Source organism: Streptomyces sp. NPDC058665, from assembly GCF_042714995.1.
Classification (GTDB): Bacteria; Actinomycetota; Actinomycetes; order Streptomycetales; family Streptomycetaceae; genus Streptomyces.
Map to the genome: position 1 here is coordinate 57,270 of NZ_JBHXRX010000008.1, position 57,671 is coordinate 114,940.

Annotated in this window: 43 protein-coding genes, 1 tRNA gene and 2 pseudogenes (1 of these 46 only partly in view); 21 read left to right on the forward strand and 25 right to left on the reverse strand. The window is 70.4% G+C overall.

What is annotated here, in order from left to right:
• The 10 genes from ACFWV8_RS07155 to ACFWV8_RS07200 form a co-directional block, all read left to right on the forward strand.
• On the forward strand, positions 1-8 hold the 3' end of the coding sequence (locus tag ACFWV8_RS07155) for an ABC transporter permease (protein WP_384198759.1). Its footprint begins 862 nt before the window's first position; 8 of the gene's 870 nt are visible here — the last part of the coding sequence; its start codon lies off the left edge, out of view; the stop codon is at positions 6-8.
• Positions 5-757, forward strand: a complete 753-nt coding sequence (locus ACFWV8_RS07160; protein ID WP_384198761.1) for an SDR family NAD(P)-dependent oxidoreductase — start codon at positions 5-7, stop codon at positions 755-757. Before ACFWV8_RS07155 ends, ACFWV8_RS07160 begins: the two co-directional genes overlap by 4 nt.
• Before the next feature lie 21 nt (positions 758-778).
• Positions 779-2,149, forward strand: coding sequence for a M20/M25/M40 family metallo-hydrolase (locus tag ACFWV8_RS07165; RefSeq protein ID WP_384198763.1), 1,371 nt, complete (start codon positions 779-781; stop codon positions 2,147-2,149).
• Complete coding sequence (locus ACFWV8_RS07170; protein ID WP_384198765.1) at positions 2,146-3,471, forward strand: Ohr family peroxiredoxin; 1,326 nt, start codon at positions 2,146-2,148, stop codon at positions 3,469-3,471. Before ACFWV8_RS07165 ends, ACFWV8_RS07170 begins: the two co-directional genes overlap by 4 nt.
• Before the next feature lie 69 nt (positions 3,472-3,540).
• On the forward strand, positions 3,541-4,431 hold the full coding sequence (locus tag ACFWV8_RS07175; protein ID WP_384198767.1) for an IclR family transcriptional regulator: 891 nt from the start codon (positions 3,541-3,543) through the stop codon (positions 4,429-4,431).
• Positions 4,424-5,674 carry a CaiB/BaiF CoA transferase family protein gene (locus ACFWV8_RS07180; protein ID WP_384198769.1) on the forward strand — a complete coding sequence of 417 codons (1,251 nt, stop codon included), beginning with the start codon at positions 4,424-4,426 and terminating at the stop codon, positions 5,672-5,674. Before ACFWV8_RS07175 ends, ACFWV8_RS07180 begins: the two co-directional genes overlap by 8 nt.
• Positions 5,675-5,795: 121 nt before the next feature.
• On the forward strand, positions 5,796-6,686 hold the full coding sequence (locus ACFWV8_RS07185; RefSeq protein ID WP_384198771.1) for a cyclase family protein: 891 nt from the start codon (positions 5,796-5,798) through the stop codon (positions 6,684-6,686).
• Entirely contained in the window at positions 6,679-8,115 is a 1,437-nt protein-coding gene (locus tag ACFWV8_RS07190; protein WP_384198773.1) for an MmgE/PrpD family protein, read from the forward strand. The genes ACFWV8_RS07185 and ACFWV8_RS07190 overlap by 8 nt, the downstream gene beginning before the upstream one ends.
• Position 8,116: 1 nt before the next feature.
• A complete protein-coding gene (locus ACFWV8_RS07195) occupies positions 8,117-9,586 on the forward strand; it encodes a dihydroorotase family protein (RefSeq protein WP_384198774.1) in 1,470 nt (489 codons plus the stop codon).
• 14 nt (positions 9,587-9,600) lie between these two features.
• Positions 9,601-10,437, forward strand: coding sequence for an HpcH/HpaI aldolase/citrate lyase family protein (locus tag ACFWV8_RS07200; RefSeq protein ID WP_384198776.1), 837 nt, complete (start codon positions 9,601-9,603; stop codon positions 10,435-10,437).
• 636 nt (positions 10,438-11,073) lie between these two features.
• On the opposite strand, the gene ACFWV8_RS07205 is transcribed toward ACFWV8_RS07200, so the two are convergent.
• From ACFWV8_RS07205 to ACFWV8_RS07215, 3 genes are all read right to left on the reverse strand, one after another.
• The gene (locus tag ACFWV8_RS07205; RefSeq protein WP_384198778.1) at positions 11,074-13,266 is read right to left on the reverse strand and encodes a hypothetical protein; all 2,193 of its coding nucleotides are present in this window, start codon (positions 13,264-13,266) and stop codon (positions 11,074-11,076) included.
• A gap of 71 nt (positions 13,267-13,337) precedes the next feature.
• Entirely contained in the window at positions 13,338-13,790 is a 453-nt protein-coding gene (locus ACFWV8_RS07210; protein WP_384198863.1) for a hypothetical protein, read from the reverse strand.
• Between the two features lie 68 nt (positions 13,791-13,858).
• Positions 13,859-15,418, reverse strand: coding sequence for a hypothetical protein (locus ACFWV8_RS07215; protein ID WP_384198780.1), 1,560 nt, complete (start codon positions 15,416-15,418; stop codon positions 13,859-13,861).
• A 377-nt stretch (positions 15,419-15,795) separates the two neighbouring features.
• On the opposite strand from ACFWV8_RS07215, the gene ACFWV8_RS07220 reads away from it, so the two are divergent.
• Entirely contained in the window at positions 15,796-16,491 is a 696-nt protein-coding gene (locus ACFWV8_RS07220) for a cupin domain-containing protein (RefSeq protein ID WP_384198864.1), read from the forward strand.
• Between the two features lie 64 nt (positions 16,492-16,555).
• Here ACFWV8_RS07220 and ACFWV8_RS07225 read toward each other — a convergent pair whose 3' ends face one another.
• Positions 16,556-18,946 (reverse strand): discoidin domain-containing protein, encoded by a 2,391-nt coding sequence (locus ACFWV8_RS07225; protein ID WP_384198782.1) that lies wholly within the window; start codon positions 18,944-18,946, stop codon positions 16,556-16,558.
• 383 nt (positions 18,947-19,329) lie between these two features.
• Here ACFWV8_RS07225 and ACFWV8_RS07230 point away from each other — a divergent pair, with 383 nt between their 5' ends.
• The gene (locus ACFWV8_RS07230) at positions 19,330-22,596 is read left to right on the forward strand and encodes a family 78 glycoside hydrolase catalytic domain (RefSeq protein ID WP_384198783.1); all 3,267 of its coding nucleotides are present in this window, start codon (positions 19,330-19,332) and stop codon (positions 22,594-22,596) included.
• A gap of 182 nt (positions 22,597-22,778) precedes the next feature.
• On the opposite strand, the gene ACFWV8_RS07235 is transcribed toward ACFWV8_RS07230, so the two are convergent.
• From ACFWV8_RS07235 to ACFWV8_RS07260, 6 genes are all read right to left on the reverse strand, one after another.
• On the reverse strand, positions 22,779-23,816 hold the full coding sequence (locus ACFWV8_RS07235) for a LacI family DNA-binding transcriptional regulator (RefSeq protein ID WP_384198785.1): 1,038 nt from the start codon (positions 23,814-23,816) through the stop codon (positions 22,779-22,781).
• Positions 23,816-25,234 (reverse strand): arabinose isomerase, encoded by a 1,419-nt coding sequence (locus ACFWV8_RS07240; RefSeq protein WP_384198786.1) that lies wholly within the window; start codon positions 25,232-25,234, stop codon positions 23,816-23,818. The genes ACFWV8_RS07235 and ACFWV8_RS07240 overlap by 1 nt, the downstream gene beginning before the upstream one ends.
• A gap of 37 nt (positions 25,235-25,271) precedes the next feature.
• Entirely contained in the window at positions 25,272-26,360 is a 1,089-nt protein-coding gene (gene rhaS, locus ACFWV8_RS07245) for a rhamnose ABC transporter substrate-binding protein (RefSeq protein ID WP_329378655.1), read from the reverse strand.
• Positions 26,361-26,450: 90 nt separating this feature from the next.
• Entirely contained in the window at positions 26,451-27,488 is a 1,038-nt protein-coding gene (locus ACFWV8_RS07250) for an ABC transporter permease (RefSeq protein ID WP_384198865.1), read from the reverse strand.
• A 17-nt stretch (positions 27,489-27,505) separates the two neighbouring features.
• Complete coding sequence (locus tag ACFWV8_RS07255) at positions 27,506-28,570, reverse strand: ABC transporter permease (RefSeq protein ID WP_384198787.1); 1,065 nt, start codon at positions 28,568-28,570, stop codon at positions 27,506-27,508.
• Positions 28,567-30,147, reverse strand: a complete 1,581-nt coding sequence (locus tag ACFWV8_RS07260; protein WP_384198788.1) for a sugar ABC transporter ATP-binding protein — start codon at positions 30,145-30,147, stop codon at positions 28,567-28,569. Before ACFWV8_RS07260 ends, ACFWV8_RS07255 begins: the two co-directional genes overlap by 4 nt.
• Before the next feature lie 243 nt (positions 30,148-30,390).
• Between ACFWV8_RS07260 and rhaI the strand changes: the two genes are divergently transcribed.
• Positions 30,391-31,563, forward strand: a complete 1,173-nt coding sequence (rhaI, locus tag ACFWV8_RS07265; protein ID WP_384198789.1) for an L-rhamnose isomerase — start codon at positions 30,391-30,393, stop codon at positions 31,561-31,563.
• Positions 31,564-31,583: 20 nt separating this feature from the next.
• On the opposite strand, the gene ACFWV8_RS07270 is transcribed toward rhaI, so the two are convergent.
• Positions 31,584-31,931 (reverse strand): trypco2 family protein, encoded by a 348-nt coding sequence (locus ACFWV8_RS07270; RefSeq protein WP_384198790.1) that lies wholly within the window; start codon positions 31,929-31,931, stop codon positions 31,584-31,586.
• Positions 31,928-34,996, reverse strand: coding sequence for an NACHT domain-containing protein (locus tag ACFWV8_RS07275; protein WP_384198791.1), 3,069 nt, complete (start codon positions 34,994-34,996; stop codon positions 31,928-31,930). The genes ACFWV8_RS07270 and ACFWV8_RS07275 overlap by 4 nt, the downstream gene beginning before the upstream one ends.
• A gap of 272 nt (positions 34,997-35,268) precedes the next feature.
• Between ACFWV8_RS07275 and ACFWV8_RS07280 the strand changes: the two genes are divergently transcribed.
• The gene (locus tag ACFWV8_RS07280; protein WP_384198792.1) at positions 35,269-36,051 is read left to right on the forward strand and encodes a cobalt-precorrin-6A reductase; all 783 of its coding nucleotides are present in this window, start codon (positions 35,269-35,271) and stop codon (positions 36,049-36,051) included.
• Here the strand turns inward: ACFWV8_RS07280 and cobF are convergent.
• The gene (cobF, locus tag ACFWV8_RS07285; RefSeq protein WP_384198793.1) at positions 36,020-36,784 is read right to left on the reverse strand and encodes a precorrin-6A synthase (deacetylating); all 765 of its coding nucleotides are present in this window, start codon (positions 36,782-36,784) and stop codon (positions 36,020-36,022) included. The genes ACFWV8_RS07280 and cobF overlap by 32 nt on opposite strands.
• A 106-nt stretch (positions 36,785-36,890) precedes the next feature.
• Here cobF and ACFWV8_RS07290 point away from each other — a divergent pair, with 106 nt between their 5' ends.
• Genes ACFWV8_RS07290 through ACFWV8_RS07300 form a run of 3 tightly spaced genes read left to right on the forward strand, consistent with a single transcriptional unit; the run spans position 36,891 to position 39,702 of the window.
• Positions 36,891-37,610 (forward strand): (Fe-S)-binding protein, encoded by a 720-nt coding sequence (locus ACFWV8_RS07290; RefSeq protein ID WP_329378639.1) that lies wholly within the window; start codon positions 36,891-36,893, stop codon positions 37,608-37,610.
• Positions 37,607-39,049: a LutB/LldF family L-lactate oxidation iron-sulfur protein gene (locus ACFWV8_RS07295; protein ID WP_384198794.1), complete on the forward strand. Its 1,443-nt coding sequence runs from the start codon at positions 37,607-37,609 to the stop codon at positions 39,047-39,049. The genes ACFWV8_RS07290 and ACFWV8_RS07295 overlap by 4 nt, the downstream gene beginning before the upstream one ends.
• Positions 39,049-39,702 carry a lactate utilization protein C gene (locus tag ACFWV8_RS07300; RefSeq protein WP_384198795.1) on the forward strand — a complete coding sequence of 218 codons (654 nt, stop codon included), beginning with the start codon at positions 39,049-39,051 and terminating at the stop codon, positions 39,700-39,702. The genes ACFWV8_RS07295 and ACFWV8_RS07300 overlap by 1 nt, the downstream gene beginning before the upstream one ends.
• Before the next feature lie 13 nt (positions 39,703-39,715).
• Here the strand turns inward: ACFWV8_RS07300 and ACFWV8_RS07305 are convergent, their stop codons facing one another.
• On the reverse strand, positions 39,716-40,183 hold the full coding sequence (locus ACFWV8_RS07305; protein ID WP_384198796.1) for a DUF309 domain-containing protein: 468 nt from the start codon (positions 40,181-40,183) through the stop codon (positions 39,716-39,718).
• Positions 40,184-40,294: 111 nt separating this feature from the next.
• On the opposite strand from ACFWV8_RS07305, the gene ACFWV8_RS07310 reads away from it, so the two are divergent.
• Positions 40,295-40,368, forward strand: a tRNA-Pro gene (locus ACFWV8_RS07310).
• A gap of 381 nt (positions 40,369-40,749) precedes the next feature.
• Here the strand turns inward: ACFWV8_RS07310 and ACFWV8_RS07315 are convergent.
• Both ACFWV8_RS07315 and ACFWV8_RS07320 read right to left on the reverse strand, forming a co-directional pair.
• Positions 40,750-41,163: a carboxymuconolactone decarboxylase family protein gene (locus tag ACFWV8_RS07315; protein WP_384198797.1), complete on the reverse strand. Its 414-nt coding sequence runs from the start codon at positions 41,161-41,163 to the stop codon at positions 40,750-40,752.
• A 209-nt stretch (positions 41,164-41,372) separates the two neighbouring features.
• Complete coding sequence (locus tag ACFWV8_RS07320; protein ID WP_384198798.1) at positions 41,373-42,092, reverse strand: SDR family NAD(P)-dependent oxidoreductase; 720 nt, start codon at positions 42,090-42,092, stop codon at positions 41,373-41,375.
• A gap of 3 nt (positions 42,093-42,095) precedes the next feature.
• Between ACFWV8_RS07320 and ACFWV8_RS07325 the strand changes: the two are divergent.
• Both ACFWV8_RS07325 and ACFWV8_RS07330 read left to right on the forward strand, forming a co-directional pair.
• Positions 42,096-42,679 (forward strand): annotated as a pseudogene (locus ACFWV8_RS07325) (IS5 family transposase); the annotation flags it as partial.
• Positions 42,680-42,989: 310 nt separating this feature from the next.
• Entirely contained in the window at positions 42,990-43,880 is an 891-nt protein-coding gene (locus ACFWV8_RS07330) for a MerR family transcriptional regulator (protein WP_384198799.1), read from the forward strand.
• Positions 43,881-43,979: 99 nt separating this feature from the next.
• Here the strand turns inward: ACFWV8_RS07330 and ACFWV8_RS07335 are convergent.
• Positions 43,980-44,108: pseudogene (locus ACFWV8_RS07335) on the reverse strand (IS5/IS1182 family transposase); the annotation flags it as partial.
• 62 nt (positions 44,109-44,170) lie between these two features.
• Between ACFWV8_RS07335 and ACFWV8_RS07340 the strand changes: the two are divergent.
• On the forward strand, positions 44,171-44,578 hold the full coding sequence (locus ACFWV8_RS07340; protein ID WP_384198800.1) for a hypothetical protein: 408 nt from the start codon (positions 44,171-44,173) through the stop codon (positions 44,576-44,578).
• Between the two features lie 235 nt (positions 44,579-44,813).
• On the opposite strand, the gene ACFWV8_RS07345 is transcribed toward ACFWV8_RS07340, so the two are convergent.
• The 8 genes from ACFWV8_RS07345 to ACFWV8_RS07380 form a co-directional block, all read right to left on the reverse strand.
• A complete protein-coding gene (locus tag ACFWV8_RS07345) occupies positions 44,814-47,324 on the reverse strand; it encodes a SpoIIE family protein phosphatase (protein ID WP_384198801.1) in 2,511 nt (836 codons plus the stop codon).
• Between the two features lie 697 nt (positions 47,325-48,021).
• Complete coding sequence (locus ACFWV8_RS07350; RefSeq protein WP_384198802.1) at positions 48,022-49,503, reverse strand: glycoside hydrolase family 32 protein; 1,482 nt, start codon at positions 49,501-49,503, stop codon at positions 48,022-48,024.
• Complete coding sequence (locus ACFWV8_RS07355; RefSeq protein WP_384198803.1) at positions 49,500-52,025, reverse strand: GH116 family glycosyl-hydrolase; 2,526 nt, start codon at positions 52,023-52,025, stop codon at positions 49,500-49,502. The genes ACFWV8_RS07350 and ACFWV8_RS07355 overlap by 4 nt, the downstream gene beginning before the upstream one ends.
• Before the next feature lie 98 nt (positions 52,026-52,123).
• Complete coding sequence (locus tag ACFWV8_RS07360; protein ID WP_384198804.1) at positions 52,124-52,969, reverse strand: carbohydrate ABC transporter permease; 846 nt, start codon at positions 52,967-52,969, stop codon at positions 52,124-52,126.
• A gap of 40 nt (positions 52,970-53,009) precedes the next feature.
• Positions 53,010-53,960: a carbohydrate ABC transporter permease gene (locus ACFWV8_RS07365; RefSeq protein WP_384198805.1), complete on the reverse strand. Its 951-nt coding sequence runs from the start codon at positions 53,958-53,960 to the stop codon at positions 53,010-53,012.
• Positions 53,957-55,261, reverse strand: a complete 1,305-nt coding sequence (locus tag ACFWV8_RS07370; protein ID WP_384198806.1) for an ABC transporter substrate-binding protein — start codon at positions 55,259-55,261, stop codon at positions 53,957-53,959. Before ACFWV8_RS07370 ends, ACFWV8_RS07365 begins: the two co-directional genes overlap by 4 nt.
• A gap of 94 nt (positions 55,262-55,355) precedes the next feature.
• Positions 55,356-56,381: a LacI family DNA-binding transcriptional regulator gene (locus ACFWV8_RS07375; RefSeq protein ID WP_384198807.1), complete on the reverse strand. Its 1,026-nt coding sequence runs from the start codon at positions 56,379-56,381 to the stop codon at positions 55,356-55,358.
• Between the two features lie 138 nt (positions 56,382-56,519).
• Positions 56,520-57,533, reverse strand: a complete 1,014-nt coding sequence (locus ACFWV8_RS07380) for a carbohydrate kinase (protein WP_384198808.1) — start codon at positions 57,531-57,533, stop codon at positions 56,520-56,522.
• Between the last annotated feature and the right edge of the window lie 138 nt (positions 57,534-57,671).

Here is a 57,671-nt window from a genome sequence, read left to right on the forward strand (position 1 = left end):
CGTCATGACCGACCCCGTCCGGCTCGACGGCCATGTCGCGCTGGTCACCGGAGCGGCACGCGGCATCGGCGCGGCCGTGGCCCGCAGGCTGGCCTCACTCGGCTGCCGGGTCGCCCGCGCGGACCTGGCGGCTCCCGCCGACTGGGAGCCCGCCGGGCCGGACGGGGACGGTCACACCCGCCACCGTGTCGACGTCCGCTCCACGGCGTCCTGCGAGGAACTTCTCGCGGAGGTGCTCGCGGCGCACGGCCGTCTCGACCACCTGGTGAACAACGCCGGAATCGTCCGCAGAGGACCGGCGGCGGACATGACCGACGACGACTTCACCACCGTCGTGGACGTCAACCTCTCCGGTACCTTCCGGGTCACCCGCGCCGCCCACCCGGCGCTGAAGGCCGCCGGTTCGGCCAGTGTCGTCAACATCGGCTCCACCAACGGCCGGATCGCGGTCCGCGACTCGCTCGGCTACTGCGTCAGCAAGGCGGCCGTGATGCACATGGCCAGGGTCCTCGCCCTGGAGTGGGCACCCGACGGGATCAGGGTCAACGCCGTCGCCCCGACCATCGTGAGCACCGACATGACGGCGGACGTCCGAGGCGACGCCGACTACCTCCGGGACAAGCTCGCCTCCATTCCGCTGGGGCGCATGGCAGGCCGGGACGACGTGGCCAACGCGGTCGCCCATCTGCTCAGCCCCGCGGCGGCGATGACCACCGGCCACACCCTGTTCGTCGACGGCGGCGCCACGATCCACTGACAAGAAGGAAGAGAAGAACCGATGCCCGAACCGGACCTCTCCGCCGCACTCGACGCGGTCGACACCCACTTCGACACCTTCGTGACCGAACTCCGTGACCTCTGCCGCATCCGCAGCCGCCGCCAGGAGGCGGACCAGATGCGTGCCACGGCCGACTTCCTCGCCGGTTCCCTCGCGCGCTGGGGCGGCAGCGCCGAAGTCATCCCCTGGCAGGAGTCACACCCCTACGTCCTCGGCGAGATACCCGGCGGCCGGCGGTCCCTGCTGCACTTCAACCACTACGACGTCGAGGTCGAGCCCACCGGCGACGACGACGCCTGGACCAGCCCGCCGTACGCGGCGGACGTACGCGACGGAAAGCTGTACGCCCGGGGCGTCGCCGACGACAAGGGGGCGCTGCTCTCCCGGGTGCACGCCGCCGCCGCGTGGCGGCTGGCCGGCCTGGAGGCCCCGGTCACCAGCCGTTTCATCATGGAAGGCAAGAAGTGGCTGCACAGCCCCGGCCTGGACTCGTTCGTCGCCGCCCACCGCGACCGGCTCGCTTCCGACGGGGCGCTGTGGGAGAACTCCTGGGTCGACGGCCAGGGCCGCCCGCTCCTCAAACTCGGTGAGAAGGGCGTCCTCTACCTCCGGCTGACCGCCACCACCCTCAGCCGCGAACTGACCAGCCAGAACACCGCGTTGCTGCCGACGGCCACCGCCCGCCTCGCCGCCGCGCTCAGCACCCTCCAACGGCCGGACGGCACGGTCACGGTCGACGGATTCGCCGACGGCGCGCGGCAGCCGACCGAGGACGAGCTCGAACTGCTGCGTCAACTGCCCTTCGACGGAGCCTTTCTGCGGGAGCGGGCCGGAGTCGACTCCTTCGTCGGCGGTCTCGACGACACCGAGGCCGCCATCGCCATCCGCACCAGGCCCACCCTCACCGTCACCGGGATCGAGGGCGGCGACACCCGCGACGACATCACCCTCGGGCTGCCCGCCACCGCGACCGCCAAGATCGAGATTCGGCTGATCGCCGGCCAGGACCCGCAGAAGGTCTTCACCATCCTGCGCAAGCACCTGGTGGAGCACGGATTCGGTGATGTCTCTCTGGAGATCATGGCCGCCAGCCGTCCCCATCTCACCGACCACCGGGACCCGTTCGTCGCGCTGGTGGCCGACGCCGCCCGGCGGGCGTACGGCACCGAACCGATGGTCGAGCCCTTCACCCAGTGGATCGGCAACCAGGGCGCCCTGGGCGGCCACTCCATCGTCGGTGTCGGCGTGTCCCGCGCGGACGCCGGGATCGACGGCCCCGACGAACACATCCTCCTGGAGGACTACCGCACGGGCGTCAAGCACGTCATCGAGGTGATGGCCGCCCTGGCCGCGACGGAGGAGAACCGATGACCACCCATCTGCGGGGCTCCGCCCACCGCGACTACGTCACCCTGCCGTGGGGCCGGGTCCACTACCGGCACGCCGGTGACCAGGACGCCCCGGTGGTCCTGATGCTGCATCAGTCGCCGCTCTCCTCGGCCACCTACGAGCCCGCCCTGGCCCCGCTGGCGGCCAGGGGCGTACGGGCCGTGGCCGTGGACACCCCCGGATTCGGGATGTCGGACGCGGCTCCCGGGCCCTGGTCGATACCGGAGTACGCGCGGGCCGTCTGGCAGATCGCCGACGCGATCGGCCTGGACAGCGTCCATCTGCTGGGCCAGCACACCGGGGCGATCGTGGCCGCCGAGGCCGCGCTGCAACAGCGTCGACGGGTCCGCGGACTGGTCTTCCAGGGCATCCCGCTCTACTCCGACGAGGAACGGGCCGAGAAGTCCGCCTCGTACGCGCCCGGTTACACACCCGCCGATGACGGCGGCCATCTGCGGGTGATCTGGGACCGTGTGCGGTGGCTGTACCCGACGATCGGCGCGGAGTCCGCCAGCCGCCAGGTCGCCGAATACCTCAGCGTCGGCCCCGACTACGCGGTGGCCTACCGGGCGGTCTTCGCCCACCGTCTCGACACGGCGGCCCTCGCCGGCATCCCCACCCTGCTGCTGCACGGCGGCGACGACGTGCTCAACCGGATGAACAAGGAGGTCCAGGCCGCCTTCCCGGACGCGCCCCTGACGGTGATCCCCGGCGGCACGGACTTCGTCGCGGAGGAACAGCCGGAGGAGTTCGCGTCCGCGCTCGCCGCCCACGTACGGGCCCACGCCGACGGCGAGTCCGGCGAGTCCGGCGGGGCAAGCGCGGCCGGCGCGCGAGGCCGGGGCACCGCCCCCGTACCGCTGTCGAAGTCCTTGTACACGGCGACGGTCGAGGCCGAGGGCGGCCGGGCGGGCCGGGTCCACTCCCTGACCGGCGCACTGGACCTGCCGCTCTCCCGCCCGGCAGACCGTGCCGACGGAGATCCGGGCAGCGACCCGGAAGAACTCTTCGCCGCCGGTTTCGCCGCCTGCTTCCGCAGCGCACTGGACGTGGCGGCGCGCCGGCGCCGTACCGCGCTCGCCGCGACGACGGTCACCGCCTCGGTCACCCTGGGCACCACCGCGTCCACGGGCGGCTCAGGCCCCGACCGCTACGGTCTCGCCGTCGCGCTGCACGTCAGCGACCCCGGCGTACCGGCCGACGAGCTGACCGAACTGGTCGCGGACGCCGACCTGATCTGTCCCTACGCCAACGCGATACGCGGCAACATACCGGTGTCCACACAGGTGACAGGGAAAGGCTGAGCGGCTTGTTCCCTTGCCCCCGTCCCCCCACCCGGCCGCGCCGGCGGCCACGACACGACAGAGGACCCCATGACCACCGAGGACAGCCTCGCCCACCCGGACCAGCCCCGATCGGGCATCGCCCGCGCCCTGGCGGTCATCGACGCCATCGGCCGTTCGCCGCAGAAGCACGGGGTGTCGACGATCGCCCGGGAGACCGGTCTGTCCAAAGCGGTGGCCTACCGCATCCTGCGGGAACTGGTGTCGGGTCAGTTCCTGCGCTTCGACGAGGACACCAAGCTCTACGGACTCGGCCCCGGGGCCCTGAACATCGGCCTGGCCGCCATGCGTGAGCTGGACATACCCGCTGTCGCGCACCGTCATCTCGCGACCCTGTCCGAGCTGACCGGCCAGACGAGCACCCTGTCCGTGCGCCAGGGCTGGTCCCGCGTCTACGTCGACCAGGTGCTCTCCCGCCACGAGATCCGGATGTCCGTCGCGCTCGGCACCAGCCATCCGCTGCACGCCGGGTCGTCGTCCAAGGCGATCCTCGCGGCGCTGCCCGACTCGGAGGTGGAGGACTACATCGGCCACCACGAGCTGGACAGGGTCACGGCGGCCACGATCACCTCCGCCGACCTGCTCAGGGAGGAGATCGCCCGGATCAGGAGGCTTGGCTACGCGGCCAGTTACGGGGAGCGGCAGACCGAGGCGGCCAGCGTCGCCGCCGCCGTGCACGGGGCCACCGGACAGGTGGTCGCCTCGCTGTCGGTCTGCGGCACCAAGGCGATGTTCGACGGCGACGGCAGCAGCCAGGAACGGCTGGGCGAAGCGGTGGCCAGGGCGGCGGCGGCGGTCTCCGCCGATCTGGGCGCCGGGCACCGGAGCCCGGCGGGCGGCACGGCGGGTGTGACGCCCGTACCGCGGCAGAACGGGCGGGCAGGTCTGTCCGCCGTCCCACGAGAGGAGCACCATGAGTGACCCGACCGCCCCGGCGGAGGGCTCCGCCGAGGTCCCGGCGGCCCCGCCGGGACCTCTCCACGGACTGCTGGTCATCGACGCCTCGACCATCCTCGCCGGCCCGCTCTGCGCCCAACTGCTGGGCGACTACGGCGCGGACGTCATCAAGATCGAGCATCCCGTCGCCGGCGACGGCATGCGCGGGCACGGCCACACCAAGGACGGCCACGCCCTGTGGTGGAAGGAGATATCCCGGAACAAGCGCACGGTCGGCCTCAGTCTCTCCGTCCCCCGGGGCGCGAAGATCTTCCGCTCCCTGATCGCCCGTGCCGACGTCCTGGTCGAGAACTTCCGCCCCGGCACACTGGAACGCTGGGGCCTCGGCCCCAAGGAACTGCACCGCGTCAACCCGGGTCTCGTCATCGTCCGGATCACCGGCTTCGGACAGACCGGCCCCTACGCGGGCCGGGCCGGATTCGGCACCCTGGCCGAGGCCATGAGCGGCTTCGCCCATCTGACCGGGGCTGACGACGGGCCGCCCACCCTGCCGGCGTTCGGGCTCGCCGACAGCCTCTGCGGGATCGCCGCTTCGTCGGCGGCGGCCATGGCCCTCTTCGCCCGGGAACGCGACCCGCACCGCCGAGGCCAGGTCGTGGACATGAGCCTGCTGGAGCCGCTGATGACCGCGGTCGGTCCCTCGCCCACGGTCTACGACCAACTCGGCCTGGTGGAACGGCGGCACGGCAACCGCTCCACCAACAACGCGCCACGCAACACCTATCTCACCTCCGACGGCCACTGGGTCGCGGTGTCCACCAGCGCCCAGGTCATCGCCGAGCGTGTACTGCGCCTCGTCGGCCACCCGGAGGTCATCGACGAGCCGTGGTTCGCGTCCGGGGGCGGCCGGGCCGCGCACGCCGACCTCCTCGACGGCATGGTCGGCGACTGGATCGCGGCCCGTACCCGGAACAAGGTGATCGAGGAGTTCACGGCGGCCGGCGCGGCGGTGGCGCCCGTCTACGACGCCCGCGACATCGTCGCGGACGAGCACATCCGGGAGACCGGGATGATCACCGAGGTGGCTGACGACGACCTCGGACCGCTGCTGATGCACAACGTCATGTGGCGCATGTCCCGGTCGCCGGGATCGATCCGCTTCACCGGCCGGTCCCTGGGGGCGGACACGGAGAGCGTCCTGGTGGACGAACTCGGCCTGGACCCCGCCGAGGTGGCGCGGCTCCGCGAGGAACGCACCGTCGCCTGAACCCATGGGGAGGACCGGACCGGCCGACCCGGCCGCCAAGGACCACCCCGGCCGCCAACGACCGCACGACGTACCCGGCCCCGTGCCGGGAGCCGCACTTCGACCAGAAACGGATACTCCAGTGAGCAGCACCACGACATCGTCGGGCCCGCTGGCCCGACCGGGCAGGGACCGCCTCCTGGACGCGCTGCGGGACGGCGTACGGGCCTACGACCTGGCGCGGCCGATGTTCATCGGCATGCCGCAGTCCCCCAACCACCCGGCGTACTGGCACACCCTGCCGCGCCGCCACGGAGACCGGACCAGATCCGACGGGGGCTCGGCCGCCAACGACATGCTCGTGATGGGCACACATGTGGGCACCCATATCGACGCGCTCGCGCATGTCTCCCACAACGGCCTGCTGCACGGCGGAGTCGACGCGGTGGAGGCGGGAGCCGGCGGCGTCTACGCCGACCACGGAGTCCACACCATCGAGCCCATGGTCCGCCGCGGCGTCCTGCTCGACATCCCCGCCCTGCGCGGCGACGAGTGCTGCCCGCCGGGTTACGAGATCACCCCGGCCGATCTCGAAGCGGCCGAGCGGCGGCAGGGCACCGAGATCGGCGAAGGTGACGTGGTGCTGATCCGCAGCGGCTGGGGACGCCACTTCAACGACCCCGACACCCGGACCTATACAGGAGGGGAGTCCGGTGTGCCGGGGATCTCGGAGGCGGGCGCGCGCCTGCTGGCCGCCCGGCGGGTCCACGCGGCGGGCGCCGACACCATCGCCTTCGAACGGCTGGCGCCCGGCCAGGGACACAGCGTGCTGCCCGCGCACCGGGTGCTCCTGGTGGAGTCCGGCATCTACATCATCGAGACGCTGGCCCTGGAGGAGATCGCCGAACAGCGCGTGTACGAGTTCACGTTCGTCCTCACGCCACTGCCGCTGTACGGCGCCACCGGGTCACCGGTGCGTCCGCTGGCGCTGGTCGGAGACGACCGGCCGGGCACCGGGAGGGCCGATGGCTGAGCCGACACTCGCCGGTGAGCTGGCGGCCTTCGCCGCGGGCACCCCGTACGACGCGCTGCCCGAGGATGTGACCCACAGCGTCGGCCGACGGGTCCTGGACATCCTCGGACTGTGCGTCGCCGCCCACCGCCTGCCCACCAGCGGCGCGATCATCGCGCACGTCACCGAGCAGGGCGGACGCCCGCAGGCCCACGCGGTCGGCGGCGGCCCCCAGGCGCTGCCGGCCCCGCTGGCCGCGCTCGCCAACGGTGTACTCGCCCACTCCCTGGACTACGACGACACCCATCTGCCGTCCGTGCTGCACCCCAGCGCCTCCGTCGTTCCCGCCGCGCTCGCCGCCGCCGAACTGGCCGGCGCCTCCGGCCGGGAGACCGTACGCGCCGTCGCCGTCGGCCTGGAGGTGTGCGTCCGGCTCGGGATGGCCGGCTACGACCCGGAGGCGGGCAACTCCACGTTCTTCGAGCACGGTCAGCACGCGACGTCCATCTGCGGGACGCTGGGCGGCGCCGTCGCCGCAGGGACCCTGCTCGGCCTGGACGAGGGCGGGCTCACGGATGTGCTGGGCATCGCCGCGTCCACCGCGTCCGGCATCATCGAGGCCAACCGCACCGGCGGCACCGTCAAACGGCTGCACTGCGGGTGGGCGGCGCACTCCGCCGTCACCGCGGCACAGCTGGTGGCCCGGGGCTTCACCGGACCGCCGACCGTGCTGGAGGGCAGGTTCGGCTTCTTCCAGGCGTTCCTGCACGGTGTCTACGCGCCGGAGGAGATCACCCGCGGCCTCGGCACCGACTGGGCCGTACCCGGCATCTTCTTCAAGCCCTACCCCGCCAACCACTTCACCCACACCGCGGTGGACGCGGCCCTGGAACTGCGCCGCCGGGGACTGGTCGCCGAAGAGGTGGAGTCCGCCGTACTCGGGGTGCCCGCCCCGGTCCTGCGGACCATCGGCCAGCCGCTGGAGCGCAAGCGCGCGCCGGAGAACGGATACGAGGCCCAGTTCAGCGGTCCGTACGCGGTGGCCGCCGCGCTCTACGGGGCGGGCGAGGGGCTGGGCGTCGGCCTCGGCGACTACACCGACACGCTGGCCCAAGAGCCGCGGCGGCGCGCCCTGATGGCGAAGGTCGACGTGGTGGCGGACGCGCGCGCCACCGCCGGCTTCCCGTACCAGTTCCCCGCCACGCTGACCGTCCGCGACACCCGCGGCCGGACCTGGCACACGGAGATGCTCACCAACCGGGGCGGCACCGACCGTCCGCTCACCGACGGTGAGCTGGAGACGAAGTTCCGGGACAACACGGCGGGCCGGCTGTCCCCGGCCACCGCCGACGCCGTGACGGCGCGGGCCCGGCGGCTCGACAAGCTCGACGACATCCATGAACTCCTCGGCCTTTTGGCGGAGTTCGACAGCGACAGCGGGAGGCAGTGAGATGAGCGACTACGACCTTGTGGTGAAGAACGCCCGGGTGGTCAGCCACGAGCGGGACGAGCCCGTCGCGGCGGACATCGCGGTCCGCGACGGCCGTATCGCCCTGGTGGCGCCGGAGATCGGTGCCGGTCCCGGCACCGAGGTGGTCGACGCCGGCGGCAGGCTCGCCTTCCCCGGTGTGGTGGACGCGCACCAGCACTGGGGCATCTACAACGAGCTTGCGCAGGACGCCGGTTCGGAGAGCCGGGCCGGCGCGCAGGGCGGGGTGACCACAGCGCTCACCTATATGCGGACCGGGCAGTACTACCTCAACAAGGGCGGCCCGTACGCGGACTTCTTCCCGGAGGTGCTCGCGGCGGCCGAGGGCCGCGCCCACATCGACTACGCGTTCCATCTGGCGCCGATGAGCCGGGGCCACATCGACGAGATCCCCGATCTGATCGAGCGGTTCGGGGTGAGCTCGTTCAAGATCTTCATGTTCTACGGCAGCCACGGACTGCACGGGCGTTCCGCCGACCAGAACTCCTTCCTGATGACTCCGGAGGGCGAACGTTACGACTACGCGCACTTCGAGTTCGTGATGCGCGGCATCCAGGCGGCGCGCGAACGCTTCCCGGAACTCGCCGACCAGATCTCGCTGTCGCTGCACTGCGAGACGGCGGAAATCATGAGCGCGTACACCAAACTGGTCGAGGACGCGGGGGAGTTGACTGGCCTGGCCGCCTACCACGAGTCCCGGCCACCGCACTCGGAAGGGCTGGCCGTCTCCATCGCCGCCTATCTGGCGCACGAGACCGAGCTGCCGACGATCAACCTGCTGCACCTCTCCTCGCGCAAGGCGGTGGACGCGGCGGTCCGGATGGCGCGGGCCTTCCCGCACATCGACTTCCGCCGCGAGGTCACGGTCGGACACCTGCTCGCCGACATCACCACCGCGCAGGGACTCGGCGGCAAGGTCAACCCGCCGCTGCGGCCCCGTGAGGACGTCGAGGCACTGTGGGAGTACGTCATGGACGGCACCGTCGACTGGGTGGTGAGCGACCACGCCTGCTGCCGCGAGGAGCTGAAGTTCGGCGAACCGAAGGACGACGTGTTCCTGGCCAAGTCCGGTTTCGGCGGCGCCGAGTATCTGCTGCCGGGACTGATCACCGAGGGGAGCCGCCGGGGTCTGTCCTACGGCCGGATAGCGGCGCTCACCTCCTGGAACCCCGCTCAGCGCTACGGGCTCGGCACCAAGGGGGCGATCGCCGTGGGCCACGACGCGGACTTCTGTCTGGTGGACCCGGACACGCACTGGACCGTACGGGCCGCGGACTCCGAATCGGCGCAGGAATACACGCCGTTCGAGGGCTTCGGACTCACGGCACAGGTCACCGACACCTTCCTGAGGGGCCGCCGGATCCTCCGGGCGGGCAAGCCCGTCGGCGAACCGTCCGGCCGCTATGTGCACCGGCCGGTGGCGCGTCCGTGACACACGGAGCGGCTGTGAGATCCGCGCTGTACGTCCCGGGCGACCGGCCGGACATGCTGGCCAAGGCGCCGTCCCGGGGCGCCGACGCGCTCATCGTCGACCTGGAGGACGCCGTCCCGCTCGCGGGCAAGGACCGGGCCAGAGCGACGGTCGCGGCCTGGCTCGCCGGGCGGGGGACGGAGCCGGCGGGACCCGCGATCTGGGTACGGGTCAACCCAGGGGAGCGCGGGCACGACGACGTACGCGCGCTGCTGGGCAGGGGGGTCACCGGCTTCTTCGTCGCGAAGACGGAGTCGCCGGAGGATATCGAAGCCGTGGCCGGCCTGCTCGCGGACGACCCGTCGGCGGTGCTGTGCCCGGTCCTGGAGAGCGCGGCGGCCGTCCTGGCGGCCCTTAGTATCGCCAACTGCCCACGGGTGGCACGTCTTCAGCTGGGGGAGGCCGATCTGCGGGCGGAACTCGGGGTCTCCCTCGGCCCGGGAGAGCCCGAACTGCTCTGGGCCCGGTCCCATGTGGTCCTCGCGTCGTCGGCGGCGGGTCTCGCCCCGCCCATGGCACCGGCCGCCACGGACGTGGGTGACCTCGGGGCGCTGAGGGCGAGCACGGAGTCGTTCAAACGACTGGGCTTCCGCGGGCGCACCTGTGTGCATCCCGCCCAATTGCCGGTGATCCACGAGGTGTTCACCCCGACCCCCACCGAACTGGCCGACGCCCGCGACCTGGTGGACCGCTTCGATTCCGCTGCCGGCGGAGCGATGCTGGACGAGGGGGGCCGCCTGATCGACGAGGCGATAGTCCGCCGAGCCCGCCGCCTGCTCTCCGAGACCGGGACAACCCTGTCCGGCGCTTGAGGCCGACGCGGCGGGGCGGCTCGGGGCAGTGACCAACCTGGGCCTGCCGCCTGCTCTCGGAGGTCCGGACAACCTCGTCCGGCACGCGAGCCGACGCGGGCCGGACGGCCCCGGTGAGACCAACCCGGGCCCGGTCCCGTACGAGCCTGGGCGGTCTCCGTAAGGCCCCGCCCGGCTCACAGCGGCCGGGCGCGCGCTCTTCCCCGTAGCCCTTCGGGCACGGGAGGCGCCGCGCGCGTGGTCCTCGGTCGCCCAGGTACGTCCAGCAGGACAGCGATCCCCCGCCCCGCGCCGCACGCGCGCCAGGCCGTGTCTGACGCGTGGCGCCTGGCGCGCGGGGTCCGGGGCACGGTCGCCCCGTCGTCGGAGTCGGCCAAGTACACCCGGTGCGAGACCGATCCTCCGCCTTGCGAGGGCACCGGCCGCCCCGCCCCGTGGGCGGACGGCGCGGCGCGTCGGACGCGCGCCAGGCCGTGTCCGACGCGTGGCGTCCGGCGCGGGGCGTCCGGCGCGCATGCTCGCCGCGCTGTCGGTCAACTACGCCTGGTACGAGAGCGATCTTCCGCCTTGCGAGGGCAGGAACCGGCCGCAGCGCGCCCCGCCCGGCGGGCGCCGGCGCCGCGCGGCAAACACGCCCTAGCGCAGCCAGCGGCGCCACCACGGGCGGCCGCGCGGCGCGCCGCCGCTGGTCCATGGGGTCCAGGGGAACGACAGCAGCGCCAGCCCGCGGGTGTTGCGGGGCGGTGGAGGTGGTGGCTCGGGCAGGTGCGGCAGGGACGTTGTCGCCGGGACGGACGGGATCGAGACCGCGTCCGGGCGGGGCACCGCGGTCACCTCGATCCGGCACGGGCGGGCGTTCAGCGGGATCTCCACGCGCTGCTCCGCCAGATAGCGGCTCCGCGCCACCCGCATCTCCTGGCGCCGACCCTCCTGCTCCCACGCCACCAGCACCAGTACCGCGGGCTCGGGCCAGCGGAATCGCAGCTCCGCCTTGCCCGGCACCGTCCGACGGGCCGTCAAGTCCTCGACCGCGCCCGGTCGTTCGACCAGGACGCTCGATCCGGCCACCGCCCTGTCGCCCAACACGCTGACCGGTGTCATCCGGACCCGGGTGCGCACCTCCGGCACTACGGTCACCGGGCCCACACCCGGCGCCGAGAACGCCGCCGGGGTGCCTGACACATCGTCACCCGTCGCCGTGGGCAGCCCCGGCCACTCCACCAGACGGCCGTCACCCCGCACCGGCGGACGCCAGTCGATGGTCACCGTGCCGTCCTCCAGGCGCTGTACGGTGACGTCCTCCACCGGCGAAGGCCATTCGACCGCCGTCGCCGCGACCCGCAGCCCCGGCGACCACACCAACTCCCCGCCGTCGCCCGGCAGATCGGGGACGGCCGGATAGCCGCACGAGATCTCGTACAGATACGTTCCGGGCCGCAGCGGGCGGTCCACGAACCCCTTGCGCCCGGCGGGCACCAGCAGCCCGTCGACCGGCACACCGTCCATCGGCTGCCCCGGCCCCGCCGCCTGTCCCGCCCGGCGCGGCGTCGAGCGCACCGCCCTGAATGCCGTGGCCGCCGGGTGCGCCCGCCACTCCAGCCGTACGCCGTCGGGCACCGGCACCGCGCGGACCTCCTCCACGTCCGGCACCAGCAGCACCGCACCCGTGACACGCGGCACCCCCGCCAACTGGCCCCGGCGCAGCGGCAGTACGGCGTACCGCACCCGCTTGCCGATCGGGGCGTCCGGATCGAGCACCGAGAGCGAGGCGTCCGGGTACGGCACCTCGACGGTCCGCTCGGGTGCCCCGTCCAGGAACCGCAGCACCCGGTACGACACCGGCCCCCCGAGCCTGGCGGTGTCACGCGGCAGCCGCGCGGCCGTCCATCTGAGCGTGACGGCCCGCCGCTCGACGGTCACCCGCAGCGCCGAATCGACGGGTTCCCGCGCGTCGGGGGAGTGCCGCTCGTCCGCGAGGAGCGTGGCGGCGCCGAGCAGGCCCGCCATCGCCCGCTCGTCGTCGGCCGCCCGCCGCACCGCCGCGAGCCAGGAGACCGCCGCCGCGCGCGACTCGCCCAGCAGCCCGAGCCGCCGCGCCTCGGCCATCAGTCGGTCCACGGCCGCCGCCCGCTCGTTCAGCCGGGTCCGGAAGTTCGCGAGCACATGGTCGGCCGGACGCGCCGGAAGGAGGTCCGCGATCCGCAGCGCCTCCCGCAGCCGGTCACCGGGCCACACCTCGTTGACCGACTCGGCCGCGTCACGGGCCGGCCCCTTGCCCGGAAAGCCCGCCGCGACGGCGGACGCCAGCGCGGCGGCGTCCGTGCTGTGCACACCGAGCGCCTCCGCCGCCTCCGCCGTCGGCCCCCCGGCCCTGTCCTTCAGCGCGCGGCACACCTGCCACAGCACGATGCGGCGCGGCCCCATCGGATCGTCCCGGACGACGGTCTCCATCGTGTCCATCAGGGCCGCGGCCGTACCCGCGCGCGGATCCGTCGAGGTGCGCCAGCGCTCGGCCGTCTCCTGTACATGGCGCAGGTCCACCCGCGTCCACGCCCGTCCCCTGGCCGGGAACCACAGCCCGTCCAGGATCCGGAACCCGTCGTCCGTCGCGGCCTTGGGCAGCGTCGCGAACGGGCTCGTACCGGCTTCCACGGCCGGACCCCGCAGCAGATCGGCGGCATGCCGGAACCCCAGCCGGCTGATCACCGAGTCCAGGTCGGCGAAGCCCCGCATCCCGGGGAACTGCGGCAGGACGGGCAGCGGCAGCCGCCGCGCGTCCGTACCACCGTCCGTGCCTTCCGCCCGTGCACCGGGCCGCCACCGCTCCACGCCGTGGGTCCTCTCGTTCGTCGCGGCTCCAGGGCCGGTCCTCAGCCTGTCTTCACGCCGGCCCGACCTGTTCAGCCGGGCGAGGTGTAGAAGTAGATCCGGATGATCGCCGTGTTCGCCGGTTCGCCGAGATCGTGGAAGTCGTCCGTCGCCGTCTTCTTGGAGAACATCTCCGGACGGGCCTTGCTGAGCAGCGAGTTGACGCGGTGCGCGTACTCCGTGCCGCCCTGGCTGCCACCGAAGGTCAGCACCAGCGCTGCGGTGCGCCCCGGCCATTTCTTCGTGCCCTTGTTGATCTGGGAGACGATCTCCTTGGTCTCGCCGCCCTTCACCCGGATCTGCTGAGGCTTCAGCTCGACCGATCTCGGCCCGGCAGGGGTCGGTGTCGGCGACGGTGAGGGTGAGGCGGACCGCGAAGGTGACGGCTTGCCGGTGGCGCGGGCGGCCAGCGGGTCCGGCCGGTCCGCCATCGACACCAGGGCGAGCACCAGCACCAGGTCGGCGAAGAGCCAGCCGGCCAGCATGATGACGCCGGGCCGCCCGCCGCGCCGTACCCGTCCGGCCAGTTGGCCCACCCGGCGTACGGGACGGCTCACGGGCCCACCTCGTCCTGCGGCGGATACGGCGGACGCGCCGCCGGACCCTGCTGGGGAATGCCGGGCGTGGTCGGCGCATCGGGACCGCCACCCGCCCCGCCGCCGGAACTCCCGTTGCCCGCCCCGCCGTTCGCCCCGCCGTTCGCGCCGGTCAGCAACAGCCGTTCCGTGGGCGTGTCGTACTCGAAACCCGCCCCGTTCGCGCGCCCGCCCGGAAGCGTCGGCGCGGTGGACGGGTCGGGCGCGGGGTCCGGCGCAGGGCCGAAGAACGGGTCGCCGCCGGCGTCGGGCGACGCACCGGACCCGGCCCGTGGCACCGACAGCCCGCGCAGCCCGGTGTCCAGCCGCGCCGCCGCGTCCTGCCAGTGCGCCGCCGCCGCGTCCCAGCGCTCGGTGGCCTCCCGCATCCCGTCCACGGCTTCGTTCGTGCGCCCCGCGCTGTCCACCAGCGCCTGCGACGCGCGCTCCGTGGCCTGCGCCACCGTCTCCGACTTCGTGGCCAGCGTCTGCTGCGCGGCGGCGAGCGCCTTGAGCGACGACTCCACCGTGTCGCCCGCCGACTTGATGCGGTCGGCGATCTTGCCCGCCGCGGCCTGGTTCTCCGCGCCCGCCTGCATGGTCGCCGCCTGACCGCCCCGTACGGCGGCCTCGATACGGTCCGCCACCGTGCCGAGCTTCGGCAGCTCGCCCGTCAGCGCGAGCGCGGCGTTCTCCAGCGAAGTGGTCGCGTCCTCCAGCGCCTTCGCCGATGTGACCAGCGAGTTGTGACTGCGGTCGGCGCGCGAAGCCAGCGACTCCATCCGGGTGGCGGCCTTGCTCAGACCGGCCGTGAACTGCTGCGGAGACGCGGCACGGTGGGGTACGAGCGTCAGCTGGATCCGGGTGAGCAGGGACGCGAGCCGGCCGAGCAGATACTCCTGCTCCCCGTTCAGCTTCGCCTCCGCACGGTCGCCGCGCGAGCGCGCACGGGCGTGCCACACCGAGAGCACCACCAGCAGGCTGATCAGCACGACCGCCATCAGCGCCACGTTCTCGAACCGGCCCGACGACGAGAGATGCCCGCCGAAGCCCGTCTGCCACAGCTGGAGGAACGGCCTGGTCGCCTCCTTGGGATTCTCCTGGCTCAACTCACCGTAGGCGCGCACCGCTTCCCGCAGTCCGAACCAGGTGATGAGGAGCGGGACGAACACCAGAACACCCAGCAGGGCCTCCAAGGAGCCCTCGCGCACGGGGCGTTGACGCAGCTCGTCACGCACCGTCCGCAGGAGCACCTTGGCTCCGGACTTGGCCGCCAGCGCGGTCCGCAGCTGTGTGTGGAGCGCCGCGCGGCGGCCCGCCGGCGCCTGGGCCAGACTCTCCGGGCGTACGTAGGACTGCACCAGGTCCAGGTCGGCCCAGCGGTCGAGGCGCTTGTGCTGCTCCAGGTCCTGTGCGAGGTCGATGAGTTCAGCACTGCGCAGTTCGAAGGCGGGCTCGGCGGCGAGAGTCCTCAGCTCGGCCGCCAGCTTCTTCTGCTCCGGGTCCGCCTGCGCCGTGCTGGGTGATACCTGTGCCAACCCTGTTTCCCCCTGAAATCGGGTGCTCCCCGTGAACGTGCACCGTTGTAACGCCCGGCCGCCTCGCCGCGACACCTCATGTGGGGACGCCCCCGAGATGGCGGTGGTTCCTCGTGTTGTGCTTCGGTCGTCGTGAAAGGGTATCTCCCAGGCCGAGTTGACGATCCCACAGGGCGGATCCTCACGACCGGCACTCCGGCTCGGCCCCCGTACCCGCCGTTGACAGGGGTACGGGGCGGACCTACGTTCTGACAGAAAGCGCTTACTCGGCTGGCCCCGAAGGGGGAGTGTTGACGACGTACAGCACCACCTCAACCGCAGAGACAGACGTAGGCACAGGCACAGACACCGGAGACGCAGCCGCCGGTTTCCCCGGACTGCCCGGCGCCGTCGCCGTGTCACACCTGACCGTGTACGACTGGGAGGCGGCCGACGGTCTCCACGGTGGCACCCCGCATCTGCATCTGACGTGCTCCGAGGGGTATGTGGTGACGGCGGGCCGGGGCGCCGTACAGACCCTCACCGCCGAAGGGTTCGAGAGCACCCCGCTGGAGCCGGGCGCACTGGTGTGGTTCACGCCCGGCACCATTCACCGGCTGGTGAACGAGGAGGGCCTGCGGATCGTCGTACTGATGCAGAACAACGGACTGCCCGAGGCCGGGGACGCCGTGCTGACCCTGCCGCCCGAGCACCTGACCGACCCCGAGACCTACGCGCGCCTCGTACGGGTCCCCGAGGGCACCGAGGCGGAGCAGGCGGCGTTCGCACGGCGCCGGCGGGACCTGGCGGTCGAGGGCTTCGCGGCGCTGCGCGCGGCGTGGGACGCCGGGGACGAGAAGCCGCTGCTGGACTTCCACCGCGCGGCCGGCGCGCTGGTACGGTCGAGGCTCGACGCGTGGCGGGCGCGCTGGGAGGCGGGTGCGGCGGAGGCCGCGCGGCAGACCGGCGCCCAGCTCGGCCGGCTCGCCGAGGGGGACGTGTCGCACCTCGCCGATGCGCGGGTGCATGCCCGACTGCCGGAGGCGCACGGCAAGTTCGGGATGTGCGGGCGCCTCGACACGTACCTCGTCTGAAGGACCCGCCCGAAGTGCGGCGATGCGATGCGCCGGTCGGACCGGCGCACCGCACCACGTCGGATCAGTCCGCGTAGACCTCCAGTTCGGAGAGCTGCGCGGCCGGCCAGCCCGTGTTGCCGGTCACGGTCACCCGTACGTACCGGGTCGGCGTGCCGGGCAGGCCGACGGTGGCGGTGTTGGCACTCGACGGGTTGAAGGTGACGCCCGCCGGTGCCTTGAGTGAGGTGTAGGTGGAGTTGTCGGAGCTGCCCGAGACGCCGAGTGTCTGCGTACGGGTCTGCCACGCCGCGGCAGGCGGAAGCTTCAGCACCAGCCGGTCGACGTTCTTCGCCGAGCCGAGATCCACGGTGATGGACTGCGGGAAGGCGTTGTTGGTGCTCTCCCAGTAGGTGCTGGCGTCGCCGTCCACGGCGTTGCCGGGGCCGTACGTCTGTGTCTGGCCGGTCGCGGTGACCGGACGGCCGTCGGCGAGGTTGCCCTCGTCGCCCGGCGGGTCGGTCGGGGGATCGGTCGGCGGGTCCGTCGGGTCCCCGGGGTCCACGGGACCGCCGGGCACACCGCCGTTGGTCCACTCCGGCGCGGGCCACACACCCGTGCAGGCGGGCGGGTTGGAGTACCAGCCGGAGTTCCCGCCGCCGACCTGGGTGATCTGGAATCCGGCGCCCACACAGTTGTGGATCGTGTTGGACTGGGCGATGTTGGTGGCCTTGACGTTCTCGAAGGTGGCCCTGCCCGGTGCCTGGATCTGGAGTGCGTAGGTACCGGCGCCGTCGATCTTGATGTTCTTGAAGTTCAGCCCGTTCGTCGCGCCCTCGATCAGATGGATCGCGGCGTAGGAGCTGTCGAGTATCTCGGTGTCCGTGATGTTGATGGTGGCGTTGTTGATGGGTTCGTTGAGCCCGCTGAACCACACGGCTCCGACACCGAACTGCCAGTTGAAGTCGTTGTTCCCGGCCCGGATCAGCGTGTTGCGCGCGGCGGTGTGGGTACCCGAAACGGCTGTGCCCTGACCGGAGTTGACACCTGGGTAGCGGTTGGCGATGTGCAGGCCGCCACCGTTGGTGATGGTGTCCGACATGACGTTGTCGGAGATGGTGATGTCCTTGCCGCCGTAGGTGACGATGTTGTTCGCCAGGATCGGCAGGATCACCGTGTTGAACGTGAACTTGTTGTTGACGTTGGGGATGTTCTCCGCCCACATGGCCAGACCGTCGTCACCGGTGTTGCGTACGAAGGTGTTGGTGACGGTGGAGTTGGTGACGCCGTAGTGGAAGTTCACGCCGTCGGCCGTCTGGTCCAGGATGCGGCTGTTCCTGATGGTGAGGTTGTTCATCGGACCGTCCACCCAGACACCGCACTTGGTGTGCTGCATCCAGATGTTGTCGATGACGGAGTTGGACAGCGCGCCACCGATGGCGTTGACCTGGTCGTTGTCCACGCGCTCACGGATGTCGCCGATGATGGCGAAGTCCTTTAGGGTGACATCGCTGCTGCCGCCCTGGTTCGCGTACTTCCCGTAGACGCCGACCGCCTTACTGCGGTCGGTGGGATGCCGGCCCTTCAGGACGCTGTACCAGGGCCCGGCGCCGGCGAGCGTCACCTTGTCGACCACGATGTGATCGCGGATCTCGAAGTTGCCCTGCGGGATGTAGACGGTTCTGTTCTGCGCCTGCCCGGCGGCCACCGCCGCCTGGAACTTGGCGGTCGAGTCCGCGGCGCCCGTCGGGTCGGCGCCGAAGTCGGCGACGACGTCGAGCGCGCCCGCCGGCTTGGCCTTCGGCGCTTCCACCTGCTCGAAGTCGGCGAGGTCGATGGTGAACGTCGGTGACTGCGCGGTCGACGACACCTGGAGCCGGACCTTGGTGCCGACCCCCAGGGTGGAGCCGAACATGGTGCGCGTCTCGTCGTAGAAGTGGTGGGGGTTGGTGTCGCCGGGGTTGTTGTTGAACGGGTAACCGCCGTAGTACCAGCCGTACTTGGAGGTCACGAGTACGTTCTTGAGCTGGTTCCCGTTGACCCGTACGTCGATCCCGGCGTCCCGGCCGGTCCCGGCCGAGTTGTCGGGCAGCGAGTAGCGGAAGGTCATGGCGTTGGCCGGCTTGGTGAGGGTGAACTCCACGTACTCACCGACCGCGTCGAGCGTCACGGCCTGCCGTCCGGAGGCTTCGGAGGGAAGCGATCCGTACAGCCGGTTGGGGCCGATCAGGGTGCCGTTGGTGGCCGCGTACTCGGCCTCGTGCTCCACGAACGGCACGGTGGCGCCCCGGCCGGGGATGCCGACGGGGGAGGGGGCGGGCACGCCGGCGGCAACGGCTGCCGGAGCGGCGGACATCACGACCACGGCGGCCGTCCCGGCCACCGCCGTCGCGAGAGCCAGAGAGACGGACAGGGAGGCGGAGAGCGAGGCGGATATGCCGCGGCGGAGCAGGCGGCGTCTCGGGGGAGGTGTCACAGACATACGTCCTTGCGGCTCGTGGGGGACTCTGCGGACGCGAGAAGGCTAGGAGTGGTTCCGCAGGAAGTCTATGAATCCGCGCAAGAATTGGATGCTTGGTCAGAATTTCCATGCACGACCTACTGGCCTTTCCCCTATATATGCAGGCAAGTTGGTCTCCGGTCTGATGTAACCACCGGGCAACTCCCGTGATCGCAACGCCAGTTGGCGACCTCGCCGAGCGTCCTTCAATCGCAAAACTCTTCCTGATCGCAGCAAGAAGCAATGCCCTGGCGGACGTTCCGTCCGGGGCTCCCGCGCCTCTTGTGAGCCCTCCCGGATCGGCCATACGATTCTTGACACGGACATGAAACGATTCAATCAAAGGGGCTGGCATGGGCATGGGCTGGACACGCAGAAGTCTCCTGGGCACTTCCGTCGTGGGCGCCGGCGCCGGAATCGTCTCTCTCGCCGCCGGCCCGGCGGCCTCGGCCGCCACTCCCGCGAAGGGCCACGAGCCCTCGCGCGGCGGCGGGCTGCGCGTCGTCGCCGCGAAGGTGGAGTACGCGGAACACGTCCTCGGCACCGACAACCCGGCCCCTCTCCTCTCCTGGGAGCTGACGGCCGACGGCCACGGCGCCCGGCAGAGCGCGTACCAGATCAGGGCCGCCACCGACCCCCGCGACCTCGCGCGAGGGCGCCAACTCCTCTGGGACACCGGCAAGGTGACCTCCCCGCGTACCGTCGCCGTCCCCTACGCCGGGCCCGTACTGCCGCCCCGTACCCGCTGCCACTGGCAGGTCCGCGTCTGGGACAGCTCCGGCGATGTCTCGTCCTGGAGCACGGCCGGCTGGTGGGAGACCGCGCTCGGCGACGAGAAGTGGGGCGCCACCTGGATCGGCGCCGACGCGGGCGCCGATCCCCTCACCCTCGACGGCGCCTCCTGGATCTGGACCGAAGGCGCGACCACCGGCGACGCCCCCGCCGGACCGCGCTGGTTCCGCGCCGCCTTCGACCTCCCCGCCGGCGCCGCCGTCGCGAGCGCTACCTTCGTCGCCACCGCCGACGACGACTTCACCCTCCACCTCGGCGGCACACAGGTGGCCCACGCGCCCGAACAGCAGGACGGCTGGCGCACCGGCAGGACCGCCGATGTCACCGAAGCCGTCAAGGCGGCAGGACAGCGCGTCGTGCTCGCCGCCGTGGCCACCAACCGCGGCGGTGCCTCCGTCAACCCGGGCGGATTCATCGCCCGGCTCGTCGTGGAGACCACCGACGGGCAGAGCCGTGAATTCGTCACCTCCGGCGACTGGCTGACCGCCGATACCGAACAACAGGGCTGGCAGCGGCCGGACTTCGACGACAGCGGCTGGGCTCCCGCCAACGTTCTCGCCCCCTACGGCGAAGGCCCCTGGGGCGACGGAGTGTCCGTCTCCCTGCCCGAGGCTCCCGCGCCCCTGCTGCGCCGCGAGTTCGCCGTACGCAAACCGGTCACCCGCGCCCGCCTCTACATCAGCGGACTCGCCTACTACGTCGCCGAGTTGAACGGCGAAACCGTCGGCGAGCAGGTGCTCGACCCCGCGTTCACCGACTACGACGAGACCGTCATGTACGCCGTCCACGATGTGACGTCCCTGCTGCGCCGGGGTGACAACGCCATCGGCGTCACCCTGGGCCGCGGCTTCTACGGCATGACCACCCCCAACGTCTGGAACTGGCACCAGCCGCCCTGGCACGGCGAGCCCCGCCTCCTGTGCCGACTGGAGGCCGAACACCCGGACGGCACACGCACCACCGTCGTCTCCGACACCGACTGGCGCATGACCGAGGGACCCACCCTGACCAACTCCCTCTACGCCGGCGAGACGTACGACGCGCGCCTGGCCCCCACCGGCTGGACACGCTCCGGCTTCGACGACCGGGAGTGGCGCTCCCCGGGCGCCCAGCAGGCACCGAAGGGCGCCCTGCGTGCCCAGCCGCACGACCCCATCGAGATCATCGACACCATCACGCCCACCAAGATCAGTGAACTGCGTCCCGGCGTCTACGTGGTCGACATGGGCCGCACCACCGCCGGCTGGACCCGACTGACCGTCAAAGCGTCTGCGGGCACGGTCATTTCGCTCACTCACGGCGAGAAACTCAAGGCCGACGGCAGCGTCCACGCCGAGACCGGGCATGTCCCCGGCCGCTTCCAGCGCGACGAATACATCTGCGCGGGCGGCACGAAGCCCGAGGTGTGGGAGCCCTCGTTCTCGTACAAGGGCTTCCGATACGTCCAGATCGAGGGCCTGCCCGCCAGGCCCGAACCGTCCGACGTGCTCGGCAGGACCGTCCACACCAAGGTCGAGGAGGTCAGCGCGTTCTCCTGCTCCGAGCCCTTCTACGAGCAGCTCGACAAGGCGATGCGCCGCACCCTCCTGAACAACCTGCACGGCATACCGACCGACACCCCCATGTACGAGAAGAACGGCTGGACGGGCGACGCGCAGCTCGGCGCGCCCACCCTCGAATACGGCTTCGGCGTCCACCGCTTCCTCGGGAAGTGGCTGGACGACCTGAAGGACAGTCAGAACGCCGACGGACAGCTCCCGGTGATCGTCCCGAGCGGCGGCTGGGGTTACGGCGACCTCGGCCCGTCACCGGAGTGGACCACCGTCTACCCGTTCCTGGTACGGGAGATGTACCGGGTGTACGGCGACGACCGGGTCGCCCGGCAGCACTGGCCGGTCCTCACCCGCTATCTGAACTGGGAGCTGGACCGTCTTGTGGACGGCCTCGCTATCACCGCCCTCGGCGACTACCTGCCGCCCGGCTACGGCGGCAACCCGCCCGAGGACACCCGTCTGACGGCCACCGCCTATCTGCACCGCGCCCTCGTGGGCGCCGCCGAGATGGGCGAACTGCTGGGCCACGACGATGTCGCCGCGCGCTATCGCACGGCGGCGGCCGGGCTCAAGGACGCCCTCAACGCGGAGTTCCTCAACGACGCCGGGCACTACAGCACCGCCAAGGACCCGGACTACCGGCAGACCTCCAACGCGATCCCGCTCGCCTTCGGCCTCGTCCCCGCCGGCGCCCGCGCCTCCGTCGTGGACAGCCTCGTCGCCGACATCACCGCACGCGGCAACCACCTCAACACCGGCGCGCTCGGCACCAGCGTGCTGCTGCGCGTCCTGTGCGCGCACGGCCACCCGGACATCGCCCACGCCATCGCCACCCAGCGCACCTACCCGAGCTGGGGCTACTGGTTCGACAACGGCGCCGACACCATGTGGGAGATGTGGCAGCTCGACTCCCGCTCCCGCGACCACTACTTCCAGGGCACCGTCGCCCAGTGGCTGTACGAGAACGTCGCCGGGCTGCGCCCCGGCGACGACGGCTACCGCACCTTCACCGTCCGCCCCGACGCCCGCACCGGGGTCAGCTGGGCGCGCACCTCGATCCGTACGGTGCGTGGACCGGCCTCGGTGGCATGGTCCAAGGTCGGCCGTGACCTGCGGCTGACGGTGAAGGTGCCGGTCGGGGCGAGCGCCGAGGTCCATGTGCCCGCCGACCGCGAGGACAAGGTGACCGCGCCGAAGGGCGCGACGTTCGTCCGTACGGAGCCCGGCTTCCAGCTCTACCGCGCGCCCCACGGCACTTGGGACTTCGTGGCCCGCGGCTGACTCATGCCGCCGGGGCGGGCTCAGTTCTCTGCCCTCGATCGCCAGACGGGCCCTGTGCCTTGTCCTCAATCGCCGGACGCGCGCTGTGCCTTGTCCTCAATCGCCGGACGGGCTTGAAGCCCGTCCGGCGATCGACGACAAGCGTGGCGACACGGCCCGCCTCGAAGTGTGGTGACGGAGCGTCAGCTCCGGTGCCCGCCGCCGGCGCGCGGCATCGAGGACTCCCGCACCACCAACTCCGGTTGCAGCACGATCTGTTGATGCCGGTGATCGGCCGCCGACTCACCCGTCTCCTCGATCAGCAGCTCCGCCGCGAGCCGCCCCATCTGTGAGGCCGGCTGGCGCACCGACGTGAGCGGCACCGCCGCGGCCGACGCGAACTCGATGTCGTCGTACCCCACGAGCGCCATCTCGTCCGGCACGGTCACCCCCGCCCCGTACATCGACTGGAGCACCCCGAGCGCCAGCAGGTCGTTCGCGCAGAAGACCGCGCTCGGCCTGCTGTGCAGCCCCAGCAGCCGGGCCCCGGAGTCACGGCCCGCCGACACGTCCAGCCGCTCCGCCTCCACCACCCGCAGCCGGTCGGCCGGCAACCCGGCCTCCTCCAGCGCCAGCAGCGCGCCCGCCCGCCGGTCCCGGCACTGCGCGAGATGCAGCGGACCGGACACATACGCGATGTCGGTGTGCCCCTGGGCCAGCAGATGACGCATCGCGAGCGCCCCGCCCGTCACATCGTCCACCGACACCGAACAGCCCTCCTCGCTCGGCACCACCCGGTCCACGAAGACGAACGGGATGTCCTGCCGCCGGAAGCTCTCCAGATTCCGGCCGGTCTCGTCGGCCGGTGTGATCAGCACGCCACGCACCCGCTGCTCGCTGAAGAGCCCCAGATACTCGGCCTCCTCGCTGCTGCTCTGCGCGCTGTTGCAGAGCATCACACCGAGCCCGGACTGCCGGGCCACCCGCTCGGCACCGGTCGCGACGTCCACGAAGAACGGGTTCGCCATGTCGAGCACCAGCAGCGCGATGATGCGGCTGCGGCCGGCCCGCAGATGGCGGGCCGACTCGCTGCGTACATAGCCCATACGCTCGATGGTGGACAGCACCCTCGCCCGTGTCTCCTCGGCCACCGAATCCGGCCGGTTGATCACGTTCGACACCGTGCCGACGGAGACGCCCGCCACCCGGGCGACGTCCTTGATTCCCACCGATTGCGCCATCAGACAGTGACCTCCACCAGCTCCAGACCGCTCAGACCGGCGAGCGCGCGCAGTTCCGGAATGATGTCGCCGGGGGCGAGCGCCCAGTGGTGCCCCACTCCGCTCGCACTCCACGCGTCGGTCCATTCGCCCGGGTCACGGCCGAAGTCGACACGCGATGTGGTGTTGCCGATTTCCAGCAGCGGGCCTTGGACCACTTTACCCACCGCGGTGACCAGCCTGTAGCGACCGTCCCTGGACTGGCCGAGTCCGACCAGCGTCACGGGCCCCCGCCGTACGTCGCACTCGACCGACACACCCCAGCCGCGCTTGCCGTGATAGACACCGAGCCCGCGCAGCACAGGCCGCTGCTCGCAGATGGTCAGATTGGCCGGCCCGTCGTGGCCCATCTCGACCACCCCGTCCCGGAAGTTCAGCGCCTGGAGTTCGGTGAAGGTGCCGCCCGCGCCCAGCCGGTCCGTGATCAGCATGGCCAGCGACGTGCGCAGCTCGTACTCCCCGCACGCGGGGACGCCACGTGCCGTCAGCAGCGAGGAACCGAGGATCATGCCCGCGCCGAGGCGTTCGTGGAGCTCACCCTCCAGACCCCGGTGGTAGTACGCAAGCGAGTCCAGCGCGAAGTCGTCCACCAGCCGGTCGAGGCCGACCGACACCCTGGCCGCCCACACCAGGTCCTCCTCCGCCACCGAGTCCGCGATCTCGAACGCCTCGCGGGTCTCCGCCAGCTTCGCGGTCACCTCCGAATCGGCGGCCTTCATCGCCCGGACACGCAGATCGTCGAACTCCAGGACCTCCACATGCCCGCCCAGATTGGCCGGGACCATCGTCAGGTCCGTCGACACGTCGTACATGCCGGGGTACAGGTGACCCATCAGCCCGTGCCGGCCCGTACGCAGTGCCCCGCGCACCCCCGCCGCCCTGATCCACCGGCCGATCCGCTCCCACGCCCGCTCGTCCTCCAGATGCCCGGAGACGGAACGGAACGGCACCCCGACGCGTTCGAAGGCGTTCGCCATCTCCGGCAGCGGACAGGCGCCGCAGTACGCCAGCCACTCGCCGGTGCCGAACGTCGCGTGGTCCATCGCCTCCGTGGGCTGGAGATTGATGAGCAGCACCGGCGCGCCGCTGCGCTGGGCGACGGGCACGAGCATCGTCGCCGTCATGTAGGTGGTGAGGAAGCCGACGATCAGATCGCAGTCGGCGGCCCGCAGCTTCTCGGCCGCCGCCGCGCCCTCCTGAGCGTCGGAGATGAATCCGACGTCCACGACCTCGGCGTCGTAGTCGCCCAGACGCTCCGTCACCCGCCGTGCGGAGAGCTTGAGTTGGGGAAGCAGGCCGGGGAACTGGGGCCAGTAAGCGCCGAGCCCGCCGGAGACAAGGCCGATCCGGGTACGGCGAGGGGTGGTTGGTGCGTTCATGGGGCTGCTCGCTCTCACTCTGCCGGCCGCGGGTACCTCAGAAGTCGAAGTCGCCGATGTTCTTGGCGTCGAAGACCGTCGGCGGGCCGAGGATGATCTCACCGTCCTTGCCGACCGTGTACTCGCCCAGGTCACCGGCCTTGAACTTCTCTCCCTCGGCCCCGGTGATCTGCCCGGACGCCAGCGCCGCCGCCGCGTACGTACCGAGGTAGCCCAGCTTCTTCGGGTCCCACAGCGAGAACTGGTCGAGCGTGCCGTTCTCGATGTACTTGCGCATCTGGTTGGGCGTGCCGAGGCCGTTGAGGACGACCTTCCCCTTGTACGAGGAGTCGCCGATGTAGCGCGCCGCCGCCGCGATGCCGACCGTCGTGGGCGAGATGATCCCCTTCAGGTTCGGGTACGCCTTGAGGAGCCCCTGGGTCTCCTGGAAGGACTTCTGGTCCTGGTCGTCGCCGTACGCGACCTTGACCAGCTTCATGTCCTTGTACTCGGGCTTCGTGAGCTCGTCCTTCATGAACTCGATCCAGGTGTTCTGGTTCGTCGCGTTCTGCGTCGCCGACAGGATCGCGATCTCGCCCTTGTTGCCGAGCTGTTCGGCGATGTTGCGGACCTGGCTGCGGCCGATCTCCTCCGAGCTGGCCTGGTTGATGAAGAGCTGACGGCAGTCCTTGGCGGTGTCGGAGTCGTACGCGACGACCTTGATGTCCTGCCTCATGGCCTGCTTGAGCGGGCCGCACACCGCGTTGGGGTCGTTCGCCGCGATGAGGATCGCGTCCTGCTTCTGCTGGATGAGGGTGTTGATGTACGAGACCTGCGACGACGCCTTCGCGTTGGAGGGCCCGACCTCCTTGCCGGTGGCGCCGATCTCCCCGGCCGCCGCGATGCCCGCGTCGTCGACGATCTTCTCGTACGGGTTGTTGATCTGCTTGGGCAGGAAGGCGATCTTCAGGCCCTTCTTGAGCGGGGCGTCCGGATTCGCCTCGGCGTTGCCCGACTTGGCGGGGGTGTCGTCCTTCACGGAGTCCTTGGTGGTGCCGGAGCAGCCCGACACGGCGAGCGTCAGGGCGCAGAGCGCGGCGGATGCGGTGACGACGCCGCGGCGTCGGGAGCGGGCCTGCGACAGCATGATGAGTGCCTTTCGGGAGGGTCGGAACGGGAAGTCGGAGTGCGGACGACGGGGCGCCGACGTCAGGGCGCGGGCGTGGGGTCGCGAGTGTCAGGGCGCGGCGGAGACCGGGACGGACTCCTCGGCCGCCGTACGCCGGTGCCGGCGCTCCGCGAGCACCGCGATGATCCGGGGAGTCAGCACGGAGGCGACGAGCAGCAGGCCGGTGACGATCACCTGGATCTCGTTGGAGATGTCGTTGAGGGTCAGCAGATTCGTCAGCAGCCCGATCAGCAGCACACCGGCGACGGCGCCGCCCAGCGTGCCCTTGCCGCCGTCGAAGTCGACACCGCCGAGCAACACCGAGGCGATGACGACCAGTTCGAGACCGAGCCCGTTGTCGGCGCGGGCGCTGCCGTAGCGCAGGGTGTAGACGATCCCGGCGAACGAGGCGACGAGACCGGACACCACGAACAGCGCGAGCTTCAGCCGCTTGACGCGGATGCCCGCGAACCACGCGGCGTCCTCCTGCGCGCCGATCGCGAACAGCGAGCGGCCGAAGCCCGTGCAGTGCAGTGCGATCGCCGTACCGACGGCGAGTACCGCGAACAGCGCGACCGGATACGGGACGAAGGTGCCGGGCACCGTCTCCGTGTACGCCGCGTACTTGGCGTACGTCTCCGGGAAGTCGGCCACCGCCTCGTCACCGAGGATGACGGACGCCAGCCCGCGGTAGAGCGTGAGCGTGCCGATGGTGACGGCCAGCGAGGGCAGGCCGACCCGGGTGACGAGCCAGCCGTTCAGCAGCCCGCCGACCGCGCCCGCCAACAGGCAGAGGGGGACGATCAGTTCGAAGGTGAACCCCGCCTGCCAGAGTGAACCCGCGAGCGCGCTGGACAGGCCCAGCATCGAGGCGACGGAGAGATCGACCTGGCCCGCGACCACCAGCAGGGTCATCGGCAGCGCGATCAGCGCGACCTCGGAGATGTCGCCGAGCGCCGCCGACAGGTTGTCCGTGTTGGCGAACCCGTCGGTGGTGCCTGTGCCCGCCAGGAAGACCGCGATCAGCAGGATGCCGACGGCCGTGTCCCAGCGCAGATATCTGCTCAGGGACGCCGGTGCCGTCCGTGTCGCCTCCGCCCGTGCCATGAGTTTCGTCTTCGCTGTCATCGCCGGCTCCTCTTCCTGAGCGCGCTGGTCGTACGCACCTGCAAGACGCGGTCCGTGGTGATCGCGGCGAGCAGCAGCACGCCGGTGATGGCCTGCTGCCAGAAGGAGTCGACCTTGAGGACGACCAGTGCGCTGCCGATGGTGGTGAGCAGCAGCGCGCCGAGCGCCGCGCCCCAGACGCTGCCCGTGCCGCCCGTGATGGCGACGCCGCCGACGACGACGGCGCTGACGACGGTCAGCTCCCAGCCGTTGGCCGCGTCCGCGACGACGGTGCCGAAGCGGGCGAGCCACAGTGCGCCGGCGAAGCCCGCGACGGCGCCGGAGAACGCGTAGGCGGCCAGGATCCGGCGCCGTACGGGAATGCCCGCCAGCCGTGCGGCCTCCGGGCTCGACCCGATCGCGTACAGCTCACGGCCGCTGCGGTAGGTGCGCAGGAAGTAGCCGGTCGCGGCGAGTACGGCGGCGGAGATCAGCGGCAGATACGGGACACCGAGGACGCTGCCGGAGCCCAGGGAGAGCACACCGTCGGGGACGTTCACGGCGTTGATCTGCTCGCCGTGCGCCCAGGCGTGGTCGATGCCCTGGATGATGTAGAGCATGCCGAGCGTCACCACGAGCGCGGGCACCCGGCCGAAGCTGACGAGCGCGCCGCTGACGAGCCCGCAGACCGTGCCGAGCCCGATGCCGAGCAGGACGACGGTCAGCGCGCTGTGGTCGGTGCCGGAGACGAAGTGGCCGCAAGCGAAGGCCGTGAGCCCCACGACCGAGCCGACCGACAGGTCGATGTTGCGGGTCATCACGACCACGGACTGACCGACGGCGAGCAGGACCAGGATCGAGGAGTTGAGAAGCAGGTCCTTGATGCCCTGGTCGTCGAGGAAACCGGGGTTGGCGAGCCAGGTGCCGAGGATCAGCAGCGCGAGCGCGCCGCCGATCGCGATCTCCCGGGCGCGGAAGACGGCGTCGACGAGTGACCGGGCGGACCTGCCCTCGTCGGCGGGGGCCTCGGGGCCGGGCCCGGGAGTGGGGTCGGGGGTGGGTTTGTCGAGCGTGGTGGTCATGGCGTCGGCTCCTTCGCCGCCGTACGTCCGGTGCCGGCGGGTGCGTCGCCGGAGGTGGGTGGCGTGCCCGGCGCACGGCCGGTGGCCGCGGCCATCACGGTCTCCTCCGTCGCCCGCTCACGCGGTATCTCGGCGGTGAGCCGCCCCTCGTGCATCACGAGGATCCGGTCGGCCATGCGCAGCACCTCGGGGAGATCGGACGACACCATCAGGACGGCGAGTCCGTCCGCGGCCAGTGACGAGAGCAGCCGGTGGACCTCGGCCTTCGTACCGACGTCGATTCCGCGCGTCGGCTCGTCGACGATCAGCACGGCCGGGTCGGTGGCCAGCCACTTCGCCAGGACGACCTTCTGCTGATTGCCGCCGGACAGGACCGACACCGGATCGGCGAGCCTGCTGTACTTGAGCTGGAGCTTCACCGCCCAGTCGGCCGCGCGCCCGTGTTCGAGCGCCCGGCTGACCAGACCGCGGCGGCGCACGTCGCGCAGCCCCGTCAGGCCGATGTTGCGCTCGATGGACATCTCCATCACCAGACCGCGCAGCCGCCGGTCCTCGGGGACGAGCGCCAGCCCCGCGTCCATCGCCGCCGTCGGTGAACCGGCGGGCAGGACACGGCCGTCGACCTTCACCTCACCCGCGTCGGCGCGGTCCACACCGAAGACCGCCTGCGCGACCTCGCTGCGGCCCGCCCCCACCAGCCCTGCGAGGGCGACGATCTCACCCCGCCGTACCTCGAAGGACACGTCCCTGAAGACGCCTTCACGGGTCAGCCTGCTCACCGACAGGACGGTCGAGCCGGGCTCCGCCGGCGCCTTGGGATACAGGTCGTCCAGCTCACGGCCGACCATCCGGCGCACGAGGTCGTCCTCGGTGAGTCCGTCGAGCGGCTCGGAGGCGACGTGGCGGCCGTCGCGCAGCGTCGTGACGTGCGAGCAGAGGCCGAAGATCTCCTCCAGCCGGTGCGAGATGAACAGCACCGCCGCGCCTTCCGCCCGCAGCGTCCGTACGACGGAGAACAGCCGCGCGGTCTCGCTGCCGGTGAGCGCGGCCGTGGGCTCGTCCATGATCAGGACACGCGCGTCGAAGGAGAGCGCCTTGGCGATCTCGACGATCTGCTGGTCCGCGATGGACAGTCCGCGCGCGGGCCGCCGGGGGTCGAGCGCGACCCCGAGCCTGGTCATCAGGTCGGCCGTCGCGCGGTGGACGGCCTTGCGGTCGATACGCCGGGCCGAACGCCGTGGCTGACGGCCCATGAAGATGTTCTCGGCGATGGAGAGATCGGGGAAGAGCGTCGGCTCCTGATAGATGACGGCGATCCCGGCGTCCCTCGCGTCGGCGGGGCCGTGGAAGACGACGGGCTCGCCGGCGAGCAGGATGTTTCCCTCGTCGGGGCGGTGGACTCCGGCGAGAGTCTTGATCAGAGTGGACTTGCCCGCACCGTTCTCGCCGGCCAGGGCGTGGATCTCACCGGGCCACAGATCCAGGGAGACGTCGTGCAGGGCCCGTACGGCTCCGAAGGTCTTGGAGACTCCCCTCAGCGCCAGGACAGGGGCGGGGCCCTTGTCGGGCTTTTCCATGGCGGGCTCCTCGGCTGTAGCGGCCGTGTCGATGTCTCAATCATGAAAGGATTCAACTTTTCCGGAAGCTAGACGTGCCGAGCGGTTCGAGTCAATGGGCGTGCACGGGAAACCCTCGTCTTTTCGGTGTGGAGGAGCAGTGTGCACGCTGCGCGCGAGTCGGGGCCTTGACAGGCGGGTCGGCCCGGCTCATCATCGGCCATGGTGAATCGATTCATGGTCTGTTGAATGGAGCGTTGGTAGATGACGAGCCGCCGATCCGACATCTCCGCCGTGAAGGCGGCCCTCATGACGCAGGCTGTCGAGACACCGTCGTGGGCGTACGGCAACAGCGGGACCCGGTTCAAGGTCTTCGCCAGGCCCGGTGTCCCGCGTACCCCCAGGGAGAAACTGGACGACGCTGCCCGCGTACACGCCCACACCGGTGTCGCGCCCACAGTCGCGCTCCACATCCCGTGGGACAGGGTCGACGACTACGGCGCCCTGGCCGCGTACGCCCAGGAGCGCGGCCTGCGGCTCGGCACCGTCAACGCGAACGTCTTCCAGGACGACGACTACAAGCTCGGCAGCGTCTGCCACCCGGACGCGGCGGTGCGCCGCAAGGCGCTCGGGCATCTGATGGAGTGCGTCGACATCATGGACGCGACGGGGTCGCGCGACCTCAAGCTCTGGTTCTCCGACGGCACCAACTACCCCGGCCAGGACGACATCCGCGCCCGCCAGGACCGCCTCTCCGAGGCGCTGGACGCCGTGTACGCACGGCTCGGCGACGACCAGCGGATGCTGGTGGAGTACAAACTCTTCGAGCCCGCCTTCTACACCATGGACGTCCCCGACTGGGGCACGGCCTACGCCCACTGTCTGCGCCTCGGCGAGAAGGCCCAGGTCGTGGTCGACACCGGCCACCACGCGCCGGGCACGAACATCGAGTTCATCGTCGCGATCCTGCTGCGGGAGGGAAAGCTCGGCGGCTTCGACTTCAACTCCCGCTTCTACGCGGACGACGACCTCATGGCCGGCGCCGCGGACCCGTTCCAGTTGTTCCGGATCATGTACGAGGTCATCAGGGGCGGCGGGTTCACACCGGACATCGCCTTCATGCTCGACCAGTGCCACAACATCGAGGAGAAGGTCCCCGCGGTCATCCGCTCGGTGATGAACGTCCAGGAGGCGACGGCGAAGGCCCTGCTGATCGACGCCGAGGCGCTGGCCGCGGCCCAGCGGGACGGCGACGTCCTGGCGGCCAACGCGGCACTGATGGACGCCTACAACACGGACGTACGCCCTCTGGTCGCCGAGGTCCGCGCCGAACTGGGCGCCGACGCGGACCCGGTGGCGGCGTACCACGCGTCGGGCTACGGAGAGAAGATCGTGTCGGACCGGGTGGGCGGGGAACAGGCGGGTTGGGGAGCGTAGGGCGTGTTCTAGAAGTCCCGTCAGCTGTCGCCGGACCCGAAGGCGGAGAGGTCGGCGTCGGGCCCGGCGTTGCCGATCTCCCAGTCCCCGCCGGTGCGGGCGTCCTTGGGCTTGAGCGTGAAGGCGACCTTGTGGGTGTGGGCGGTGCCGCGACCGGTGTCGGCGTCGGCGGAGACCACCCAGGCCTTGACGCCGCCCTTGACGCGGGTGTCGCGCCGCAGCTCGACGGCGAACTCCATCTGGATCTCCCCGACATCGAAGCGGAGGTCCTGGCCTGTGCTGTGCGAGGCGGCGGCCATGAGCTGGTCGCGGACGACTTGGACGGCTTGGGTGAGGTCGATGCGGGGGAGGTCGTCGGGGGCGGTCATGAGGGGTCCTTCGGAGGCGGGAACTGGTAGTGGGCGTTGACCAGTTCGCCGCCCTTGACGCGTATGGGACCGCTCACATGGTCGATGTGGACCTCGGGCACCCAGGTCAGGGCCGAGAGGTCCAAGGTGACGGGTTCCCCCGAACTCAACTCCAGGTGAATCTCCCGCAGGTTGGGAAAGTGCTCATGGAGCGAACGGGCGTCGGCGTTCGCGCGCATGTGCAGGGAGAGCTCAAACCGGGTGACGGACGGAAGCCTCGGCAGATCGGCGGGCAGGCCCAGTATGGCCGACGGCTTTCCCGAACGGCCCGTCAGGTTGAGCGCCAAGGTCTTCAGGCTGGTGACGGCGTCCAGTCCGGACGGCATCCGGCCAACGGTCAGATCCAGTGTGAGTTCGGTCAGTCCGAGGTCTGCGGCGGCGTGGTAGTCGTTGACCTCGTCGCATCCCATCAGGGCCAGACCGTTCACCGAGACCGCCTTCGCGGCGAACGCCCGGAGGTTCTTGATCCGCTTGTTGTTGATGACAGCGACCTGCTGGGCGCCCACCGCCCCGGCGGCGGTCGCCATTCCCTCGGGACTCAAGGGCCCCTGGAATATCACTCCGTATGTGTCGCCCACCAGATGGAGGGCGGCGAGCTGTTCCACGGAGCGTACCGAGATCGTCAGTTCGGTGGTGTCGACACGGGCGAGAACAAGCTCGGCGAAGGTCGTGGCGTCGAATGTCGACCAGGTGGAGACGAGTTCGTCCCGAACCTCGCCCGCCGGGTGCTCCGCGTATTCACGGAGCACCTCCAACGCGTGTTCTCCGCCGATGAGTTGCGCGGTACTCACCACGGCCGCCGCTTCCTGGTCGGACAGCCCCTCCGGCCCCGGCAGCAGATCCAGCACGAGCGGGCCGGCCTCGGACAACCACTCCGCCTCTTCCCGGTTCCGGGGCGGGATCAAGGCGGCGGCCCGCTTCTCAACCTCCGCACGCACCTCCGGATCGAGGCTCGTCGCGTGTTCCAGACTGGCGGCGGCCAGCAGATGAATCCGCGCTCGGTTGCCGTCCAAGGAGTCGGGAACAGCGTCCCCCCGGGCCACCAACTGCTTCAGCAGTGCCGCCCGTTCACCGTCCCGGGCATGGCCCACGGCCATTCGGACGATGTCCTCCCACTGCGGCTCGTGGGCATGCGCGGCGACCAGATTGATGTCCTGTGCCTCGACCGCCGCCCGCGACCCCAGATAGTCCAGGAACGTCCGATGAATGAAGTCCACGGTCGTCGCCGTCGGCGCGCGCAGGAGACCGCTTCGATGGAGGAGGAACCGGAAGACCCGGGGAGCGTCCTCAGGGGGCGCGACCTGTGGCATGGCCGGAAGCAGCCGGGCGATCAGTGCGACCACGTCCTCCAGCTCAGCCTCCGCGATCTCGTTGCGGATCATCCAATAGGCGATCTCCTGAAGGATCTTCTGCTGTGCCTCCTCGGACAGCACCAGACCCTCCGGCGCCCCGACCGCCCGTTCGCTGTCGCGTCGCACCAGCAGCATGGTCAGCGCGGCGCCGTACAGCTTCATCCTGCTGTCCGGCAGGAAACCGCGCCTGTCCCGGTGCAGGGCGCAGATCATCGCGCACATGAGGGGGTTGGTGGCGAGCCTGGCCAGATCCTGCTTCCGGGGCAGCGCGGACAGCAACTGCTCCTCGTAGGCGTCGAGTTCGGCCCGCTCGGACACCCGTGGGGTGATCGAACGCGCGGCGGTGTGCCAGCGCCGTACGAACGAGGTGACGTCGTGGTGGTTCATCGGCAGCAGCTGGAACTCGGCGAAGGCTTTACGGCTCAGCCATCCATCGTCCACGGCGGTCGGCCGGGTGGTCACCACCACGGCCGCATGCGGATAGGCGGTGAGCAGCTTGAGCAGCCACTCCTTCGTCCGCGCGCGGTCCGCCTCCGGCATCTCGTCCACGCCGTCCACCAGGAGGAGTCCGCGCCCCTCGGTCAGTACCGCGTCCATCCACCCTGCGGGCGGGCTCAGGGGATGCCCCGCCGCGCTCAGGAACTCCGCCGGTGCGGGCAGCGCGGCGCCGCGCACGAGCGTGCGCAGCGGCAGCACGACGGGGACATGTCCGCCGAGGTGGGAAAGCTGATCCCCGAACGAGTCCCGGGCGGCGTTGACCGCCAGCCACTGCATGAGGGTGGTCTTGCCGGACCCGGCCGTCCCCCGCAGGAGCACGCGTCGCCGGCCACGCAGAGAGGTCTCGACCCGGCCGCGCTCGGGCGCCGTGCCCGCCCCGTCCTCCTCCCCGTGGTTATGGACGAGTTCAAGGCTCAGATAGGCGGAGTCGAGTGGCCACTGCGCGTGCTCGGACCGGCTGAAGTCCAGGCCGAAGATGCTCAGTTCGCCGAACTGCTCGGCGACGTAAGCCCGGTAGCGGTCCTCGAACTCGGCCGAGTTGTCGGGGACTTGGCGCAGCGTGGTGAAGCGGAGAGGCTCGCCGAGAGTGACGTGGTACATGTTGGCGAAGGCACTCGCGCCCGACAGCTTGCGCAAGGACACCGCGTTGAGTCGGCTGTGCTGCCAGCCCGCCGAGTCCTTCGTCACCACGCCGATGAGATGCCTGCCGGAGAAGACCGGCGCCCCGGACATCCCGGCCCAGGGCGACTCCCCGTCCTCCTGTACGGCCGGAGGCGTGCCCGTGCCCTCGATGACGTACTCGCCGCGCAGGCTGCCCGAACCCGGCTTGATCGTGCCGAGGAACTGTTCCGCGTCCAGCTTCTGGCCGTCGTACCGCTGAATCTGCGGATAGCCCAGCGCATAGCAGTCGAGCAGCGGTGCGACACCGTCGATGCGCCCGAAACGGTTGGGCTGGAACGCCTCCGCGCTCCCGGCTGCCACCAGGTCCTCGTCCGCGAGCAGCAGTGCCGCGTCGCCTTCCTCCGGGTCGCCGACCCACACCGCCCGGCAGGGGATCCGGCCCCGCCCGCCCGGTACGACTGCCGTCGTCTCAGAGTCCTCGCCCAGCAGATGCCCCGCGGTGAGGACAAGGCGCGCGGAGAGCAGATAGCCGCTGCCCTGCCTGGCCCCGAACACGGCGGCGATACGGTCCTTGATGACCCCCGGCCCCCTTGATCAACGACGGGTTCGACCCACCGCCGTTCCCCAAGTGCCATGTTATGACGGCACATTGGGGGCGTGGCCCGATCGGTGTGACTCGCCTGGGCCGTGTCTTCGAAGTAGCGTCGTCCGCCTGCCAGGCGCCGCGGGCCAGGCGGGACTTCGAAGTCACGGCCAGTGACGGGAGGCGGCCAGACGTACCCGGGCCCGCGTTCTCGGAGCCGTACCGCCCCCGTAGCCTCGTCCCCATGCCCAGCCCGCGCGTGCTCATCCTCGGTGGTACCGGCGAAGCCCGGCGGCTCGCCGACGCGCTCGCCGCCGAAGCTCCGCACGCGCACGTGACCACCTCGCTCGCCGGACGCGTCGCCAACCCGAGCACTCCCGTCGCCGGGGACGTCCGTGTCGGAGGATTCGGTGGGCCCGACGCCCTCGCCGCGTGGCTGCGGCAGCACCGTATCGACGTTCTCGTCGATGCCACGCACCCCTTCGCCGCCGCCATCAGCGCCCACGCCGCCCAGGCGGCGGCCGACACCGGCACCCAGATCTTCGCTCTGCGCCGGCCAGGCTGGCCCGTCGACCCGCGGGACCACAGGCACCCCGTACGCTCGCTCGCGGACGCCGCCGCCCAACTCGCCGTGCTGGACCGCAGACGCGTCTTCCTCACCACCGGACGCCAGGGGCTCGCCGCCTTCGCAGGGCCCGAACTGGACGGGTCGCACTTCGTCGTACGCAGCGTGGAACCGCCCGAGCCGCCCCTGCCCCGCAGCACACACATCCTGCTGGACCGGGGCCCGTACACCCTCGAAGGCGAGAGGGCGCTGTTCCTCGAACACCGCGTCGACGTCCTCGTCACCAAGGACAGCGGCGGCCCGGCCACCGCCGCGAAACTCACCGCCGCCCGTGAACTCGGCCTGCCCGTGGTCATGATCGAACGGCCGCCCGCACCCGAGGGCGTACCGGAAGTCCCCGACGTACCAGCGGCGCTCGCCCGGCTCGGGTTCAGTCCCGGCGCAGCAGATATGTGTCCATGATCCAGCCCTTCCGGGCGCGGGCCTCCGCCCGTAGTTCCACGATCCGGTCCGCCACCTCCGAGAGCCGCCCAGAGACCAGGATCTCGTCCGGCGTCCCGACGTACGCGCCCCAGTGGATGACCGGGTCCTCCGCCAGGTAGTGGCGGAACGACTGGTGACCGTCCAGCATCACCACCACGTCGTCCACACCCTCCGGCCACGACTCCGCCAGCCGCCGGCCCGTGGTGATCTGCACCGGGCGCGCCACCCGGTTCAGCCCCGTGCGGTGCTTGGCGAGCAGGGCCGAGACGCTGCTGATGCCCGGGATCACCTCGTGCTCGAAGACGACCGTGCCGCGTGCCAGGATCTCGTCCAGGATGCCGAGCGTGGAGTCGTACAGCGACGGGTCGCCCCACACCAGGAACGCCCCGACCTGGTCCTCACCCAGTTCGTCGGTGATCATCCGCTCGTAGATGCCGGCGCGTTTGGTGCGCCAGTCGCCGACGGCGGGGGAGTAGTCGGCGCCGCCGGCGGTCCGGTCCCGCTCCGGGTCGCGCGCCTCCACCAGCCGGTACTCCCGGCCGTCCGTGATGTGCTCCGCGAGGATGTCGTGCCGCAGCCGGATCAGGTCCGCCTTCGCTTCGCCCTTGTCGAGGAGGAAGAACACGTCCACCCGGTTCAGCGCCTTGACCGCCTGGAGGGTCAGCTGATCAGGGTCGCCCGCGCCGATGCCGATCACATAGATCTGTCTCACCGGGCCGAGTCTGCCTCATGGGGCCGAGAGCCTTTCCGCCCCCTTGAGACATCGGATGTCTGCGTGGGTCTTACGTTCACCGCAGGTCACCGCATATGCTCCGGCCATGCGTGCCGCCCTGTTCGTCACCTGCGTCAACGACGCGGTGTATCCGTCCACCGGGATCGCGACCGTGCGGCTCCTCGAACGCCTCGGGGTGGAGGTCGATTTCCCCGAGGCACAGACCTGCTGCGGCCAGCCCCAGTACAACACCGGCTACCGCGCGCAGACGGAGCCGCTCGTACGCCGCACCGCAGCCGCCTTCGAGGGGTACGAGTATGTGGTGACCCCCTCGGGATCCTGTGCCGCCATGGTCCGGCAGCACTACCCGAAGATCGGCGACGCCTCGGCCGCGGCCCTCGCCGCCCGTACCTACGAACTCACCGAATTCCTCGTCGACGTCCTCGGAGTGACCGACGTCGGCGCGTACTTCCCGCACACGGTGACCTACCACCCCTCCTGCCACGGACTGCGCCTCCTCGGCCTCGGCGACAGACCGCGCCGCCTCCTGGAGGCAGTCGAAGGACTGGAGCTGCGCGAGCTGCCGGGCGCCGACGAGTGCTGTGGCTTCGGCGGCACCTTCGCCGTGAAGAACTCCGATGTATCGACCGCCATGGGCCAGGACAAGGTCAGCAACGCCGTCTCCACCGGCGCCGACGTCCTGTGCGGCGCCGACAACTCCTGCCTGATGCACATCGGGGGCGTGCTGCGCCGCGAGGAAGCACCGCTGCGCGCCCTGCATCTCGCCGACATCCTGGCGAGCACCCGAGAGGAGCCCCTCGTATGAGCGGGACGTTCGTCGGTATGCCGTCCTTCCCGCGGGCCGCCAAGGAGGCCGTGCACAACCAGACCCTGCGCGGCAATCTGCGCCACGCCACCCACACCATCCGCGACAAGCGCGCCAAGGCGGTGGCCGAACTCGCCGACTGGGCCGAGCTGCGCGAGGCCGGGAAGCAGATCAAGGACCATACGCTGCGCCATCTCGACCGCTATCTCCTCCAGTTGGAGACCCGGGTCACCGCGGCCGGCGGCACCGTCCACTGGGCGGCCGACGCCGACGAGGCCAACCGGATCGTCGCTGACCTGATCAAGGCCACCGGCGAGACCGAGGTCGTCAAGGTCAAGTCGATGGCCACCCAGGAGATCGGACTCAACGAGGCTCTGGAGGCCGAAGGCATCGCGGCGTACGAGACCGACCTCGCCGAACTCATCGTCCAACTCGGCGACGACCGGCCCTCCCACATCCTCGTCCCCGCCATCCACCGCAACCGCGGCGAGATCCGGGACATATTCCGCACGAAGATGGCCGACTGGGGCCGCGCCGCGCCCAAGGGACTCTCCGACACCCCGGCGGACCTCGCCGAGGCCGCACGGCTCCATCTCCGGGAGAAGTTCCTGCGCGCGAAGGTCGGCATCTCCGGCGCCAACTTCATGGTCGCCGAGACCGGCACGCTCGTCGTCTTCGAGTCCGAGGGCAACGGCCGGATGTGTCTGACGCTGCCCGAGACACTGATCTCCGTCGTGGGCATCGAGAAAGTGGTACCGACCTGGCGGGATCTGGAGGTCTTCCTCCAGACGCTGCCGCGCTCCTCGACCGCCGAGCGGATGAACCCCTACACGTCGACCTGGACGGGGACCACCGACGGCGACGGCCCGCGGACCTTCCACCTCGTCCTCCTCGACAACGGCCGCACCGGCACCCTCGCCGACGAGGTCGGCCGCCAGGCGCTGCGCTGCATCCGCTGCTCGGCCTGTCTCAACGTCTGCCCGGTGTACGAGCGGGCCGGCGGGCACGCGTACGGCTCCGTCTACCCGGGGCCGATCGGCGCGATCCTCAGCCCCCAACTCCGGGGCACCCAGAGCGAGATCGACGCCTCACTGCCGTACGCCTCGTCGCTGTGCGGTGCCTGTTACGAGGTGTGCCCGGTCGCGATCGACATCCCCGAGGTACTGGTGCACCTCAGGGAACGGGTCGCCGATCAGGGCGGCAAGGGCCACCGGATCGAGAAGGCCGCGATGAAGGCGGCGGGGTGGGTACTCGACCGTCCCGGCGTGCTGGGGGCGGGGGAGCGGGCCGCGTCGAAGACGCGCAAGCTGCACCCGTCGAAGCTGCCGGGCGCCGGGGCGTGGACGCGGAGCAGAGAGCTGCCGGAGCTGCCGGCGGAGCCGTTCCGCGACTGGTGGAAGAAGAACCGTAAGCCGAAGACGGACGGGAAGAAGCCGTAATGACCACCGATCCGTCCGCCGCTCCAGGAAACGGTTCACGCGAGCGCATCCTGGCCCGGATCCGCGCGGCCGTCACCGACGCGCCCGACGCCCCGGAGGTCACGCGCGGCTATCTCGACACGCACACCCCCGACGCCGGGATGGTCGACCTGCTGGCCGAGAACCTCGCCGACTACCGGGCCGTCGTCCACCGCACCGACTCCGCCGGGCTCACCGAACTGCTGATGCGCCTGCTCGCCGAGCACGGTTCCCGTACGGTGCTCGTACCGCCGGGCCTGCCCCCGTCGTGGCTCGCCGCCGCCGATCCGACCCGGATCCATGACCGGGAGGCGTCCACCGCGGGGGAGTTGGACGAGGTGGACAGCGTCGTCACCGGCTGCGCCGTGGCCATCGCGGAGACCGGCACGATCGTCCTGGACGGGAGCCCCGATCAGGGCCGGCGCCGTATCTCGCTCATCCCGGACCACCACATCTGTGTCGTACGGGCGCCGGAACAGGTCGTCGCGTCCGTACCGCAGGCCATGCCCCGCCTCGACCCGACCCGTCCGCTGACCTGGATCTCGGGTCCTTCGGCCACGAGTGACATCGAGCTGGACCGTGTCGAGGGCGTCCACGGCCCGCGCACGCTGGAGGTGGTCCTGGTCGAGGACTGACCGGAGCCCGCTGTCACGTCAGACGCGGGGCTTCGGCGGCGGGGTCCACCGGCCCGTCCGCGACACGCTCCGCCAGCTCACGGGCCCAGGCGGTCAGCCCGGGGACATCGATCCCGTACGGCGCCCCGTACCCGGAGATCCGCTCGGCGCCCCGCAGCAGCAGCCGCGCCCCGCCCGCCGGATTGCCCCGGGCGGCGTGCGTCAGCCCCACCGCGAGCTGCGCCATCCCCCGCCACAGCGCCTCCTCCTCGCCAGGACCCGACTTCCACGCGTCCTCGAACACCTCGTGCGCGTGGAACGGCATCCCCGCGTCGAGCAGCCGCTGCGCCTCCCGCAACGTCTCACCGGGCGCCCGCACCACCCCTTCGGGCTGCCGCTCGACCCCCGGCGTCCCGTAGGGCAACGGCCGCCCCAGCCCGTCCCTCGGCCGCGCGTTCCGCGCCCGCCCCTCGACGTCTCGGTCCCGCCGGTTCTCCGTCATACCCCGATTGTCTCCCGCCCCTCCCACCTCTCGGGCGGCCCGCCGCCGGTCCGGGGTGGGGTAATGTTCTCCACTGTGGCCGCCGGGGAGACCTCCTGAACGGCGGACCAACGGGACGTGGCGCAGCTTGGTAGCGCACTTGACTGGGGGTCAAGGGGTCGCAGGTTCAAATCCTGTCGTCCCGACTCGTGAGAGTCGCAGATCAGGGCCGGTCTCGGAGAAATCCGAGACCGGCCCTTGATCGTTGCTGGGGACCAGGTGGGGACCGGGATCCTTGTCAGCCAGATCCGCGTATCCATTGAGCGAGCGCTCGGCCAACGGCGCGATCTGCTCAGCGATGCTGGCAAGCACTCCGGTCTCACGGACCCACGTGCGCGCCAACTCATCGGCACGTCGTCGGGCTGGGCCAGGGGAACTTGCAGAACGGCTCCTCGGTGGCGGAGCCCTCTGAGTGGTTCATCGCCCTCGTGCGCCCGGTCGGGGATGTGCGCGCGGGCGCGCATGGTTACGCATGTGGCAGTTGGGCGAGTTGCGCGGCCGGCGTGCCGATGGCCTGAGCGAAACGCTCAAGTTTGGAGATCGACTCGGGGCGCGGGAGTGTCGAACGCGTTGAGCATGACGGCTTGCTCCACGTACATAGCGACGAGGTGGACGAGGTCGAGCACTCCGTCACGCCCGAAAGCATGCAACGCCTGGTCATACGTGGCATCGCTGACGCGGTGGGCGGTGAGCAGTTCGGTGGTAAAGCGGTGGGTCAGTTCGTGGACGTCCTCCAGTGCGTCGGTGTTGCCGGCAAGGAGGCTGCGGATGGTGGTTTCGGAGAGGCCGGCCGATCGGGCGAAGACGACATGGGCATACGTTTCGTAACGGCCCGATGAGGCCGCCGTCGGCTGCTGGACGGCGCATGGAAGCTCCTGAGCGATGTGGTCGGTGGGGTTGGAGGTCGTCGAACGGCGGGGGCTGTGGTGGGGCGGGGCCACGCAAGGACTATGAACGGTGTCGCCCGTCCCGGAGGGTGACTTCGCCGTTTGCCGATGTGCGGGAGGCTCCCCCTGGCTCAGTGAGACCCGATGCCGACGAGTTCGGCGCTGCGGGTCCACAGGGTTTCGACAAGGGCGTCGTTGTTGACCTGCTTGTTGGTCTGACGCGGCTTCGCAGGCTCGGTCTGCGCGTAGAAGCGTCCGTGGCCCTAGTCGGCGCCGGGGCGGCCGGTCAGGAAGTAGGCGAGGTTCGCTCCGCCCTTCTCGGGCGAGATCAGCGCGATCCGGGACAGCGGTGTCCGATACAGAAGACGGGTGAGGAAGTCGTTGTTCTCCGCGCCGAAGCCCGTTCGCACATTGCCCGGATCGAAAGCAGCAGGGTTGATCCCTTGAGCGCCGTACCGCGCGTGGAGTCCTCGGGCGAAGAGGATATTGGCCAGTTTCGCGTCGCCGTACGCCCGCATCGGGGCGTAGCTTTTTGTGTGGTTGAGGTCGTCGACGTCGATCTTTCCGACGATCCTGGCGGATGCGCTGGAGGTGTTGATCACTCCGCCTTCGCCGGCCTGCAGCAGATCGAGCAGGAGGTGTGTGAGCAGAAAGGGCGCGAGGAAGTTGACCTGCAGGGTCTTCTCGTTGTCGTCCGCCGTTACGGTGCGTTCGCTGAAAATGCCGCCGGCGTTGTTGGCGAGCACGTCGATACGATCGACCGAGCGCCGGAGGTTCGCCGCCAGTTCACGGACCTCGTCCAGACGCGTGTAATCCGCGATGTAGTGCTCCGCACCGACCTCGCGTGCCACCGCCGCCGTCTTGTCCCGCGAGCGCCCCACCAGGATGAGCCGCTGCCCTCGTTCCTGCCGGGCGATCCGGCGTGCCGCCTGGGCACCGATCCCGTCCGAAGCACCTGTGATCACGACGATCCGCTCGCTCATGCGCAGTGGTCGAAAGCCCGGGTGTGGGCCAAACTCCACCGCCTGGTGCTGGATGAACTCGGATCCCGCGGCGAGCTGGACTGGTCGCGGTGCGCGATCGACTCGGTGAACACGCGGGCCCTGAAAAAGGGGAGCTGACAGGTCCGAATCCTGTAGACCGGGGAAAGTACGGGTCAAAGATCCACTTGATCACGGAGCGAACGGGACTGCCGCTGTCCATCGGCATCTCGGGCGCCAACACGCACGACAGTCAGGCACTGATCCCGCTGGTGCAGGGCATTCCGCCGATCCGATCCCGCCGGGGACCCCGGCGGCGCAGGCCCCACAAGCTCCACGCCGACAAGGGCTATGACTACAACCACCTGTAACGATGGTTATCCGGCCGAGGCATCCGGCACCGCATCGCCCGCAGAGGCATCGAGACTTCGCAACGGCTCGGCCGCCACCGTTGGACCATCGAACGCACCATGTCATGGCTCGCCGGATGCCGACGCCCGCACCGCCGCTACGAACGCGAAGCCGACCACTTCCTGGCCTTCACCAGCATCGCCTGCACCCTCATCTGCTACCGCAGACTCACCAAATAGGGACGGATACGGCCGGGCTGGATTCGACCTCCTGCGACGCCAAGTCCTCCTCGCGGACTGAGCACCGTCACTCACCGTTACCGGACTACAAGAAGTGGATCAGAACCGTAGGAATTCCCCAGCGGCGGCCAATTGGCGGGGAGCTATCTGGCCGCCGGTGGTCACTCTGCGTTCCCGGATGGCTCGTCGTTCTTGATCGGTCTCGGCGGCAGCCAGGGCCGGGCTCCGGTGGCACTGGATGAGGCTGTTGCACATGCCGTAGCGGCATGTGGTGGGGTCGGGGCATCACGCACGAAAGGCTCTGTCTGCGATGTACCCCTCCCTCACGCCTCCCCGGCAGGTCAAGATCGGTGATGCCGCTGCGTTCGCCGGGATCACTCCACGCGCCATCCGCCACTACCACGAGATCGGTCTGCTGCCGGAACCCGAGCGCGGTGGGGACGGCCGCCGCCGCTACGGCTATGACGACATGACCCGCCTGCTGTGGATCCGCAAGATGGCTGATGCCGGTATCAGCCTGGACGACATGCGGGCCGCCTTCAGCGAAGCCCCGGGCGAAGCTGGAGACGAAGCCCTGGACCAGTCCCCGGATATCGAGTCGGTCCTGAGCAGGCTCGAGGAAACCTTGGCGGCGCAGGAGGCCGCCACCAAACGTCGGCGCGCGGCTGTCCAGCGCCTGCAGGCGGTAGGCAGCCCCCTGGGGCTGCTCTCCGAACTGGTCACGGACCGGCTCAGCCACCTGCCCCCGGGAGTGTTGCGCCCCTCCGATCTGGACGCCCTGCTCGTCACGGAACGGATCTTCGGGCCGCTGGGCGCCGCCATCCAGGCCAGCACGTTCATCGTGCTGGCCACCCACCCCGACCTGCGGGCCGAGGAGGACCGTCTTGAGGCGGCCGAGGCCGCTCTCGACGACGGCGTCGAACCCGACGACCCGCGGGTCGATGAGCTCGCCGTACAGCGATGCGCTCACCAAATGGCCCTGAATCAGGCCATCGAGGCAGCTGGTCTCGACGCGGCCGAGGAGAAGATCTTCGAGATCTACGACGCCGACCTGAAAGGGGAGGAGGACACACAGATGAGTGCCGCCGCAGCGATCACCAAGATGCCCTACGACTTCTCTCCTGCCCGGATGCGCTGCGTGGAACTCGCCGGACGGCTCTTCGGCGAGGCCCTTGCCGACGCCCACTCCGCGGACAGTTGATCGCCTGTGCCTGGCACTGACGCGGCCCGACAACCGGTCACGTCCACCGCATGTGACCGGTCGGGTCAGACGTCGAGCCCGGGACGTCTGCGGTTGCAAAGCCAGCACCTCCCAATCGCCACGTCGACGCCGACCACCGCCCTGTGGTCGCGAAGGCATCTCGGGCACCACACGCTGGAACAGTTCCCCCAACGCATCCGGCACCAGCCGCACCACGATCGCCACCACGACCGACAGACCGGCGATCCAATTGAGATGACGCCTAAGGTCTCCTCGCGTGGGCCCGGACGTTGCCACAGCAGCTGTCCCACGCCGAGGCGATCCGCCACGACGCGGGGAACGAACTCGAAGGAGTTCCGCACCGCCACGGGCTGTTCCACCATCTGGGCAACGTCGTGCCGCTCTGCCCGAACCACCACACGCTGTTCGACGGCAACTACCCCGACATCTGTGCCGAGCTGGCCGCGCCCGCACCGGCACCGGCCGACTCGAAGGCCGCCGACGCCTACACCGCCCTGAAGACCGGCAACGCCCGTCTGCGTCGCGACAACACGACCTTGCCGAACAGCTCGAACTCGCTGTCGCCGCTATCCAACGGCTCAGCGTCGACAACGACCGTCTGCGAACCGCACTGCACGAAGCACGCTCCGTCACACCGCTGCCCCGGCAGCCACGCTGACCAACCCACGGACACATGACGACAGAACCATAGGAACGGGCCAAGCGTCGCGGCCCGTTGCGGTTCCCGGCGCTGGCCAGCCTCGCGTCGATCCTCCGCCGGGCGCCGGGAAGGGGAAGACGGCTCGTCGTCTCCCCTTCTGATCTGCGTACTCGCGGGTCGGAAGGGGGAGCCGGGTAAAGCAAGCCCGGCCTGGTGGCGCTCGTGCCACAACGGGCCGGTCTCGGCGGCGAGTTCAGCGGTCACGTCGGCCGTCACGGCAGGGGCTGTTCTGTCCAGATGCACTTGCCCTCGGCCATGGAGCGGGTGCCCCAGCGCTGGGAGAGGGCGGCTATCAGTTGCAGTCCCCGCCCGCCCTCGTCGGTCTCGGAGGCACGGCGGATCCGGGGGGTGGTGGGACTGGTGTCGGACACCTCGCAGATCAGCCTGTCACCGCGCAGCAGCCGCAGCACGAACGGGCCCTTACCATGCCGGACGGCATTGCCCACCAACTCGCTGACCAGCAGTTCGGCGGTGATGGCCAGAGGTTCGAGGTCCCAGCGGTCCAGCTGTTCGCGCACGTGCTCCCGGCCCTCGCCCGCCGCGATCGGCCCGTCCGGCAGGGACCACACCGCGACATCGCCGGGTGCGAGGGCGTGGGTCCGGGCGATCAGCAGCGCGGCGTCGTCCGCCGTCCGCTGCTTCTCCGGCAGCAGCTCGGCCAACACCTCGTCGCACACCCGCTCCAGCCCGGCCTGTCCTGACTCGGCCCCCGGGCGGCTCGACGCGGTGGACAGCGCGCTCGCCAGATGCCGCATCCCGCGGTGGATGTCCTGGTTGACGGATTCGACCAGCCCGTCGGTGTACAGCACCAGCAGACTGCCCTCGGGCAGCTCGATCTCGACCGTCTCGAAAGGCGGTAGCGCCGCGCCCAGCGGCGGGTCGGGGGTGAGGTCGGGGAACCGGACGGGCTTCCCGGGGCAAACGACCGCAGGCGGCGGATGTCCGGCGCGGGCAAAGACGCAGCGTCTCGTTACGGGGTCGTACACCGCGTACAGACAGGTCGCGTAGAAGTCGTCGCCGAGTTCGCTGACCAGGTCGTTCAGCCGGGTGAGCAGGTCGGCGGGCGAGAGATCGAGGTCGGCGAGGGTGTGCACGGCGGTCCGCAGCCGCCCCATGGTGGCCGCCTCGGCCAGCCCGTGCCCCATCACATCGCCGACGACCAGCGCCACCCGGGCGCCGGACAGCGGGATCACGTCGTACCAGTCGCCCCCCACCTCGATTCCCTCGCTCGCGGGCAGATAGCGGGCGGCGGCGGTGACCGAGCGCAGCGCGGGCAGTCCGCGCGGCAGCAATCCGCGCTGGAGCTCCTTGGCCCGGTTGTGCTCGGCGTCGTACAGCCGGGCCCGTTCGATGGCCTGCGCCGTCAGTCCGCTGAGTGCGGTAAGCAGCGCCCGCTCCTCGCCGTTGAGATGGCGCGGCTCGGCGAAGGAGACGACCTGGCAGCCGATGGCGCGGCCGGAGACCAGCAGCGGGAGGAAGGCCCAGGCGGACTTCGCGGCGGCGGAGGGGCGCCAGCCCATCGATGGATAGCGCGCGATGTACTCCTCGGGTGAGTCGATGAAGACCGGCCGACGGCTGTGGTACACCTCGGAGACCGGGGAGACCTCCTCGACGTAGGAGCGGTCGAGGGTGTCGAGGAAGTCCTGCCCGTAGCCGACCGCCCCGGCGATCCGGATGATGTTCCCCTCGATGAGCTGGACCGCGAACCCGGAGGCTCCGAATGGTGGCAGCATCCGCTGGGCGATCGCGTTCACCACATCGTTCATGGTCAGGGCCTCGGCGAGGGTGGTGGTCAGCTCGGTGACCCGGGCGGTGCGCTGGGCCGCGGCGCGTTCGGCGGCGGCCTGCCCGCTCTCGCGAAGGCGGCGCTCTGTGATGTCGGTGGCGTACACGGCGAGCCCGTCGACCACCGGGACCAGCCGCATCCGGTACCAGAGCCGGTCGGTGGGCCAGTGGATGTCGAAGCTGACCGGGGCGGCGTCGGCGACGGCCCCCAGGTAGCGTGCCCGGAGGTCCGGTACGACGGAGTCGACCCCCAGGTCGGCCAGCACGTCCCACAGAACGCGGCCGAGCGGGGTGTGGAAGCCGCCGAGCAGCCGCTCGGCGCCGCGGCTGACGAAGGTGAGCCGCCAGTCGCGGTCGACGGTGAACAGGGCGTCGGTCATCTGCCGCAGGGTGCGGGCCACCGGGGCGTCGGCCGCTACAGGGCCCGCCGGGCCGTCGGCCGGCGCCCCGTCGGGGTGCCGCAGCCGCAGGCCCGCCCAGGCGGCCAGCGCCTCGACGGCCGCGCGCCGCGGCGGCGGGGGCTCCCGGGCGGCCAGCACGGACAGCGCGCCCAGCGCCGCGCCGTCGCCGCCGTCCGTGGTCGGGAGCAGTGGAACGGCCAGCAGCCCTCCGACACCGGGCAGTGCCGGGACCGTACCGCCCCGGCCGTCCCCGGGAGTCCAACGCGTCACGCGCAGGGCCGTGGCCCTGGCCGGGACGCTGGGGTCGCCCTCCGTGAGCTCGGCCCACTCCCGGTCTCGGGCCATGGTCCGCGCCAGCCCGTGCACCGCGACCAGCACGAGCCGCCGGGTGCCGGGGACGCGTAGATGCACCATGCCGCCCAGCCCGCCGGACTCCGTCACGGCGGCGTCGAGCGTGAAGGCGGACAGCTCGGAGCCGGCCAGCTCCTCGCCCGCCTTCATGATGGTGCGCAGCCACGCGCAGGTGGCTTCGTGCATAGATGCCCCTGCTGTACCTGAGAAAGCTACTTACCCTTTGATCTCCACCTTTCATGCTATAGGGGATTTCGCGAGGCGTCGGGTCGGTCAGTCGGCCGCCGGTCCCGGGGGACGGCGGTCCACCGGCGTCAAGGTGTGGATCACCGGGAGGGAGGAGGCCCGGACCACCTGCGAGGTCACGGACGGCGCCAAGATGAACGAGATCCGGGCCCACCCCGGTTCAGTCGAGAGCTGCGAGGTGGCCGGCGGCGCCTCCGCGCCATTCGATCATGAAGAGGGTGGCGGCTGGTGCGCCCGCCCCGCTGCTTCTTCAGTGTGTGGGAGAGCCGGCGCAGATCCGCCCGCATGCCGTCGGACTGCTCCTGGCCCAGGCGGTTGGGCATCTTCCGGGCGCGCTTGCCTTGGGAGCCCCCACCGCATCTGTTCGACGCTGCCGGGGCGGGCGGTCACGGTCGCGAGGATCAGCCGTTCCTCCTCACCCTCACCACCAAGGCCAACGGCACCGCCAGCGCGCCCCTGCCGGTCAACTCCCATACCGGTGAGAACTTCTGGATCCGGCAGGCCAAAGCACCCGTCGGCCCCGGCCCCCTCCGACGACAACCAGGGGGCCGACGACTCTGGCGCTGCGACGTGTCAGGATCCGGATCCTGTCCGCCGGGCAGTGGCCACCGTCCTCATCCACTGGTCACGGATGCTTTCACGTCATATCCGCAGCCTGGCCTTCGCATTCATCCGGCGAGGTGATGACTGCGTCTTGCAGCGGCCGTATGAAGAGTTCGCGGGACATGTCGGGGTCCAGGGCGGAACGGGAGATACGCCAGGGACCTGTGCTCTGCGGATAGCACCGTGTGGTGATGGCTGTTCCACCGTAGTACGCCTCGATCAAGGAGCCGTCGACGTAAAGAACAAGATCTCCGTCTGCGCGGTGGGGCAGGAGAGCCTCATACTGGCGGGTCCCGGACCCCTGCCGGGTACGCAGCCGGAAGGACCGGCGGTCAGGATCCACGCTCAGGGTCAGAGAAGTGACACTGTCCGTGTGGGCGAGGTGAAGGCGCGCCGGTCCTCTGGTTCCCAGGCCTGTCGCCGAAATCTCGGCCTGGGCCGGTACGGGCCGGGCCGGGTGGGGGCCGGAGGCCGACGCTCCGTCCGCCGATTCGGTCACGTTCGGTTTGCGCAGGCCGCTCAGTTCGCGAGGCGGTCGTGACTCGATCCTGTCGTCCGACAGGGTCAGCTGCCGGGGCAGAGTCAGCGCGCCGGCTTTGTGCAGGTGTTGCTGCCGCTCCGGGGGAAGGTCTTCTTGGGCCCAGCCCCACAGGAGGGTTCGCCCGGACAGGTCGGTGGTGACCGCCGGCGCGTAGAAGGCGTCACCGGAGTCGAGAAGTCCCGTCGCCCGGGGGTGGAAGCGGTACGTGACCGGGTCCAGGTCGCCCACGACGTACACGACATGGCTGAGAGGGCGGTCGGTGCCGGGTTTCTGGATGCTGAGGATGAGCGCCCAGGTGCCGTCGAACTCCAGCAGTTGAGGACATTCCCAGTGCTGCCCGAGTCCGCCGGGAGCGTCGAGTCCGGCCGGGGGAGCGAAGAAGACGCCGCCGTAGGTCCACCGGGTGGCGTCCGGCGAGTGGTAGACGAGGACGGTGCCGTGCGGCTCTTCGCCACGTGTGCCGGAGCCGAGCAGCAGATGCCAGCCTTTGGTGTCACGCCACAGATAGGGGTCCCGGTGGTATCCGGTGCCGTTGGCGGTGGGTGCTCCGGGGACCAGCGGATTGCCTGGGTCCTTGGTCCAGTTGGTCAGGTCCGGTGAGCCGGTGGCGCGGCAGACGGACTCCACCCGTGCGTCCCCGTCGCCGGTGACCCCGGTGTAGTACGCGGTGGGTACGCCGTCGATGTCACGTACGCAGCCGGACCAGCAGCCGTCGGCGTCCGGCCCGTGGGGGTCGGGGGACAGCGCTCGCGGATGGCGCCGCCAGGTGACCAGGTCCGTCGAGCTGACGTGGCCCCAGTGCGGTGGGCCCCAGACGGGTGCGGCCGGGTTCTCCTGGAAGAACAGGTGGTAGCGGCCGTTCCAGTGGATCGGCCCGTTGGGGTCGTTGAGCCAGTTGCGTTCGGCGGTGATGTGGGAGCGGGGCTCCCAGGTGGCCAACGGCAGCGTGGACCGCGTACGGCGGGAGCCGGTCACCGGGCCTCCCCCGAGGGGGCGGCGGCCGAAGGGGCGGTGACGATCTCCACGCGGGTGGCGGCGGTGACGGGCTCCTCGGTGCCCAGCACCCCTTCGATCACCTCGATACGCGCCACGAGTTCGCCGTCGGCGTCCCGGTGCTGCTCATAGGTGCCCCAGCCCTTGCCGTGGCACCAGAAGGACCGGAAGTCCCCGTCCTCGGTGCTCCGAGGGGCGAAGCGCACCAGGTTCTGGGAGAGGTCCACACTGAATCCGGAGAACGCGGTCAGCAACGCGTAGCTGGCGAGCGACCGGGTGTAGTGGTGACCCGCCTCGTTCTCGCTCCAGGGGTTGCGGAGATAGCCGTCCTGGCGGGCACGCAGCCGCTCCACGATGGCCACGCCCTCCTCGACGAACCCTTCGTAGATGAGCGAGGAGGCGACCTGGTGTTCCACACCGGTCCATACCTCGTCGCTGTAGCCGAAGGGAAACCGCGGGCGCCCTCCGTTCGGCCACGAGCACAGCACCAGCCCCGGTTCGTCGCCCAGGGCGTAGACGCGCTGCACCGTGGGGACTTCGCGCATACGCGGCACGGTGTTGTGCTCCACGATCGACATCAGCGCGGACCGGATGTGGTCGGAAGGCAGCAGATGGCCGAGGCCCGTCACCGTGGCCACGAACTGGCCGAGCAGTTGGTCGGAGTGGCAGCCGCGTCCGAACTGGTAGCGGTGGGCGTTCACGTCCTCCAGCCGCTGTTCGAAGTAGGAGCCGTTCCAGCAGAGGCGGTCCAGATTGGCGGCCGACTGCTCGGCCTGCGCGGCGTATTCGGCGGCCAGTTCGCCCTCTCCCACGGCGGTGGCCATGGCCTCGCCGGCGCGCAGCGCGGCGATCATGAAGGTGCCGGTCATGCCGTTGGGACCGTAGAACTCGATGTCGTAGGTGTTGCTCTGCTGGCTGTCGGGGACGAGGTCGCCGTCGGTGTCCCAGTGGTCGACCGCGTACGCCATCGCCTTCTTGACGGCGGGCCAGATCTCCCGCAGGAAGTCGTCGTCCCCGCTGATCCGCCACTCACGGCAGGCCCGCACGATCGAGCCGAGATGGCCGTCGGCGGCCGGGACCATCTGCCAGCGCGGCTCGCCGAGAGTCTGGCGCGAACGGAAGGGCAGCGCGCCGTCGTCGTCCAGTTCGATCAGGAACTCCGCCCGCCGCATCGAGCGCTCCAGACGCGGGAAGAGGAAGGCGACGCCCTGGGCGTAGTTCCACACGTGGTTGACGTTGCCCAGACCGCAGCCGACATGGTCGCGGGTGCCCTCCCAGCCGTAGAAGTCGCCGGTCTCGGTCCAGAAACAGGTCGAACTGCGGATCACGGTCAGATTGCTCGCGACGGCGTCGATCACCGGCTCGGGCAGAGAGGAGTCGTACAGCGCCTGGCTGAACCGCCGTGACCGGCCCTCCAGTGCGGGGAGCCGTCCCACCAGGTCCTGCACCACGGCCCAGGCGTCGTCGTAGACGGTGGCGTAGTGGTTGCGGATGAGCGGGTACTCACCGCGGGCGTGCCTGGCCAGGTCGTCGTCCACCTCAACCCAGCCCTTGGGGCGGTTCGGGATGTGCCAGGCGAAGGCGAACTCGTAGGACCGGGACCCGTGCGCGGGCAGCGTCTTGGGGACGGCGATGGAGCCGATCTTCTCCCGCAGCCGCAGATAGCTGAAGTCGTAGAAGTTGTCGAGTTCCGAGCCGGTGGATTCCACGGCGTGGTACTCGTCGAGCCGGCCGTCGTCGGTGAAGTCGTCCCAGAAGTCCTGGGCGTTGTCGGTCCACTGGCCCTGGAGCCAGACGGGCCGGAAGGTCGCGTCGGGCTCGGTGGTGACGAAGGCCATGCTGCCGTACGCCTCGGTGTCCGGTGCGTCGTCGGAGGTGTAGAACAGGCCCTTGCCGGCGTCGCCTTCGCGCAGTTCGTTGGCCACCTCGCCGGACAGCTTCAGATTGCCGAAGACGTCGTATCCCTCGAAGCCGACGGCGTTGGCGAAGGAACCGACGACCGAGACCTCCAGAGGTTCGCCGGTGAGATTGGTGACGTGATAGCGCAGAATCGCGCCGGGGATGCCGGAGTCCACCTCATCCAGCGGCACGAACGGTGTGAAGGCCTCAAGCACCACCCGGACCGGCAGGTCGGGGTCGGTCAACTCGACGTACACGAACGGGTACACCGACCACATACGGGAGTGGCGGAAGCGCGGCAGCCCGGCCAGCTCACCGTTGTAGTAGCCGTGCGAGCGGTTGTGCGGGCCCGGGAGTTCGGCCTCCAGCGCGGCGGTGTGCACCGTGCCGTCCGAGGAGCGGGTGCGGATCGCGAAGAAGGAGAACGGCAGATAGTTGTTCTTGCCCGGCCAGTTGAAGATCTCCCAGTCGCGGAACTGGCCGCGCGATCCGACCGAGAAGTTGCCGGTGCCGATCCCGCCGAGCAGGAATGCCGCCGATGTGGCGGACTCCGGATAGCTCCGTACGCGGTCGCGCATGAAAGTGGCGTCGGACGGCTTGTGCACAGTCTTTCTCCTTGTACATGAGGGTGCGACGGGGCGACGGCCCGCGCTTGGGCAGGGGCCGGCACCTGGACGAGCCGGGGGGGGGAGAGGTGAGAGGGCTACTCGTTGAGCCCGGACCGGGTGAATCCCTGGACGATCCAGCGCTGGCCGGCGACGAAGACCAGCAGGACCGGAATGAGCGCGACGGTGACCGCGGCCATCACCAGGCTGCTCTGCTGCCCGAAGGGCGGACGCAGCGACTGGATGCCGACCGGCAGGGTCATGATGTCCGTGCTGTTCAGGAAGATCAGCGGGGAGAAGTAGTCGTTCCAGGACAGGATGAAGGTGATGACCGTCAACGAGGCCAGCGCGGGTTTGGCCAGCGGCAGCGCGATACGGAAGAAGATCCGGATCGGACCCGCGCCGTCGATCGTCGCGGCCTCGATCAGCGCGTCCGGAGTGCTCCGGAAGAACTGCCGCATCATGAAGATACCGAAAGCACCGGGAATTCCCGGGGCGAAAGCGCCCAGCAGTGCGGGGACGACCAGCGCCCAGGGGCTGTCGATCAGTCCGAGCTTCCCCATGATGACGTACAGCGGCACGATCGTCACCTGGATGGGAATCATCAGGGACACCAGGAGCAGGCCGAACAGCGCGTTCCTGAAACGGAATTCGAGCTTGGCGAAGGCATAGCCGGCCAGCGCGCTCGTGATGACGATTCCTGTCGTGGCCAGCAGGGACACGAGCACCGAATTCTGCAGGAATCGCAGCACCGGGTAGTCGTCGGAGGCGAGTCTGGTGTAGTTGTCCGGATGCCATTGGGTGGGCAGCCACCGCGGCGGGACGGTCACCGAGGCGGCGGCCGAGCGCAGCGAGGTGGAGAACATCCACAGGAACGGAGCGAGCATCACCAGCCCGCCGATCGTGAGCAGCGTCGTCGTACCGCGCGGACGCCAGTGACGCACGGCCGTTCCCCGTCGTCGTACCGGCTTGGTCCCGCTTGTCTCACTCATAGTGGACCCACTTCCGTGACACCCGGAACTGCAGGGCGGTGACAATGCCGATGACGACGAGAAGGGACACGGAGACAGCCGCCGCATAGCCGAAGTCGAAGGACTGGAAGGCCTTTTCGTAGATGTACATGACGACGCTGCGGCTGGAATCTCCCGGCCCGCCGTTGGTGAGGACAACGATCGAGTCGAACACCTTCAGGGCGCCGATGAGATAGAGCGTGGTCACGAAGAAGATCTGCGGGGAAAGCAGCGGAACGGTGACCGAGCGGAACTGCCGCCACGCGGACGCGCCGTCCAGACTCGCGGCCTCGTAATAGACCCTGGGAATTCCCTGGAGGCCCGCCAGGAGGATGAGCATCGCCAGACCGACGTTCTTCCACACGTCGAGGATGACGATCGACGGCAGCGCCCAGCTGGAACTGGACAGCCAGTGCACCGGACCGATGCCGACCAGCCCCAGGTAGTAGTTGAAGATGCCGTCGTCGGTCTGGAGGAAGAACTGCCACACGATGGCCACGAAGATCAGGCCGACCAGCGACGGGAAGAAGAACGCGGAGCGGATCGTCACCCGCAGCCACCCGGACATCCTCCGGTTCAGCCCCACCGCCAGCAGCAGCGCGAGGCCGACGTTGAGCGGCACGGCCAGCACGCAGAAGATCGCCGTGTTGAGGTACGTCTGCCGCAGCCGGGTGTCGTCGGCGAGATGGTGGTAGTTGCTGAGACCGTTGCCCTGCGGCGGGGAGAAGAGGTCGTAACTGGTGAAGCTGTAGTACACCGTCAGCACCAGCGGCAGCAGCACGAAGACAGCGAATCCGACGGTGGCCGGGGTGACGAACAGGATTCCGGGCCACTGACTGATCCTGCGCCCACGGCGCGTCGGGGCGGTCCGCCGCGAGTAGTCACGGCCCCGCGGTGGGCGGGCGGTCGCCTGTATCGCCGTCATAGCGCCTCCCTGATCTCGGCGTCGGCCTCACGCAGGCCCCTGGCGGGGTCCAGCCGGCCGGACACGATCTGCTGGAGGTAGCGCATCGCGACGGATTCGAGGGTGTCGTAGAAGGCGGGGGCGGCCACCGGACGGCTGTCGTCCAGCTGCCGGAAGAGGAAACCGAAGGCGTCGTCGGCCGCCTTGTCCCCGGTGTCGTCACCGATGCCGGGATAGACCGGCATCGCCTGCCCGACCTCGGTCAGCCGGGCCACGGACGACGGAAGCAGCAGGTCGTCGATGGCGGCCCAGGCGGTGTCGGGCTTGACCGCCCGGGTACTCAGTGCCCATCCGCTGCCGCCGACCACCGTCGTGTGCGAGACGCGCCTGGGCCACGGACGCGCGGTGTAGTCGGTGAACCCGGCCGCCGACCACCCGGGCAGCGGCCACCGACCGGCGCCGACCATCGCGAACTTCCCCGCGGCGAACTGCGAGTAGACATCCACATTGGTCGGGTCGGGGGAGACCTTGTACTTCTGCACCAGGTCCCTGACGAAAGCGACCGCCTCGACCACTCTCGGATCCGAGAGCGTCGGCCGCCGGTAATCGTCCGTCACCGGGTAACCGCCGTTGGTCAGCCACCACGGGTGCCACTGGAAGAAGCCCCACGGCAGTCCGAACCCCATGACACCTTGCCCGGTCAGCCGCCGGGCGGTGTCGAGGAAGTCCTCCCAGGTCCAGTCCGGTCCGGGCAGTTCGACACCGCGGGCGCCGAAGATCTCCGGGTTGCAGTAGACGGCCATGGTCTGCCAGCCGTTGGGAACCGCGTAGAGTCGGCCGTCGACGGTATAGGCGTCGACCAGCGCCTTCGGCAGCTTGCCGACGCGCTCGCGGAAGGCCGCCGGGCTGTCCTTCACCCGGGCGTCCAGCGGGGCGAGCATGCTGCGCTCCACCGAAAGACGGGCGCCCTCCATGCCCAGATTGAGCAGGTCCGGCGAGTGCCCGGCGGCCATCTGGACGGCCAGTTTGCTCACGTAGTCACCCCAGAGGGTGACCGGCACCACGTTGTTGGAGACCTTCAGACCGGGGTGCTGCCTGCGGAAGGCCGCGAACGTGGCGTTGTAGACCCTGGCCTCGTCCGCGTTGCCCCAGTTCTGCACCTTCAGTGTCGACGACCGGTCGGCGTTCGAGCCGCTCCAGCCGCAGGCGCTCAGTGCCGCGCTCGCGGGCACTGCCGCGAGTCCCGCCGCGCTCACGCGCAGCAGCCTCCGTCTGCTCAGGGCCGCGGACAGCGGCGCCCGCGGCGGACCTGATTCGTTCATGGTCGTGCGTCCTCTCAAGAGGAGAAGCGATGTCGGCTCAGGGCCCGTACGTCATGGGCGGTGTCCCGCGCCCATGGCGTACGGCGGCCGGGTGTCAGTGCCCGCCACCGCAGGAGCGGCGGAGCCTGACGTCGGGACGCAGCCGGACACCGCGGGCGGCGGCGGCCGGCTCGTCCATGCGCTGGAACAGCAATTCGGCGGCGGTACGGCCGAGTTGCTCGGTGGGCTGGGCGGCCACGGTCAGTGGCCGCTCCAGCAGGGTGAACAGAGGCAGGTCGTCGAAGCCGACGAGGGCGACATCGTCCGGGACGCGCAGCCCGGCGCCGTGCAGCGCTCCCAGCACGCCCTGAAGGATGACGGCGTTGCCGCAGAAGAACGCGGTCGGGGGCTCGGCGGACGACTCCAGCAGTTCCAGGGCGAGCCGGCCGGCCAGTGCCATGGTCCGCGCGGTGCCGACCGCGTCGCGGAGTTTGCCCTCGCCGACCAGCAGGCTCGCGCCGGGCACCGAGGCGACCGCGGCCTCGCAGGCGGCCAGCCGCTCGCGGCTGGGGGTGGCGGCCGTCGTACCGACGATCGCCGCGAGCCTGCGGTGCCCGTGGTCCAGCAGATCACGTACGAGAGCTTCGGTGCCCGCCCGGTTGTCGACCAGCACACTGTCGAAGGGGTTTCCCCGCAGGGTGCGGTCGACGGTCACGGTCGGTATTCCGGCGTCCGCCAGGGGGGCGAGCCGGGCCGGGTCCTCGGTGGACGGGGCGACGATCACGCCCGCGACCTGTTCCTCCATCATGAGGTCGAGGTAGAAGCGTTCACGCTCCAGGTCCTCGTCGGTGTTGCACAGCAGTACGGCGTGGCCCCGGCGGGCGGCCACGTCCTCGACCGCGCGGGCGATGGACGCGAAGAACGGGTTCTCCACGTCGGAGAAGACAAGTCCCACCGCGTCGGCCTGCCGGCGGCGCAGTGTGCGCGCCGCCCGGTTGGACCGGTAGCCCAGCGCCGCCGCCGCCCGGCGCACCTTCTCCGTCCGGGCGGCACTGACCGTGGAGCCGTTGCCGGAGAGCACCCGGGAGACCGTCGCGGTGGATACTCCCGCGGCCTTCGCGATGTCCTCGTACGTTGCCATCGACGGCTCCTTGCAATCCATTACATGTAATCCATTACATTTCATCGCCCGGTTAAGACGCGATGACCTGTGGATTTCGATGAGTGTGCGCCCGGGGCAGGCCCCGGTCAAGGGTGTCGATCGAAGAAATTTCCGTCGTCAGCCCTCGATGGGGGCATCAAGGGCGGTGGCAAGGGCGGCGTCGAGTTCGGCGGCGGTGGGGGGATTGGCCCCGGCGCGTGTGCAGGTGATGGCCGCCGCGACGACGCATCGGGTCAGGACGCTCCGGATCTCCTCGGCTGTGGCCGGAAGGGTGTTGTGGCCCGTACCGCGCGCTCCGTCGGCGCCGCCCGGCCCGCCCGCAGGCCGCCCTGAGCCGGCGGCGATCGCGTCGAGGAGCGCGGCCTGGAACGAGTCCCCCGCCCCCACGGTGTCGACGACGGTGATCTTCCGAGCCGGGACCCGTACTTCCTCCTTCGCCGTGACGGCGAGCGCGCCCTCGCCTCCCAGCGTCACCACGACCAGTCGCGGCCCGTGGTCGGCCAGCAGACGGGCGGCGGCGTCGGGCGCCGTCCCGGGGAAGAGCCAGTCGAGATCCTCGTCGCTCGCCTTCACCACGTCGGCGACCGCCGCCAGGCGCAGGCAGGCCGCGCGGTACGCGTCCCGGTCGGGCTGGACGGCCGGGCGGACGTTGAGGTCCACCACCACGGTGCAGCCGTCCGACGCGCCCGCCTGCCGGCACAGCCTCAGTACCTCGCTCGCGCCCGGTTCGAGTACCGCCGCCAGCGATCCGGTGTGCAGGACGGCGGTGCCGTCGGGGATCTCCAGACGCTCCGGGTCCCAGGAGGCGAGGAAGTCGTAGGTCGCCGAGCCGTTGTCGTCCAGATAGGCCAGCGCGACCGTGGACCGTCCCGATGTCCCCGGGACGCGGACGACGTCCAGCCCGCTGGCGTCCAGATGGGCGGCGATCCGTGTCCCCGGCAGGTCCTCGCCCCAGGTGGTCACCAGGGTGGCCGGGCGGCCCAGGCGCCGCAGTCCCACCGCCACATTGGCCGGGCTTCCGCCGGCCGCCGGTGCGATCAGGTCGGCGCCCGCCCGCCACAGCAGATCGACCAGCACCTCGCCCACCACGGTCACCCGTGTCTGCCCGTGCGTTGCCGCTTCTCGCGTCATCGGTCTCCTTCGCCAGTGACTGACCGTCATCCGCGGGCTGCGGAAAACATGGTGAGACTAAGCGCTTTACCTGTCGGTGTCGACGTTGTAACGTGCTCGCCATCAAGCAGGTAAAGCGCTTTACTTTAGGAGTCTCAC

What these genes read in the sequence shown, in the direction of transcription:
- ACFWV8_RS07160 (WP_384198761.1), top strand. Translation starts at nt 5, where the DNA reads ATGACCGACCCCGTCCGGCTCGACGGCCATGTCGCGCTGGTCACCGGA.
- ACFWV8_RS07165 (WP_384198763.1), top strand. Translation starts at nt 779, where the DNA reads ATGCCCGAACCGGACCTCTCCGCCGCACTCGACGCGGTCGACACCCAC.
- ACFWV8_RS07170 (WP_384198765.1), top strand. Translation starts at nt 2,146, where the DNA reads ATGACCACCCATCTGCGGGGCTCCGCCCACCGCGACTACGTCACCCTG.
- ACFWV8_RS07175 (WP_384198767.1), top strand. Translation starts at nt 3,541, where the DNA reads ATGACCACCGAGGACAGCCTCGCCCACCCGGACCAGCCCCGATCGGGC.
- ACFWV8_RS07180 (WP_384198769.1), top strand. Translation starts at nt 4,424, where the DNA reads ATGAGTGACCCGACCGCCCCGGCGGAGGGCTCCGCCGAGGTCCCGGCG.
- ACFWV8_RS07190 (WP_384198773.1), top strand. Translation starts at nt 6,679, where the DNA reads ATGGCTGAGCCGACACTCGCCGGTGAGCTGGCGGCCTTCGCCGCGGGC.
- ACFWV8_RS07195 (WP_384198774.1), top strand. Translation starts at nt 8,117, where the DNA reads ATGAGCGACTACGACCTTGTGGTGAAGAACGCCCGGGTGGTCAGCCAC.
- ACFWV8_RS07210 (WP_384198863.1), bottom strand. Translation starts at nt 13,790, where the DNA reads ATGCTGGCCGGCTGGCTCTTCGCCGACCTGGTGCTGGTGCTCGCCCTG.
- ACFWV8_RS07230 (WP_384198783.1), top strand. Translation starts at nt 19,330, where the DNA reads ATGGGCTGGACACGCAGAAGTCTCCTGGGCACTTCCGTCGTGGGCGCC.
- ACFWV8_RS07235 (WP_384198785.1), bottom strand. Translation starts at nt 23,816, where the DNA reads ATGGCGCAATCGGTGGGAATCAAGGACGTCGCCCGGGTGGCGGGCGTC.
- ACFWV8_RS07240 (WP_384198786.1), bottom strand. Translation starts at nt 25,234, where the DNA reads ATGAACGCACCAACCACCCCTCGCCGTACCCGGATCGGCCTTGTCTCC.
- rhaS (WP_329378655.1), bottom strand. Translation starts at nt 26,360, where the DNA reads ATGCTGTCGCAGGCCCGCTCCCGACGCCGCGGCGTCGTCACCGCATCC.
- ACFWV8_RS07250 (WP_384198865.1), bottom strand. Translation starts at nt 27,488, where the DNA reads ATGGCACGGGCGGAGGCGACACGGACGGCACCGGCGTCCCTGAGCAGA.
- ACFWV8_RS07255 (WP_384198787.1), bottom strand. Translation starts at nt 28,570, where the DNA reads ATGACCACCACGCTCGACAAACCCACCCCCGACCCCACTCCCGGGCCC.
- ACFWV8_RS07260 (WP_384198788.1), bottom strand. Translation starts at nt 30,147, where the DNA reads ATGGAAAAGCCCGACAAGGGCCCCGCCCCTGTCCTGGCGCTGAGGGGA.
- rhaI (WP_384198789.1), top strand. Translation starts at nt 30,391, where the DNA reads ATGACGAGCCGCCGATCCGACATCTCCGCCGTGAAGGCGGCCCTCATG.
- ACFWV8_RS07270 (WP_384198790.1), bottom strand. Translation starts at nt 31,931, where the DNA reads ATGACCGCCCCCGACGACCTCCCCCGCATCGACCTCACCCAAGCCGTC.
- ACFWV8_RS07280 (WP_384198792.1), top strand. Translation starts at nt 35,269, where the DNA reads ATGCCCAGCCCGCGCGTGCTCATCCTCGGTGGTACCGGCGAAGCCCGG.
- ACFWV8_RS07290 (WP_329378639.1), top strand. Translation starts at nt 36,891, where the DNA reads ATGCGTGCCGCCCTGTTCGTCACCTGCGTCAACGACGCGGTGTATCCG.
- ACFWV8_RS07295 (WP_384198794.1), top strand. Translation starts at nt 37,607, where the DNA reads ATGAGCGGGACGTTCGTCGGTATGCCGTCCTTCCCGCGGGCCGCCAAG.
- ACFWV8_RS07300 (WP_384198795.1), top strand. Translation starts at nt 39,049, where the DNA reads ATGACCACCGATCCGTCCGCCGCTCCAGGAAACGGTTCACGCGAGCGC.
- ACFWV8_RS07305 (WP_384198796.1), bottom strand. Translation starts at nt 40,183, where the DNA reads ATGACGGAGAACCGGCGGGACCGAGACGTCGAGGGGCGGGCGCGGAAC.
- ACFWV8_RS07320 (WP_384198798.1), bottom strand. Translation starts at nt 42,092, where the DNA reads ATGAGCGAGCGGATCGTCGTGATCACAGGTGCTTCGGACGGGATCGGT.
- ACFWV8_RS07330 (WP_384198799.1), top strand. Translation starts at nt 42,990, where the DNA reads ATGTACCCCTCCCTCACGCCTCCCCGGCAGGTCAAGATCGGTGATGCC.
- ACFWV8_RS07345 (WP_384198801.1), bottom strand. Translation starts at nt 47,324, where the DNA reads ATGCACGAAGCCACCTGCGCGTGGCTGCGCACCATCATGAAGGCGGGC.
- ACFWV8_RS07365 (WP_384198805.1), bottom strand. Translation starts at nt 53,960, where the DNA reads ATGACGGCGATACAGGCGACCGCCCGCCCACCGCGGGGCCGTGACTAC.
- ACFWV8_RS07370 (WP_384198806.1), bottom strand. Translation starts at nt 55,261, where the DNA reads ATGAACGAATCAGGTCCGCCGCGGGCGCCGCTGTCCGCGGCCCTGAGC.
- ACFWV8_RS07375 (WP_384198807.1), bottom strand. Translation starts at nt 56,381, where the DNA reads ATGGCAACGTACGAGGACATCGCGAAGGCCGCGGGAGTATCCACCGCG.
- ACFWV8_RS07380 (WP_384198808.1), bottom strand. Translation starts at nt 57,533, where the DNA reads ATGACGCGAGAAGCGGCAACGCACGGGCAGACACGGGTGACCGTGGTG.